Here is a 57671-nt window from a genome sequence, read left to right as displayed (position 1 = left end):
TACGTGAAACAGGAGATCGACGTGGAACCACTCCTCGTGCGCACGGCGCCGTGAGGCCGACTGCGCGCCCCCGTCCGGGCTCCGGCCCGGGGTCCGCGGCGCGCACCCGCCCCCGTACCGGGTGGCTGACCGGAGCCGCCGGGCGCGCCCGGCGGCTGACCCAACGCGCCCGGTGGCTGACCGGACGCGCCTGGGGGCGGGCCCTCCTCGGCGCGGTCGGGGCCGTCGGCACGCTGCTGCTCGCCGAACTCCTCGCCCGCAGCGGGGTGTTCGACGCCCAGGCGCTGCCGCCCGCATCCTCCGTGCTCGCCCGCGCCGCGGAGATGGCGGTCGACGACGGGTTCCTCGGCCACCTGTGGACCACCGTCTCCGCCTGGCTCGCAGGCCTCGCCGTCGCCGTCGCCCTCGCGGTGCCCGCCGGACTGCTCCTCGGCTCGCTGCCCCGCCTCGACACCGCCGCCCTGGCCGTCGTCGAACTGGCCAGGCCCGTGCCGTCCGTCGCCCTGATCCCGCTCGCGATCCTCGTGTTCGTCGAGCCAGACCGGGTGGAGCGGTCCCTCGTCTGCTACGCCGCGCTGTGGCCCGTCCTGCTTCACACCCTGTACGGGCTGCGCGACGTCGACCCCCTCGCCAAGGAGACGCTGCGCTCCTTCGGGTTCGGGCCGCTCGGGGTGGCGTGGCGGGTGTCGCTGCCGAGCGCCGGACCCCATGTCGTCACCGGCGTGCGGATCGCCGCGTCGGTGGGCCTGATCGTGGCGGTCAGCGCGGAGCTGCGGGCCGGGGGAGACGGCGGGCTCGGCGTGTATCTCCTTGGCACCCAGTCCGGGGGCGGGCGCCCCGACCTGATGGTGGCGGGGGCCTGCTGGGCGGGCGCCCTCGGCGTTGCCGCCAACGCGGTCCTCGTCCTGGCGGGGCGCAGGCTCTTCCCGCGCCGGGCCGAGGCGGGAGCGGGCCCGTGACCTCACGACCACGCCGGGCCCTCGGCGCGGCCCTCGCCCGCGGATGGCTGCTCGTCCTGCTCCTTCTCGCCTGGGAGGCGGCGGCCCGGCGAGCGCAAGACCTGTACTTCCCGCCGCCGACCCGGATCGTGCGCACCATGCGGGAGTTGTGGTGGTCGGGGCCGCCGTCCCGACTGTGGCTCAGCGACCTGGCCGTCGACGACTTCGTCCCGAGTGTCAGCCATCTGCTGCTCGGCTGGGCGCTCGCCGGGGTGGCGGGCATCGTCGTGGGCGTCGGCGTCGGCCTCTCCCGGGTGGCGTTCCACCTCGCCGACCCCGTGCTGCAGTTCGGACGTGCGGTGCCACCGCCGACGCTCATCCCGTTCTTCATGGTCGCCTTCGGGCTCGGTACGTCCATGCAACTGGCGGCCATCGTCTTCGGCGTGGTGTGGCCGGTGCTGCTCAACACCGCTGACGGGGTGCGGTCCGTGGAGCCCTTGCAGCTCGACTCCGCCCGTGTCTTCGGCCTCGGCGGGTGGGCCCGGCTGCGGTACGTCGTACTGCCCGCGGCCGCGCCGAGGATCTTCGCGGGGCTGCGGGTCGCGCTCGGCTTCGCGCTGATCCTCATGGTGATCGCGGAGCTGATGGGCTCCGGCGAGGGCATAGGCTCCCGTCTCAACGCCGCCGAACGGGAGTTCAGGCCCGACCGGTTGTGGGCGGGGATCGTGCTCCTCGGCGCCGTCGGCTGCGTACTCAACGCGCTGTTCCTGCTCGTCGAGCGCAGAGTGCTCGCCTGGCACCGGGGCGCGCGGCGCACGATCACCTAGACCTGAAGGACCGCGACGGCAGGACCGGCCGGATCTCGCGGGACACAACGGGAACGCCCGAGGCCTTCGGGCACTCACATCACGTAGACCGCACGGCAGTCGGCAACAGCGCAACAGGGCAACAGGGGGAACAGGGGGAACAGGGGATGCTGGACATCGCGGGTCTCAGCCATCGGTACGCCGACGGGCACCAGGCCGTCGAGGACGTCGAACTGCACGTGGCACGGGGCGAGTTGGTGAGCATCGTCGGCCCTTCGGGGTGCGGCAAGTCCACGTTGCTGCGCTGCGTCGCGGGCCTGCAACGTCCGAGCGCGGGCGACATATCCGTGGCGGGCAGAGCCGTCGACGGTGTGCCCGACGACCTCGCCGTCGTCTTCCAGGACTACACGCGCTCGCTCTTCCCCTGGCTGACGGTACGGGACAACGTTGCCCTGCCGCTGCGCCGCCGCGGCCTCGACCGCGCGGAGCGCCGCGCGCGGGCCCTGGCCGCGCTCGCGCAGGTCGGCCTCGACGGCACCGCGGGCAAGTATCCGTGGCAGTTGTCGGGAGGCATGCAGCAGCGCGTCGCCATCGCCCGCGCGCTCGCCTACCGGCCCGCGCTGCTCCTGATGGACGAGCCGTTCGGCTCCGTCGACGCACAGACCAGGGAGGACCTGGAGGACCTGCTGCTCTCGGTGCGCGGCGGCACCGACGGCCCCGGAACCGACGCCCCCGGCACCCCCGCTCCCGGAACCGAAGGGATGACCATCCTCCTCGTCACCCACGACATCGACGAGAGCGTGTACGTCGCCGACCGCGTCGTCGTCCTCACCGGCGCCCCCGGCCGTGTGCACAGCGAACTGCCCGTCGAACTGCCCGCGCCCCGCGACCAGATCGGCACCCGCGCCCTGCCCGCGTTCGTACGCCTGCGCACCGAGGTCGGGCGGGCGGTGCGACGCCCGTGCACGCCATGAACGCCCCGCACGCGAGCGTCGACGTCCTGATCGCGGGGGCGGGCATCGGCGGACTCACCGCGGCCCTCAGCCTGCACGCGGCGGGCATCGGGGTGCGGGTCGTCGAACCGGCCCAGGTGATCCGGCCCCTGGGCGTCGGCATCAACCTGCTGCCGCACGCCGTCCGCGAGCTGACCGAGCTCGGCCTCGGCGACGCCCTTGCCGCGACCGGCCTGCCGACCGCCGCGATGGTCCACTACGACCGGCACGGCAACCGCATCTGGGGTGAGCCCCGCGGCCTCGCCCTCGGCTACCACTGGCCGCAGTACTCCCTGCACCGCGGCGCCCTGCAGATGCTCCTGCTCGACGCGGTGCGCGCCCGCATCGGCGAACGTGCCGTCGTCACCGGCACCTCCTTCGTGCGCTACGCCGAAACGGAGGGTTCCCTGCTCCGGGTGGTCCTTCGCGACCTGGCGCGCGGACGCGAGCACACCGTGCCGGTGCGGGCCCTGATCGGTGCCGACGGGCTCTACTCGACGGTGCGGGCGCGGCTGCACCCCGGGGAGGGGCCGCCGCTGTGGAACGGCATCCGGATGTGGCGCGGCATCACCGAGTGGGAGCCCGTGCTCGGCGCGCGCACCGTCACCGTCGCCGGCAGCAACGCGCAGGCCAAGCTCGTCGTCTACCCCATCTCGCGGGAGGCCGAGGAGCGCGGGCGCGCGCTGCTCAACTGGGTCGCCGAGGTCCGGGTTCCGCCCGACCACGGCGCCATGTCCGGCGCGGCCGACTGGAACCGCGGCGGGCGCCTCTCCGACGTCCTTCCGCACTTCGCCGGGTGGCGGATCGGGGACCTCGACGTGCCCGCGATGTTCGCCGCGACCCGGCGGATCCTGGAGTACCCGATGGTCGACAGGGAGCCCCTGCCGCACTGGGGCCAGGGGCCCGTCACCCTGCTCGGCGACGCCGCCCACCCCATGTACCCGGTGGGCTCCAACGGCGGTTCGCAGGCGATCCTCGACGCCCGGGTCCTCGCCCGCTGCCTGGCCGTGCACGAGCCCGACCGGGTGGCCGGGTTGCGGGCGTACGAGGACCTGCGGCGCGCTGCCACGGCCGCGCTCGTCCTCGCCAACCGGCGGATGCCCGCCGACCGGCTCCTCCAAGTCGTCGCCGAGCGGGCGCCCGAGGGGTTCCGCCGGGTGGAGGACGTGCTCACCGGGGAGGAGGTCGCCGAGCTCGACGCGGCGTACCGGTGGACGACCGGGACGGATGTGGCGGAGTTGAACGGTCGGGGGTCGTGGGGGGTATAGCGGCCTTCGCGGGGCGCCCAAGTCCCGCCCCTTCCCGCAACTGGGGGGCCGCCCCAGACCCCGCTCCGCGAACGCCGGAGGGGCTGAAAAGAACAAGCCTGCTCCGGCACACTTCAGCCCGTCCGGCGTTCGCGGACGAGCGCGCAGCGCGACAAGCGGGAACGTGACGTCCGGAAACCGCCAGCCCGACCCCCGCGCCCGCGCGAACCTTGCCCCATGACCACCGCATACACCCCGAACCCCATAGCCCCCGACGCCCTGAAGGAACTGCGGCACACGGACGACGCGGGCCGGCCGTGCGTCCCGTTCACGGACGGGGAGGGCGGCGCCCCGCTCCGCTGCTGCCTTCGCCCCGCCCGGCAGGGCGAACGCCTCGCCCTGGTCTCCTACGCCCCCCTCCGCCGCTGGGCGGCGACCACCGGCGCCAAGCCGGGCGCGTACGACGAGCAGGGCCCGGTCTTCATCCACGCGGACCCGTGCGAGGGCCCGGCCCCGGCGGAAACGAGCGAGGACTACCCGTTCGTCAGGACGGGCGCCCTGCGCGCCTTCCGCCGCTACGACGCCGACGGCCACATCGTCGGCGGCCGCCTCCTTGAGATCCCCGAGCACCCGGCAAAGGGCTTCGACGCGGCCTTCGCCGAGGCGTTCGCCGACCCGGAGGTCGCCCTCGTACACGTCCGCGCCGTGGAGTACGGCTGCTTCCACTTCGAGGTGCGCCGCCCGGCGTGACCCCGCGAGGGACCCCCGGGGCTCAGGCCACCGACGCGGTGGCGTCGGCCGCCTGAGCCCCGGCCCCGACCCCGGCCACCGCCCGCGCGAGCGCCCGCACCCGCGCCGTCTCCCCGTCCCGGTGCCACACCATCCCGAGCACCGAGTCGGGCACGCCCTGCACCGGTACGAACACCACGTCCTGCCGCCCGTGGTACTCCGCCGTCGGCCGGCACAGCAGCATCGCCCCGCGGTCCGCGGCCACCAGGGTCAGGCCCTCCTGGAGCGTGCGCACGGCGGGCGCGGGCACCGCGGAGGGCGCCTGCGCGGTGCGCCAGTACGCGGGGGCGGGCGGAGCCGCCGAGATCAGCGGGGTGTCCGCCAGGTCAACTGCGGCCAGGGACGTACGGGCCGCGAACGGATGGCGTACGGAGACCGCGACCGTCTGCTGCTGCCGGGAGAAGACCGGGCCGAGCACCAGGTCCGGCTCCGCCACCGGAAGCAGCACGATCGCCGCGTCCACCTCGCCGTGCCGCACCGCCCCGAACGGGTCCGCGAACGGCACCTCCGCGATCTCCGCGACACAGCCGGGGTGCTGCTCCTGGAACGCCGTGATCGCCTCCATCAGTCGCGCGTCGGCCGTGCCCTGGAAACCCACCCTGATCTGCCCCGACACCCCGCGCGCCGACTCCCTGGCCCGCTCCACCACGCCCGCCAACTCCTCGTACGCCGGAGTCAGTTCCGTACAGAACCGCGCACCGAGCGGGGTCAGCCGCACCCGGCGGCTCGTACGCTCCACCAGGCGGGCGCCGATCCGGTGCTCAAGGGCGGCGATGAGCTGACTGACGCGGCTCTGGGAGACGTAGAGCCGCTCACCCGTGCGGCCGAAGTGCAGTTCCTCGGCGAGGACGAGGAAGCACTCCAGCTCCCGTATCTCCAGACCGCTCACCGCACCGGCCCGCCCGTTCCGGTGTCCCGCCGCGTGCGCGTCCCGCGCGTCCTGCGATCGATTAGCCACGCTCATTCAAGGATGAGAACTCCGGCGTTGTTCCCGATGCCGCGCGGGCGTTGGGTGGGGGCCATGGAAACCGTGACCACAACCGCGCCCGTCCCCACCGGACGGTGGTCCCTGCCGCTGTCCGTCGTCGCCGTCGCGGCCGCCACCTTCTCGGTCGTCACCACGGAAATGCTGCCCGTGGGGCTGCTCACCTCCCTGTCATCGGGGCTGCACGTCTCCGACGGCACCGCCGGTCTCACCGTCACCCTGCCCGGGGTCGTCGCCGCGCTCGCCGCGCTGCTGCTGCCCGTCGCCGTGCGCCGCGCAGACCGCAAGCGGGTGCTGTGCGCGCTGATGCTGCTGCTCGGCGCGGCCAATGTGCTCTCCGCGCTCGCGCCCTCCTTCGCGGTGCTGCTCGGCGCCCGGATCGTCGTCGGCCTGTGCATCGGCGGTGTCTGGGCCGTCGCCGCCTCCCTCGCGGTGCGCCTGGTCGCCGCCGAGTCCGTGGGCCGGGCCACCGCCGTCATCTTCAGCGGCATAGCCGTGGCGTCGGTGCTCGGCGTGCCCGCCGGTACCTTCCTCGGCGAACTCAGCGACTGGCGCTGGGCGTTCGGCGCCGTCGCGGTGCTCGGGCTCGCCGTCGCCGCGCTCCTGTCCGCCGTCCTGCCGCCGCTCCCCGCCGACGAGCCGGTGCGGCTCGGTGCCTTTCCCGGTCTGCTGCGGCTGCCCCGACTGCGGGTCGGCCTGATCGCGGTGGCGCTGCTCGTGGTGGGGCACTTCACCGCGTACACCTATGTGCGGCCGGTCCTCGAACGGGTGCCGGACCTCGGCGCGGGCCTCGTCAGCGGGCTGCTGCTCGCGTACGGCGTCGCCGGGATCGCCGGGAACTTCCTCGGCGGCTCCCTCGCGGCCCGCGAACCGCGCAGGGCCCTCCTGGTGATCTCCGCCGCGCTCGGTGCCGTGGTGCTCCTGATGGGACCGGCCGGTGGCTCCCTTGCCGTGTCCGTGGTGCTGCTCGTCGCGTGGGGGCTCGCCTACGGCGGAGTGTCCGTCTCCTCGCAGAACTGGGTGATGGCCGCGGCGCCGGGCGCCCGTGAGTCGGCGTCCGCGCTGTTCGCCGGGGTGTTCAACGTGGCCATCGCGGTGGGTGCGCTGACCGGCGGCCGGGTCGCCGACGGCATCGGCGTGACCGGCGTCCTCTGGGTGGGCGGCGGGCTCGCCGTGCTCGCCCTCGGCGTGATCGCCCTCGCGGCGCGCAAGGAGAGGTGACACGGGGACACGACGGCAGCGGTGCCCGTACGGAACCCGGCCGGGTTCCGTACGGGCACCGCTGCCGTCCCGGGAGCGATCGTCCCCTCGGCTCAGGGCGCCAGGCACCCGGTGGCCGGGACCTCGGGGGGCACCCCGAGGCCGGTCGGGTCGACGAGCCCGGTGACGTCCTGGACGGCACAGTCGATGGTGGCTACGGGGTCCGGCACGGCACTCGCCGGGGCGGCGAGGGCGCCGACGAGGGCGAGGGTTCCGATGGCCATGGTGGTCACGGCGGCGATACGGCGCATGAACTTCCCTTGTCAGTGGTGCGGTTGGTGCACCCCATCACTGCCCGGACACGCCCGGGGGGCATGCGCCGTATCACTCGTACGTGGCTGCGGAAACGATCCCTCGTGAGCCGGGCGTTTCCGGTGGTCCCAGGGCCCCGGGTTTGCGGTGATCCCGCCGGGGCCCGGTGCTCAGGCGCCCGAGAGCTCCGCCGCCACCAGCTCCGCGATCTGTACCGCGTTCAGCGCGGCGCCCTTGCGGAGATTGTCGTCGGAGATGAAGAGGGCGAGGCCGTTCTCGACGGTCTCGTCGCCGCGGATACGGCCCACGAAGGACTCGTCGCGGCCCGCGGCGCCCAGCGGGGTGGGGACGTCCGTGAGCACGACGCCCTCCGCGCCCGCCAGGATCTCGGTGGCGCGCTCCGGGGACAGCGGCCGCGCGAAGCGGGCGTTGACCTGGAGGGAGTGGCCGGTGAAGACGGGCACGCGGACACAGGTGCCGGAGACCTTGAGCTCCGGGATCTCCAGGATCTTGCGGGACTCGTGGCGCAGCTTCTGCTCCTCGTCGGTCTCGTTCAGACCGTCGTCGACGATGGAGCCCGCCAGCGGCAGGACGTTGTACGCGATCGGCGCGACGTACTTGTCGGGCTCGGGGAACTCGGCCTTGTCGCCGCCGTGCGTCAGCTTCGGCGCGTCGTCACCGACCTTCTTGACCTGGTCGAAGAGCTCGTCCACACCCGCGAGGCCGGAGCCGGACACCGCCTGGTAGGTGGCGACGACCAGCGAGGTCAGCTCCGCCTCCAGGTGCAGCGGCTTCAGGACGGGCATCGCGGCCATCGTCGTGCAGTTCGGGTTGGCGATGATGCCCTTGGGGCGGTCCGCGATCGCGTGCGGGTTCACCTCGGAGACGACGAGCGGCACCTCGGGGTGGCGGCGCCAGGCGGAGGAGTTGTCGATCACCACGGCGCCCTGCGATGCGACCTTCTCGGCGAGCGCCTTGGAGGTGGCGCCGCCCGCGGAGAACAGGACGATGTCCAGGCCCGTGTAGTCGGCCGTCGAGGCGTCCTCGACCGTGACCCCGTCGAGGACCGTGCCGGCCGAGCGGGCCGAGGCGAACAGACGCAGCTCGTCGAGCGGGAACTTGCGCTCCGCGAGGATGGTGCGCATGACCGTGCCGACCTGACCGGTGGCTCCGACGATTCCGACCTTCACAGGGTTCCTCCGTAGGTATGTGCCTGGCGCGCGGCCGTCCGGCCTGGGCGTTCTGCCGCCCGCTCCATGATGCGTCTGTCCACGGCCGCTTTGTCCAATCCATTGTCCGAGGTGCGGAACACCACAGGTGACGTCGGCGGAACCCGCACCCTGTTCCGGGTCCGGCAGCCGAACGTTTCCGCGGCCTCCCGCGTCCTAGGGGAAACGCGGAAACGCGGGAACGCGCGGGCCGAGGGACGGGACGAGGGGGAGGCCATTGCTGCGCAGAAGCACGCGCCGCGGACCACGGGGGCGGGCGCCCGCCGGTCCGCTCGACCCGGCCCGCGGGACCGCCGCCGATCCGCACGGGATCGCCGACCCGCTCGACGCGGCCCAGGAGGGCCGGGTGCGGGCCGTGCTCTCGCTGGGCGGGGTCCCGCACGGGGAACTCCAGGACGGGGTGCAGCACGTCAGGCTGCGGCTCCTGGAGCGGGCGGCGCGCGGGCAGGAGGCACCCCGGGAGGTGTCGGCGTGGGCGGCCGTCGTGGCCTCGAACTGGGCCATGGACTACCACCGCGCCCGGCGCCGCCAGGAACGGCTCGGCGAGCGGCTCGCCGCGCTGCACCCGGCGGAGCCGCAGGAGGACGGCGCCGAGTCGCGGGTGCTCTCGCTCGCCGTGGCGCAGGGCCTCGACGAGCTGCCGGACAGCCAGCGCCAGGTAGTCGTGCTGCGCTTCTACGCCGATCTGCCGGTCCGCGACATAGCGGATGAACTGGGCATTCCGGAGGGCACGGTGAAGAGCAGGCTGCACGCGGCGGTACGGGTGCTGCGTACGCGGCTGCACGAGGGAGAGGTGAGGTGACCGTGGCGCACGAGAAGCCGTACGACCCCGTCGACGCGCTGACACCGGCGGTCACCGGCGAGCCGGTGCCCGAGGCCGCCCGCGCCGACGAGCGCTTCATGGCGGAGTACGCGGCGGCCGTCGCCGATGTCGAGGTGCTGCGGGCGCAGCTCCGGATCGTGGGGGAGACGCTGGCGGCGTGCGGACCGCTCCCGCCGTCCGGCCAGCTCCCGCCGTCCGGTTCGCTCCCGCCGTCCGGCCAGCTCCCGCCGTCCGGTTCGCTCCCGCCGTCCGGCCAGCTCCCGCTGTCCGGGGCGCTCCCGCCGTCCGGTTCGCTCCCGCCATCCGGTTCGCTCCCGCCATCCGGTTCGCGCGGCCCCGCCGGTTCGCGCGGCCCCGCCGGTTCGCGCGGCCCCGCGGGCGCGCGTGGCCCCGCCCGTCCATCGGGCCCCACCCACCCGTCCGGCACCCCCCGCCCCCCGGGCGCCGCCCGCCGCCGTGCCGTGCTCGGCCTCGCCGCCGTGCTCGGTGCCGGGCTGCTCGGCGGGCTCTTCTGGCTCGGGGCTGGCAGCAGTACCGGGGACCTCGACTCGGGGGCAGGTGCCGACGCCGCGAAGGGTGCGCCGAGCCTCACCGACGACCGGCCAGGAAGCGACGAGCGGCCAGGAGCCGAGGACCGGCCAGGAGCCGAGGACCGGCCCGAAGGTGCCGCCGAGGACGCGAAGAAGTCACCCGAGAGGTACGTCGCCTGCGCCCGGCTCATCGTCGAGGGCACCGTACAGAGCGTCGAGCCGCTGCCCGAGGGGACCAAGGACCGGATCACGCTCGACGTGTCCCGGTACCACAAACCCGCGAAGGGGCAGAAGCAGGTCACCTTCGTGATGGACGTCTCCGCGGACCCCCGGCCGCGGACGGGGGATCGCGTACTGATCGGCATCCCCGAGGGCCAGGCGTCCCCCGACATCTGGTCCACCGGCGGGCAACGCGCCGCGGACCGGGCGTGGATCGAGAAGGCGCTGCCCCGGGCGCGCGGCATGACGTGCTGAGCGCGCACCACCGCGCCGGGGCGGATTACTGAGTTCCGGTGACAACTCCGTGAAGACGCGGTTGCGAACCCGGCGAACCGCCCGACCTGCGATTTCACCGGGCTACGGTCCTTCCACCGCTTGCTGATGATCACTGGCGTACGGCGGTCGCGTACCTGACCAGTACCTGACCAGTGCCGCCCGCGGAGATCACCGGCGCCAACCAACGACCACGCAAGGAAGGACCTCCGTGCGCGCACCCCGCAGTCGGACGACGGCCGCTCTGCTCTCCGCCGTCGTCGCCGCCCCCGTCCTGTTCGCCGCCGCGTCCCCCGCGGGCGCGCAGGACGCCGCCCCGTCCGACAGGCACCGGACGACGCAGGCCGAGAAGGCGGAGCAGCTCGCCAAGAAGCTGGTGAAGAAGTCCACCGGCAAGAGCGCCCACCGCCACCTGGAGAAGTTCCAGCAGATAGCCGACGCCCACGGCGGCAACCGCGCCGCGGGCACCCCGGGCCACAAGGCCTCCACCAGGTACGTGTACGACCGCCTGAAGAAGGCCGGTTACAAGGTCTCGTACCAGGACTTCACGTTCTACACGTCGCAGACGCTGCGGGAGGGCGCGAGCGTCCTGTCGCCCGAGGCGCGCAAGCTGAACGCCCTGGCGTTCGACTTCAGCAAGTCCACGCCCGAGGGCGGCCTGACGGCACCGGTCGCCGCGGCCCGCGTCGACGACAGCCCGGGCTGCGAGGCCGACGACTACACCTCGGACACCTTCACCGGGAAGATCGCACTGGTGAAGCGCGGCACCTGCACCTTCGCCGAGAAGGAGGCAGCGGCGACCAAGGCGGGCGCCGTCGGCCTCGTGCTCTACAACCACTCCGGCGACGCGCCCGTCAAGGGCAACCTGGAGACCCCGGACAACGCGCACATCCCCGCCGTCGGCATCACCAAGGCCGAGGGCGAGAAGCTGGCCGAGCAGGTGAAGCAGGGCGAGGTCAAGCTCTCCCTGGACGTCGCCACCAAGGCGATCCCGCACAAGACCCGCAACGTCGTCGCGGAGACCCGCGGTGGCCGCGCCGACCGCGTGGTGGCGCTCGGCGCCCACCTGGACTCCGTGGAGGAGGGTCCTGGCATCAACGACAACGGCTCGGGTTCGGCCGGTCTGATCGAGGTCGCGGAGAAGCTCGCCAAGGAGACCAAGGGCGGCAAGAAGCTCGCCCACAAGGTCCGCTTCGCCTGGTGGTCGGCCGAGGAGCTCGGCCTGCTCGGCTCGGACCACTACGTGAAGACCCTGAGCGCCAAGCAGAAGAAGAACATCAAGCTCTATCTGAACTTCGACATGATCGCCTCGCCCAACGCGGCCGAACTCGTCTACGACGGCGACGACTCCGACAAGACGGGCGCGGGCGCGGGCCCCGCGGGCTCCGCCCAGATCGAGAAGCTGATCAACGGCTTCCTGGACAAGAAGAAGGTCCCGCACTGGGGCACCGACTTCGACGGCCGCTCCGACTACGGCGCGTTCATCGCGACCGGCATCCCGGCCGGCGGCACCTTCACCGGCGCCGAGGGCCTCAAGACCGAGGAGCAGGCGGCCAAGGCGGGCGGCAGGGCAGGACAGCCGTACGACCCGAACTACCACGCCAAGGGCGACGACATCAAGAACATCAACCGCAAGGCGTTCGACGTGAACATCGACGTCATCGCGAACGCGGTGGGCACCTACGCGCAGGACCTCAGCTCGCTGAAGCGCTGATCCGGCGCCCGGCCTCCGCGGGCGGCGGGACCTGAAGCCGGACGAGGTCCGAGAGCCGGAGGAGATCCGAAAACCGGACGGGGGCGGACACCGAGGTGTCCGCCCCCGTCCTCGTGCTGTCGTCAGCGCGAGACCGCAGAGGTCACTCGGTGACCTTCTCCAGCGTCACGCTGCCGGTGCCCGCGACCGTGCCGCGCGCGTTCAGGAGGTTCACCTCGCCGAACAGGACCCGGCCGGAGGCGCCGGGGGCGCCTACGACCAGCTCGGCGGAGACGTCCGCGGTCGCGCCGTGGGCGAGCTTCACCGCCTTGCTCTCGTCGACCTTGACCTGGCCGAGGGAGGCGGAGAAGAACACGTCACGGTAGTCGTACGCGGTCTGCCCCGACGGAATGGAGTAGCCCGCGACCTGGAGCGTGTACGTGCCCGCGGCGGGCTTGGTGACGCTCACGGACTCCTCCGAGTCGCCGTCAGCCGACTGCACGACGAGCTGGCCGTCCTTGAACAGCGCCAGGTCCAGGTCGGCACGGGAGTCCGCGGTGGAGCCGATCACGGCGTCGAGCCGCTCGGCACCCTCGGGCACGACGACCGTCGTGGTCTGCGTCTCGCCCTGCTTGATGGTGGGCCGGGAGGTGGCGGCCGAACCGAGCGAGCCACCCTTCAGCTTGCCGTCCACGGCGGCGTAGTCGTTCCGCGCCTTCCAGGTGACCGGGGTGGCCGAGCCGGCCTTGGCCTCGGGGACCTTCAGGGGCTCGGGGGCGAAGGTCACGCCGAGCGCGGAGACCTCCAGCTTGTACGGGTTGTCGAGCACCGGCGAGGTGCGGCGTGCCTCGACCTCGATCTCCCAGACGCCCGGCGTCGGGTTCGCGTAGGAACGGGCGTCGGGGCGGCAGGTGTTGTCCGGGTTCGGGAAGTTCGGGTAGCAGACGAGCGACGACGTCGACTCGGCCGGGAGCCCGTACGGGTGGATCGAGATGAAGCGCGTCTGGCTCTTGTCCGCGAGCCCGCCGAGCGCGACCTCAAGGGACTTCGCGCCCTTCGGCACGTTCACGAAGTACGACTTGGTGGCGTTGCGCTGCACCGAACCGGACGCCTTGTACGTGAACGACGGCTTCGCCAGCGGCTTGGCGACCACCACGGTCGTCATGATCTGGTGGTCGATGCCGCGGGTGCGCTTGTCGTCGACGGTCAGCTTGGCGCTGGAGACACCCGCGGACTCCGGGGCGGCCTGCACCTTCACCTTGACCGGCCGGTCGAGGGGCAGGTGGACCTCGCCGTCGGCGGCGTCACCGAGCAGCTTGAAGGTCTTCTCGTGGTTGTTGGCGAACGCGAGCTTGTGGCGCAGTGGACGGCTGGAGCCCGACGTACGCGTGATCGTCACGTCGTACGTCTTCTTCTGACCGGCCTTCAGGCCGCCCTCACGGTCGTACAGGCCGGTGCCGGGCTTCTTCAGCTCCTGCTCGAGGGCCGTGTCGACGGGCGCCTTGACCGTGTACTCGTGGGCCTTGGCGCCGCCCTTGATCGCGGCCCAGGCGTCCATGACGTCGATCCGGCCCGTGCCCTGCTCATAGGCCTGCACACCCGGGATGCGGTGCGCGGTCGAGGTGAGCGCGGTGCGCAGCTTGGCCGGGGTGAGGTCGACGCGCTGCTGCTTGGCGGCGCTCAGGAGCAGCGCCGCCGCGCCCGCGGTCTGCGGCGACGACATCGAGGTGCCCTGGAGCATCGAGTAGCCGGCGGGCAACTGGTAGCCGGCCTCGGCGGCCGGGGAGCCGGGCAGCCAGGTCTGGGTGGTGTTGATGGCCGAGCCCGGCGCGGTCACCAGGGGCTGGAAGCCGCCGTCCTCGCGCGGGCCGCGCGAGGAGAAGTTGAACATGCCGTATTTCTTCGTCACCGCGGAGCCGTAGTTGGCGGCCCAGGTCTCCTTGGAGACCGCGGCGCCCACGGAGATGACGTGGTCGGCGAGCCCGGGGTCACCGATGGTGTTGGCGCCGGGGCCCGAGTTGCCCGCCGAGATGACCAACTGCACGCCGTAGGTGTCGATGAGGCGCTTGTACAGCTCGGCGCGCGCGTTGTTGCCGTCGTTGAGCGCGGGCAGGCCGCCGATCGACATGTTGACGATGTCGACGCCGCGCTGGGTGACGAGGTCGATCATGCCCTCGGTGAGCGCGACGTTGGTGCAGCCGCCGGACCAGGTGCAGGCGCGGGACGACACCAGCTTGGCGCCGGGCGCCGCGCCGTTCATCTTGCCGCCGAACAGCTTGTTGGCGGCCGTGATGCCCGCTACGTGCGTGCCGTGCTCGGACTCGATGAGGCCGATGTTCACGAAGTCGGCCTTCTTGCCGACCCAGTCGCCGCCGTAGGGGTCCGTGGGGACGTCCTTGCGGATCTCGACGACGAACGGCACCCGCTCGGCGACGTCGGTCGCCGGGTCGTCCTTGCCGAAGTAGCCGACCTGGTGGTTCTTGCCGTAGGGCTTCATCGGCTTGTCGTCGCCGAAGTCCTTGTTGTCGTTCAGGTCGACGCGGACGGTGCCGGCGGCCGGGTCGTACAGAACACCCCAACTGTCGGTGGTGTCCCCGTCGCGGTTCAGGTCGCCCTTGGCGTCGCCGCCGGTGGTCGCGGCCTCGCGGAAGCGGCTGATCTGGTAGGAGCCCGCGGGGGCCTTCCAGGAGTCGCCGTCGAAGGTGAACGTGGGCCCTGACACCGGGTTGGTCATGCGGCGCCAGGTCGCGTCGGCGTCGACGATCGGGTCGGTCGCCGTCACCCAGTCGGTGATCTTGCGTTCGCCGGTGGTGGTCTTCTGGAGCGCCGGGTGGCCGAGGTCCACACCGGAGTCGAGGACGCCGATGGTGACGCCGCGGCCGTCGGCCTTCGCGTTCTTCTTCACGAAGTCGACGGCGCCCGTCTCGAAGGACGGGTTGTACGGGTTCTTGGCGGGCGTGTTCTTGTCGGGGGCCGGGTAGGCGGCGCGGCCCGCCCCGCTCTTCGCGCCCTTGGGGCTCTGCGGCTTCGGGTCGTCGAGCTCGATCTCGTGCCGCAGGTCGATGCCGTGCACGGAGGGGAGCTCGGTGGCGGCCTCGATCGCGGCGTCGGCGTGCGCGGTCGGGACGGCGGCGCGGACGTAGCCGAGCTTGTCGTAGGTGCGGCCGACGGAGCCGCCCTTGACGGCGTCGAGCTGCTTGGCGACCTGCTCGGTCGCGCCGGGCGCGGTGGCGACCATCATCGTGACGGTCTTCTCGCCCTCCGCCTTGGCGTCGGCGAGGAGTGCGGCGTCCGCGGCGCCGAGCTTGGCGGCGGCGTCCTTGGGCGCCGGGGCGGCGGGCGCGGGGGACGGGGTGTCGGCTGCGAAGGCCAGCGGGAGCGGGGCCGCCGCGCAGAGAGCGGCGGCCACACCTATCGCGGTGGCGAGACGTGCGGTGCGTCTGGCGCGGTCGTCGCGTCTCGCACCCGGCTCGGGCGCGCGTGGATCGAGGGTCATCAGCATCCCTGTACGTAAAGATCGGCTGGTCGAGCCGATGTAGCGATGGGGTCTCCCCTACCCGAACGGAGTCGAGAACTCGGGGAAGGGTCCGGAATACGGGACCGGATGACCGCTCAGCTTTACGTAAGGGGTGCCTGTTTGGGGAGAGTCGCCCGGCACGGGATGCGCCGGTGGCGTACTTCCGCCATACGCCATCGGGAACAAGGCGGTGCATAACGGCACTTGACGCCCGCGCCGCGCCCGTGCGGCGGCGTGGTCAGACCTCCCGTGAGCGCGCGTAGTGGCGGGACGCCTTCGCACGGTTGCCGCACAGCGCCATGGAGCACCAGCGGCGGGTGCCGTTCCGTGAGGTGTCGAAGAAGTGCAGGACGCACGCCTCGTGGGCGCAGCTCCGGATGCGGTCCGGCGCGCTGCCGAGCAGCGTCAGATAGTCCCGGGCCGCGAGCCACGCGGGTCCCCAGGACGGGTCGCCGAACTCGGGCTCCTCGGCGGGACCCGCCGTCGTCAGGGCCACCCGGACCCGGCCGTGCGCGAGGACCGCGTCGACCCGCGCGACCGCACCGGCGTCGCCACCCGGCTTCCCCGGCAGGTCGACGACCCCGGCCAGCGCGTCCCTGGCCCGCAGCAGATGCTCCAGGGTGGAGCCGTCGGCGCCGAACCGCTCGTCGAGCCCGTTCGCGGCCAGCCACACGGAGAGGCCCTCGACGCCGTCGAGCAGGTCCTGCCACGCCCCGTCCTGCACCCAGCGGGTGTTGAGCAGATCCAGGGCGAGGGGCTCACCGGTGAGGGGGCGAGGGTCGGGCATGCCCGCTCCTTTCATCCGTCCGCTTGCATCCCACTGCGGCCATCTAACCCCTCAAGGGTAAGTCACCGGTTCGAGTAACGGGGCGTGCCTATCCGGTGTACGCGGTCTAACGTCGGCCCGTGCACAAGGAACTCAGGGTGGCGGCCTACGCCGTATGCGTACGCGACGGGTCCGTGCTGCTCGCCCGCTGGGTGGCGGGAGACGGGAGCAAGCGGTGGACGCTGCCCGGAGGCGGCATGGACCACGGCGAGGACCCGTACGACACGGTGATCAGGGAGGCCGACGAGGAGACCGGATACACCGTGCAGCCGGTCGCGCTCCTCGGCGTGGACTCCCTGCGCCGCCGCTACCCGAGGCAGCTCGGGGCCCTCGCGGACTTCCACGGCGTACGCATCGTCTACGAGGGCCGGGTCACCGGGGGTGCCCTGCGGCACGAGACGTCGGGGTCGACGGACCTGGCGGCGTGGCACCCCCTGGACGACGTCGCCGCCCTCGACCGCGTGAGCCTGGTCGACATCGGCCTGTCCCTGTGGCGTGCCCGCCCGCCTCATGGCCACCTGGGGTCTTGCAGCCCGCCCGGCGCCTGAGGACGAGGCGCGGAGCGCGATTTCAGCCCGTCCGGCGTTTGAGTCAGCCCGTCCGGCGTTTGAGGACGAGGCGCGGAGCGCCGATGGAGCGGGGGTCCAGGGGGCGGCAGCCCCCGGTTTCGGAGAAGGGGCGGGCCTGGGGCGCCCCGCGAGGGCCCACTACCCCGCCACATGAACACGGAGCGACGCCACCCCCACCCCCCGAAGAGCAAAGCGTGCACACGCAGGGTCCCCCCAGATCCACTTACGGTGATCGGCGCCGCACGTTGCGGCGTCGTTCACGCACAGGCCACCCCCACTGCCAACGATCCAGTACGAGCGGGAAGCCACGGCCGGACCCCGGCCACAGCCTCCCGCGACCACTGCCGACGCGTTCGCACCCGGGGAGACGCGCCATGTCGCGGATACGCTCTGTGGCCACCGCCGCAGCCACTGCCACCACGTCCGCCGCCGCCAAAGTGAACCGTCGCGCGTTCCTCGCGGCGACCGGCGCCGTGACCCTCTCCGCAGGAGCCGGATACGCCCTCGGCCCCGGGGCGGGCTCCGGCGAGGCCGCCCAGGGGACGGCGCCCGTCCCGATGTCCCGCAGGGCCCCCGCGGCCCCACTCGCCCCGTACCGCTCGGGCACCACTCTCGCCACGTTCTCCGCACCCCGCGGACCGCACGGGAGCTACCGCCGGCTCGGCGACGGCCCGGCCTGGGACCGCGTCGTCCGCACGGACCTGGCGGACGCCAAGGACAACCGCGCCGCCCGCCGCACCGCGCTCGCCGCCTTCGTGCAGTTCACCGACCTGCACCTGGTGGACGTCCAGCACCCGCTGCGCTACGAGTACCTGCGCGCGCAGACGGCAAGCGCCTGGCGCCCGCAGGAGGCGCTGTCCGTCGCGGGGGCGGTCTCCCTGGTCGAGCAGGTGAACGGCATGCGCGGCGCCCCCGCCACCGGCGCCCCGCTGCACTTCGTCATGACGACGGGCGACAACACGGACAACAACTCCCGCAACGAGCTGGACTGGTTCCTGAAGGTGATGAGCGGTGGCCGCGTCACCCCCAACTCCGGTGACCCGCGCCACTACGAAGGCGTACAGGACAGCGGTCTGAAGCTCTACTGGCACCCGGACGCGGCCCTGCGCGACGCCGACAAGGGCGTCGGGTTCCCGCGGTTGCACGGCTTCCTGGAGGCGGCGATCCGCGAGGTGAACAGCCCGGGTCTCAACCTGCCGTGGTACTCCACCGTCGGCAACCACGACAGCCTCCCCGGCGGCTGTTACGCGCCCGGGGACCCGTACTTCGCGGAGTTCGCCGTCGGCGGCAAGAAGCTGATGTCCCTCGACGAGACGCGTGGCGCGGCCGTGTGGGAGACCGTCAAGAAGGGCCACGACCCGAAGGGCTCCACGTTCAAGGACATCCTGAAGTCCGAGGCCCGCCGCATGCGGTCGGTCACGCCGGACGAGGCGCGCGCCCCCTTCACCCCCGCCGAGTACGTCCGCGCCCACCTCGACCAGGCACACCGGGGCCGCGGCCCGGTCGGCCACGGCTACACCCGCCAGAACCTGGCGGACGGCACCCAGTACTACTCCTTCCGCATCAGCGACGACGTCCTCGGCATCAGCCTGGACACCACCGACCCCGGCGGCCACTACGAGGGCTCCCTCGGTACGTCCCAACTGCGCTGGCTGGAGCGGACCCTGACGGAGGTGGAGAGGAGCGGCGACGCCTCGTACGCCATCGTCTTCAGCCACCACACCAGCCGGTCCATGCGCAATCTGCACACCGATCCCCGGCGCCCGCGCGAAAAGCGGCACGGCGGGGACGAGGTCGCGGCGCTGCTCGGCAGGCACCGTTCGGTGCTCGCCTGGGTGAACGGCCACAGCCACAAGAACGCCATCACCCCGCACCGCACGGAACACGGCTCCTTCTGGGAGGTCTCCACCGCGTCGCACATCGACTTCCCGCAGCTCGCCCGCGTGATCGAACTGGTCGACAACCGCGACGGAACGCTCTCCCTCTTCACCACCCTCATCGAGTCCGCCGCCCCGCACCGCACGGACTTCACCGACCTGTCGCAGACCGGCCTCGCCGCGCTGTACCGCGAACTGTCCTTCAACGCACCGGGCGCCCGCCCCACCCTGAGCGGCGACCCGGGCGACCGCAACACGGAACTGCTCCTGCGCAAGGGCTGAAGCGGCGGCGCGATGCGGGGGTGCCCGCGGCGCGCGGCGGAAGCGGCGACGCACGGCGGTAGCCGCCACGCCCACCGGGGAGCAGCCGCGGCGCGTGGCAGGGAACGGCCGCCGCACCCGCGGCAGGGAGCAGTCGGCCCCCCGTGGCGGAAAGCAACCGCCCCCCCGCGTCACGCGAACGCGCCCCGCAGGGCCAAGTCGGCGGGGAGTCGAAGCGCGGTGGGGTGGGCGCGCGCGTCGGGCGCACCCGCGCCGTCCGCGGGTGCGCCTGCGCGCCCCCCTGCCGCGAGCACGCCGCGCGACCTGCGCCGGGCGCGCAGGTCACCCCGGGCGAGCGTGCCGCAGCCGCTATCTGGGCAGCACCACGAGGTACGCCGCGGGCTCCCGGTCGGCGGCCGCCATCAGGGCCGTCCGTACGACCGTGGCCTGCTGCTCGGCGGTGTCGCGGAGCTTCTTCGGGGTGATGTGGACGACGGTGACCCCGAGGCGCTCCAAGTGCTCGCGCTTGCGGGCGTACTCGGACCACTCGCCGAACTCCCTGCTCCGCTCCATGAGGGACCACCCCGAGTCGTCCTCGCCCTGGCGAGGCGCCCTGGTGTCAAGATCGACGGCGACGGCGTGCGCGGGCCAGTACGCGTCGACGCCGCCGAGGTGCGGTCCGCCGGGCAACCGGAGGTCGACGTTCCACAGCGGGTCGGGCAACCCGTACTCACGGACCAGCGCGTAAAGACGGTCCTCCGCGATCGCCCGACCCTCGGCGAGCAGGGTGTCCACCGCGTCCACCACGTGCGGCCGGGTGAGGAGCCGCGCGGCGTTCAACTCCCGTACCGCGGACGCGGGTTCGCAGTGCCCGCCGCGCACCGCCTCGGTGAGCAGCCGCCGTACCGCGCCCGCGTCGGAGAGCAGGGCCACCGCGTCGGCGAGCGCCCGTTCCACCGGCGCGACCGGGAGTCCGGTGATCTGTTGCGGAGTGGGCAGCGCATGCGTACGTACGAGCCGGGCGCAGCCGCTGGAGCGCAACCGCCGGGTGCGGGGCACCAGGACGTCGATGCGGTCCAGGGAGGGCAGCGGCGGCGCGGAGGAGAACCGGTGCAGCGCCAGTGCGGCGAGCCCCGTGATCATCGCGTCCGCGTACACCGCGTGCGGTTCGCCGGGCCCGGGCTGCGCGGGGACGCCTCCGACCTCATCGGCCGGGGGCCTGCCGGCGAACAGGAGCACACCGTGCAGCCGTTCCTCGCTGGTCGCAGGGCCGGGGTGGAGCAGGACGACGCCGGGCAGGAACTGCTGCCAGGGCCCTTCAGGCCGGCACCGCGCGGAGGTCTCGGTGCCGGACACGCCGTGCTCGCGCAGTTGGGCGGTGCTCATGACGCGCCGCTGGGCGGTGGTGAGGTGGCGCAGAGGGCGGGGGTGAAGCGGGGTGTTGTGGTTCATGACGGGGCCATTCCCGCGCCCGCTCGGGCCGCTAACCGCTGTTACCGTCTCGTCGACAAAACCGGACAACCCCGTCCTAAAGTACGGGCGTTCGAGAGCCGAAAAGAGTGGGTTCGGGGGGCGTGGGGAGTGAACAGGGGGCGCCTTCAGGCGAATAGTGCTCTCTTGTGGGTAAAGGTCAGTATTGTCATACTCGGCGCGACGCTTGGCATGGACGCGATGTGGTCGAGTGACCCCCGACCGTGCACCGCGCCAAGCTTCGGTAACTCCCCAGGCCGCCCCCCCCACTTGAGCGGCCCAACCCCCCATGGAGGTACTGAGTGAGCACTCAACGAGCGAGCAGGCGCCGCCTGACCCTCATCGGAGTCGGAGTCGCCGCGCTGGTCGCCGGCCCTCTGACGGCGGCGAACACCAGCGCCGCCGACCCCGCTCCCGCCCCGGCCACCCTCACCTCGTCCTCGGCGAGCAAACTCGCGCGCACCCTGACCGCCGACCCCGCCAGGACGGCGGGCGCCTACTACGACACCCCGGGCAAGAAGCTCGTCGTCAACGTCCTCGACGACGACGAGGCCGACCGGGTCCGCGACGCCGGCGCCGAGCCCCGGCACGTCAAGCACTCCCAGGCCCAGTTGAACGCCGTGCAGCGAAGTCTCGGCGAGCGCGCCGTCCCCGGCACCGCACGCGGGGTGAACCCGGTACTCAACAAGGTCGTCGTCACCGCCGACAGCACGGTCGGGGGCGCGGCCCTGAACCAACTGAAGCGGCACGTCGCCGCCCAGGACGGCAAGGCCGTGCTCAAGCGCGCCGCGGGCACGTTCCGGCCCCTCATCCGCGGCGGCGACGCCATCTACAGCGGTGACAGCCGCTGCTCGCTCGGCTTCAACGTCGTCAAGGACGGCGAGCCGTACTTCCTCACCGCGGGACACTGCGCCGCCCTCGCCGGCCGGATCTGGTCCGAGACCAAGGGCGGCCCCGTCATCGGCGTGGTCGACGACTACCGTTTCCCCGGCAGTGACGACGCCATCGTGGAGTACACCGCCGATGTGCCGCACCCGAGCGAGGTCAACCTCTACAACGGCAGCGCCCAGGAGATCACCGGCGCCCGCGAGGCCGTCGTCGGTGAGCAGGTGCAGCGCAGCGGGAGCACGACCCAGCTCCACGACGGATCCGTCCAGGCCCTGAACGCCTCCGTCACCTACCCGCAGGGCACCGTGCACGGCCTGATCCAGACCGACGTCTGCGCCGAGCCGGGCGACAGCGGCGGCGCCATGTTCGCCGACCGCGACGCCCTCGGCCTGACCTCCGGCGGCACCGGCGACTGCACCAGCGGTGGCCAGACCTTCTTCGCCCCGGTCACCGAGGCCCTGGCCCACTACGGCGCCGAGATCGGCTGAGCCCCTCCGGTGGCCAGGGGCATTTCGGCCCGTCCGGCGTTCGAGGACGAGCGCGCAGCGCGATGAGCGGTGGGCCAAGGGGGCGGCGACCCCTTGGCCCACACGACCTACCCCCTACACCGGGCCCGAGGCCCCATCACAGTGCTGCGCCCGCAGCGCCCGCGCCAGATCGTCCCGCGACTCCAGGACAAGCCGCCGCAGCGCGGGCGGCGCCTGCTCGTGCGAGCCGAGCCACGCGTCCGTCGCCGCCAGCGTCTCCGGGCTGTCCTGCAGATGCGGGAAGAGACCCCGCACCACGTCCATGCCGATCTGGATGGACCGCTCGGCCCACACCCGCTCGATCACCTCGAAGTACCGCGCCGCGTACGGCGCGGTCAGCTCGGCCTGGGAGGGCTGCTGGAAGCCCGCGATGGTCGCCTCCACCAGCGCGTTGGACAGCTTGTCGGACTCCACCACACAGGCCCAGGCCTGCGCCTTCACCGCGGCGGACGGCCGCGCGGCCAGGCAGCGGACCTGATGCCGCTTGCCGGACGCGGTGTCGTCACGGGCCAGTTCGGTGGCGAGCGCCTGCTCGTCCGCCGCCCCGCGGGACGCGAGCGAGCCGAGGAACGTCCAGCGCAGCTCCTGATCGACTTCGAGGCCGTCGATCCTGGCCGTGCCGTCGAGGAAGCCCCGCAGGAGCTGGAGGTCGGCCGCCGACGACGCCACCGAGGTGAAGAAGCGCGCCCACGTGAGCTGGTGCTGGCTGCCCGGCTCGGCGAGCCGCAGCTCCCGCAGGGCACCCTCGGCGAGCAGCCTGCCGCCCTCCGCACGCCAGTCGGGGGCGGCGTAGTGCGTCCTCGCGGAGTTCGCCCAGGCGTGCAGCATCTGCAGGACGCCGATGTCGGACTCCTGGCCGGCGAAGCGCAGGACCAGGCCGATGAAGTCCCGGGCGGGCATGAGCGCGTCCCGCGTGAGGTTCCACAGCGCCGACCAGCACAGGGCGCGGGCCAGCGGGTCCGTGATGTCGCCCAGGTGGGCGCGGAGCGTGGCGAGGGAGGTCTCGTCGAAGCGGATCTTGCAGTACGTCAGGTCGTCGTCGTTGACCAGGACCAGCTCCGGCGCCTCGACCCCGGCAAGCTCGGCGACCGTGGTCCGCGGACCCTCGACGTCCACCTCCGCGCGGGCGTACCGCACGAGGGCGCCGCCCTCGCCGCGGTGGTACAGGCCGACGGCCACGCGGTGCGGACGCAGCTCGCCGAGCGACTCGGCCGCGTCCTCGGACGCGGCTGACGCGGCGGCCTCCTGGAGCACGGCGAGCTCGGTGACGCGTCCGTCGGCGTTCAGGGTCACCTGCGGGGTCAGGGAGTTGACGCCCGCCGTCTGCAGCCACGCCCGCGACCAGGTCGTCATGTCGCGGCCACTGGTCTCCTCCAGGACGGAAAGCAGGTCGCCGAGGCGGGTGTTGCCGTACGCGTGCCGCTTGAAGTAGCGGCGGGCGCCCTCCAGGAAGGCGTCCCGGCCCGCGTACGCCACGAGCTGCTTGAGGACCGAGGCGCCCTTGGCGTACGTGATCCCGTCGAAGTTGAGCTTGGCGTCCTCCAGGTCGCGGATGTCGGCCGTGACGGGGTGGGTGGAGGGGAGCTGGTCCGCGCGGTAGGCCCAGGCCTTGCGGTTGTTGGCGAAGGTGATCCAGCCGCTGCTGAAACGCGTCGCCTCGACCATGGAGAAGGACCCCATGAAGTCGGCGAAGGACTCCTTCAGCCACAGGTCGTCCCACCACCGCATGGTGACGAGGTCGCCGAACCACATGTGCGCCATCTCGTGCAGGATGACGTTGGCCCGGCGCTCGTACGACGCCTGGGTCACGCGGCCGCGGAAGATGAACTCCTCGCGGAACGTGACACAGCCGGGGTTCTCCATCGCGCCGAGGTTGTACTCGGGGACGAAGGCCTGGTCGTACTTCCCGAAGGGGTACGGGTAGTCGAAGTTGTCGTGGAAGAAGTCCAGGCCCTGCTTGGTGACGAGGAAGATGTCGTCGGCGTCGAAGTGCTTGGCGAGGCCCTTGCGGCACATCGCGCCGAGCGGGATCTCCAGGCGGGTGCCGTCGTCGAGGACGCGCTCGTAGGAATCCTCCACATAGTGGTAGGGGCCCGCGACGACCGCCGTGATGTATGTCGAGATGGGCTTGGTCTCGGCGAATTGCCAGCAGCCGTCGGACAGTTCCCCCACGCCGTTGCTCCACACCGTCCAGCCCTCCGGCGCCTGCGCGGAGAAGCGGAAGGGTGCCTTCAGGTCGGGCTGCTCGAAGTTGGCGAAGACGCGCCGGGAGTCCGCGGGCTCGTACTGCGTGTAGAGATAGACCTCGCCGTCCTCGGGGTCGACGAAGCGGTGCATGCCCTCGCCCGTGCGGCTGTAGGCGCACTGGGCGTCCACCACGAGCTCGTTCTCCTCGCGGAGGTCCTCAAGGGTGATGCGGGCGCCGTCGAAGACCTCGGAGGGGTCCAGGTCCTTGCCGTTCAGGGACACGGCCGTGACGCTCGGTGCGATCAGGTCGGCGAAGCTGGCGGCCCCCGGCTCGGAGCAGCGGAAGCGGAGGGTGGTCACCGACCTGAATGTGCGCGGGGCGCCTTCGTCGCCGTTGCTCTCGCCCACCGCCGAGCGCAGGTCGAGGAAGACCTCGTACCCGTCGACGGACAGCAGCGCGGCCCGCTCCTGGGCCTCGTCACGGGACAGATTCTCACCGGGCACGGGCGGCACTCCCTTGTGGCTCGCATGACACTGACGTCTGACACCGACGTCCGAATTCTCAATGACTCAGATCCTCGCATGCGTCCCGAACGGCGGACATCCGGGAATGCCCCGGCCCACCCCCGACGTTTCTCGGCCAGTCCTCGAACACATTCCTTAGGGAGAGACATGGCTGAGAACACCACGAGCGGCAGGACCCCGGTCGATTTCTGGTTCGACCCGTCGTGCCCATGGGCCTGGATGACATCGCGCTGGGTCAGGGAAGTGGAGAAGCTCCGCGACATCGAGGTCCGCTGGCACCTGATGAGCCTCGCCGTCCTGAACGAGGACAAGCTGGACGAACTCCCCGACGAGTACCGCGAGTGGCTGGAGAAGCACGCCTGGGGTCCCGTCCGCGTCGTCATCGCGGCCCAGGAGGAGCACGGCGCCCAGGTGCTCGGCGACCTCTACACGGCCATCGGCACCCGCGTCCACAACCGGGGCGAGGGCCCCACGAAGGAGGCAGTGGCCGGTGCCCTGAAGGAGGTCGGGCTGCCCGCGTCGCTCCTTGACCACTGGGACGACACGCCCTACGAGGCCGCCCTGCGCGCCTCCCACAAGGAAGGCATCGAGAAGGTCGGCCAGGAGGTCGGCACCCCGGTCATCGCGGTGCCGGGACCCGACGGCGAGGAGGTCGCCTTCTTCGGCCCCGTGGTCACCCCGGCCCCCAAGGGCGAGGCCGCGGCCCGCCTGTGGGACGGCACCCTCCTCGTGGCCGCCACACCGGGCTTCTACGAGATCAAGCGCACGCGCACACAGGACCCGATCTTCGACTGAGTCTCAGCCGCGGTCCGGTGAGTCTCAGCCGCGGTCCGGGAGCCGCACGGCCTCGGGGAAGGGTTTCTTGTTGGAGCCGGTGCGCAGGTTGCGGCAGTTGGGCGCCAGACACACGAGGAACTCGTTCACGCTCACCCGGCCCAGGCGCTTCTTGAGCCAGCTCTGCTCGGGCCCGTCCAGTTTCCGGTGCGGCTCGTGGGCGTCGCACGTCCAGCAGTACTCGTCCTTCGTCATGCACGTACCTTCGGCCGGAACCCGGCATACCGAAAGGCCCCCGCGAGTCACGTCCTCGCGGGGGCCTTTCCTTCATCCGCCTGCCTGCGTGAAGGGTGAGAAGACGATCACGAGGCAGGACGTCGCACGCGGGCGTGGCCCGCGGATGTCAGGGAGCGAGCAGCAGGCTGTTCACGCGCTGCTTGGCGGCCTCGTAGCGCTTGGCCACGTCCTGCCAGTTCACGACCTCCCACATGGCCTCGATGAAGTCCACCTTCTGGTTCTTGTACTGCAGATAGAAGGCGTGCTCCCAGGCGTCGAACACCAGGATCGGGGTGGAGCCCTGGCCCACGTTGCCCTGGTGGTCGTAGATCTGCTCGACGATCAGGCGGTTGCTGAGCGGCTCGTAGGCGAGCACGCCCCAGCCGGAGCCCTGCGTCGTCGCCGAGGCCTTGGTGAGCTGGGCCTTGAACTTGGCGAAGGAACCGAAGGACTCGGTGATGGCGTCCGCCAGCTCACCGACACCGTCGGCGGCCGTCGGCTCGCCGCCGCCGCCGTCCTTCGGGCTGTTCATGTTGTGCCAGTAGATGGAGTGCAGGATGTGGCCGGAGAGGTGGAACGCGAGGTTCTTCTCCAGCCCGTTGATGGCGCCCCACGACTCCTTGTCGCGGGCCTCCGCCAACTGCTCCAGGGTGTCGTTCGCGCCCTTCACGTACGCGGCGTGGTGCTTGTCGTGGTGGAGCTCGATGATCTGCGGGTTGATCACCGGCTCGAGCGCCGCGTAGTCGTACGGAAGTTCAGGAAGCGTGTAAATGGCCATGATCTAGCCCTCCGACGTGCTCTGCGTGCTGTGCCGCGCCGTGTCGCGCGGCGCCGCCTCGCACCTCTTATTGCGACCTATGTGCAGATGCAGGCTAGCAGCAGGAGTACGGTGAAGTTGATCAGCCCTTGGTCCTAGGGCCTGTCGTCAAGCTCCCTCCGTCGCCCGGAGGGCGGCCCTGCGGCGTCAGGCGCGTGCTCTCGGCGTGCCGGGTGCAGGCCCTCGTACTGGACGTACTTGGGGCTGTGCCCGGTGCGGCGAGAGGGCGTGCATGGCGTCGCGGGGCAGGAGGGAGTTTGACGACTGGTCCTAGGGCGTGGGACGCACGGGAGCCGGGCGCCGACGGCCGAAGGCCCCGCTCCACAGGGGGGAGCGGGGCCTTCGGGGTGCCGTCGGACGGGGCCGGACGGCGCTAGGCGGGTGAGCCGGTGCCGCGGTTCTCCATGACCTTCTGGCGGGCGTAGCCGATCACCATGAGGAGCACGGTCAGACCGCCCGTGTAGAGCAGTTGGGTGCGTGTCTCGGACTCGCGGGCCATCAGGACGAACACCGTGGCCATGCCGGCCAGGGCCACATAAGTGAGCCAGGGGAAGAACCACATCTTCACGACGAGCTTCTCCGGCGCCTCGCGCTCCAGGACGGTGCGCAGCTTCAACTGTGCGGCCGCGATGAAGAACCACACGACGAGGATGATCGCGCCGATGGTGTTGAGCAGCCACTGGAAGATGTCGTCGGGGCGCCAGTAGCTGAGCAGCACACAGAGGAAGCCGAAGACGGACGAGGTCAGGACGGCTATGCGCGGCACGCCGCCGAAGAGGCGGCCGAGCGCCTTCGGGCCCTGGCCGCGCTGCACCAGGGAGTTGGCCATGCGCGAGGCGCCGTAGATGTTGGCGTTCATCGCGGACAGCAGGGCGATCAGGACGACCACGTTCATGATCTGGCCGGCGCCGTCGATACCGAGGTGGTCGAGCGTGGCGACGTACGGGCCCTTGGCCGCGACCTCCTCCTTCGTCCACGGCAGCAGGGTCACGACGACGGCCATGGAGCCCACGTAGAAGAGGGCGATCCGCCACATCGCCGTGCGCACGGCCTTGGCCACGCCCTGGACGGGGTGTTCGGACTCGGCCGCGGCGATGGTGACCGTCTCCAGGCCGCCGTACGCGAACACCGAGGCGAGCAGGCCGACGATCAGTCCGTCCACACCGTTGGGCATGAATCCGCCGTGCCCGGTCAGATTGGTCATGCCGGGCGCGTCCGTGTCGGGCAGCCAGCCCAGGATGGCGAGTACGCCGATGCCCAGGAAGAGGACGATCGCGCCCACCTTCAGGGCGGCGAACCAGAACTCGAACTCGCCGAAGTTCTTCACGGCGGCGAGGTTCGTGGCACAGAAGGCCAGCATGAACAGCGCCACCCAGGCCCACTCGGGAACGCCGGGCACCCAGCCATGCACGATCTTCGCGGCGCCGATGCCCTCAAGGCCGACGGCGACGCACATCAGGAACCAGAACGACCAGCCGGCGGTGAACCCCGCCCACGGGCCGAGCGCACGCTCGGCGTGCACGGAGAAGGACCCGGAGGCCGGGTTGGCGGCGGACATCTCGCCGAGCATGCGCATGACGAGCATGACCAGGGCGCCGGAGATCGTGTAGGCCAGGATGATCGAGGGTCCGGCCGCGGCGATGGCGGTCCCGGAGCCCACGAAGAGCCCGGCGCCGATCACGCCGCCGAGGGCGATCATCGACAGATGGCGCTGCTTGAGACCGTGTCCGAGCGGAGGGTCGGCCTGGGGTGGTGCGTCCTGCACGGACGTCCGAGACATGGGCGTGCCCTGTTCAGTAGCTGAGACGGGGTAGCTGAGCGGGGGGCGGCCCACAGGGTGGGCACGCGGACCGGCCCACTGTGTGAGCACGGGGGAGCGGCCCACAGTGTGAGCACTGGCACCGCTCACAGGGAACAGTAGACCGATATACGGACACGACGCTCACACAAGGTGAAGAAAGCTTCACTTCGCGAGCACTTACGCGTCAGAAGCGTGCGGCGAGCGTCCGTTGCGCCACTCCCGCACCCAGGCCACCGCGACCACCAGGGCCGAGGCACCGGCCGACCAGAGCAACTGCGGCCGCGCCCCGTCGTCCCGGAGCATGAGCACCACCACCACGGCCATCCCCGCGAGCGCCGCCCAGGTCAGCCAAGGGAAGAACCACATCCGCAGCGTCAGGGTCTCGGGCGCCGCACGCTCGATGCGCCGCCGCAGCCGCAGTTGGGACAGCGCGATCAGGGCCCAGACGAAGAGGAGTGCCGCGCCGACGGAGTTGAGCAGATAGAGGAAGACGGACTCGGGCCACTTCAGATTCAGCAGCACGGACACGAAACCGAACGCCACCGAGGCGAGCACCGCACGCCGCGGCACCCCGCCGTCCGACACCTTCAGGAGACCCTTCGGCGCCTCCCCGCGCTCGGCGAGGGAGAAGACCATCCGCGAGGAGCCGTACAGGTTGGCGTTCAGGGACGAAAGGAGCGCCACGAACACCACGATGTTCATGAGCGTCCCGGCCGACGGGACGCCGATGGAGTCCAGAACCGTGACATAAGGGCTGATACCGGCCTGCTGTGCCGTCCATGGAAGGACCGTCACGATGACGAGCATCGAGCCCACATAAAAGAAGAGGATGCGGTACACCGCGCTGCGCACCGCCCGTGCCACCGAGCGCACCGGATCGTCGGACTCCGCCGCCGCGATCGTCACGATCTCCAGACCGCCGAAGGCGAAGAGGACCACGACCACGCCGGAGACGACTCCGCCCCAGCCGTGCGGCAGGAAGCCGCCGTCGCCCGTGAGATGGGTGAGACCCACCGGGTCCGTGTCGGGCAGTACGCCGAGGATCGCGAGCAGGCCGAGCACGAGGAAGGCGACGATCGCGAAGATCTTCAGGGCGGCGAACCAGAACTCGAACTCGCCGAAGTTCTTCACCGCGGCGAGGTTGGCGCCGGTGAAGACCACCATGAAGACGAGCACCCACGCCCACTGCGGCACACCGGGCGCCCAGTCGTTCGCGATGCGCGCCGCACCCGTCGCCTCCACGGCGAGCACCACGACGAGCAGGAACCAGTAGAGCCACCCGACCGAGAAGCCCGCCCACCGTCCGAGGGCGCGCTCGGCGTGCACGGAGAAGGCGCCGGAGGCCGGCATCGCGGCGGACATCTCGCCGAGCATCCGCATCACGCACATCGCGAGCGCGCCCGCGATCAGATAGGAGAGGACGATCCCGGGCCCGGCCACGGCGACCCCCGCCCCCGACCCCACGAAGAGCCCGGCACCGATCACACCGCCGAGGCCCAGCATCGTCAGATGGCGCTGCTTGAGCCCGCCGCCGAGGGGTTCGGGACCCGCACCGAGAGGTTCGGGCCCCGCGCCCGACGGCTCGGGACCCTCGCCGAGGGGCCCGGCACTCGCGCCGGAGGGCACCGCCGACCGGGACGGCCTGGAGTCGTGCTTCACGTTCAGTCGGCTCTCGGTGCGCAGGAGTTTGGTGAGAATCTACAGTGTCACCGCTGAATACCCCGGCGGGCAACCTGGGCCCCTGCCTCGCTGACCTCAGTGACGAGCGTCACGCCCACCCAGGTGTGGCCCGAGCCCTTTGTGCGAAGCCCACCAACGTCGGGTCGCTCGCTTTGTCACCGGCACCTCCTGAAACGCCACCGGTCCCGGGGATAAGGTCACAGCGTCCCGCTCGCCCGCCGCCACGCCTTGCCCCCTGCCAGGCCCGAAGAATCACGGAGTCCCGATGAGCACAGCCGCCATATCCCGTCCGGGCCAGGTCCTGGCCGACCTCCTGCCCGCCTCCCGCGTGAAGGACGCCGCGCTCGTGCTCGGCGGTGCCGCGCTCACGGGTGTCGCCGCCCAGATCGCCGTCCCGGTCCCCGGCTCCCCGGTGCCCGTGACGGGCCAGACGTTCGCGGCCCTGCTCGTCGGCACCTCCCTCGGCGCCTACCGCGGCGCGGCCTCGCTCGCCGTGTACGCGATCGTCGGCATGGCGGGCATGCCCTGGTTCGCGCAGGGCAAGGCGGGTATGGGCGCGCCGAGCCTCGGTTATGTCTTCGGCATGATGCTCGCCGCCGTCGTGGTGGGCGCGCTCGCCCGCCGCGGCGCCGACCGGAACGTGGCGCGGATGGCGGGCACGATGGCGCTCGGCTCCGCGATCATCTACGCCGTCGGCGTGCCGTACCTGGCCGCGGCCACCGGCATGTCCCTGACGGAGGCGGTCGCGGCCGGGCTCACGCCGTTCCTCATCGGTGACGCGCTCAAGGCGGCGCTCGCGATGGGTGTGCTGCCGCTGGCGTGGAAGCTCATCGACGGCTCCGACGAGAAGCACTGACGTACGCACACACCGCACAGCGGGAGGCGTACCGGACAGCTAACTGACGCTGTAGTTCCGCCTGAAGAGGTTCGCCGGGTCGTACGAGGCCTTCAGCCCGGCGAGCCTCTCGCGCGTTGTGGCGTCGTACAGACCCTCCGTACGGTCGCCGCTCGCGAAGGTGAAGTTCAGGGACCGCCCGACGACGTGCTGCCGTACGCCGGTCAGCGTCCGCGCGTAGAACTCCCGCAGGGTCTCGCGGTCCGTGCCGTCCAGCGGGGACAGGATCCGCAGCAGCCAGCGCGCGTCCCGGTGCGGCACGGCGTTGTCGGCGGGGCGAGTGAGGGCGCCGCCCAGGTGGTTGAGCTGCACCACGTGCATCCGCTCCGCGGCGGGCCCGGTGCGGGCGAGGATCTGTTCGAGCCCCGCGGTGTCGAGGCCGTCCAGCATGCGGCTCTCCCCGTAGTACGCGTGCGGGAAGTCGGGGTCGCTGTGGATGGTGTGGCTGTCGGTGTACGGCATCTCGCGCAGGGAGTCGGAGGCGGCCGGGCCGAGCGCGCGCAGCGGGGCCACGAGCCGCTCGCCCTCCGCCGCGCTGCCGGTGTACGCGACGCGCACGGTCACCAGATAACGCCCGCGCAGGGACTCCGGGAGCATCGGCAGATCGGGGTAGACGAGCGCGGAGAGGGACGACGTCACCTCGTCGGGCAGGTTCCCGGTCCACTCCACGTACGCACGCAGGATCGCCGCCGGTTCGACCTCGCGCCCGTCGAAGGCGAGCGCGCCCCCGTAGAGCCGCGCCACGGGGACAAGGCCGAACGTCAGGCCCGTCACCACACCCAGGTTCGCGCCGCCGCCGAGGAGCCCCCAGAACAGCTCCGGGTCACTGTCGGCCGTCACGTGCCGCACGGCGCCATCCGCGGTGACCAGCACCACGGAGCGCACCTGGTCGGCCGCGTACCCGAACTCGCGCGCCAGAACGCCGAGCCCGCCGCCCAAGGTGTACGAGACGGCGCCCACGGAAGGAGCCGAGCCGTTCAGTGGGGCGAGCCCGTGCTCCGCAGCGGCCGCGACGACCTGCCCCCAGCGCACGCCCGCCCCGACCCGCACGGTGCGCGCCACCGGGTCCACCGCGACCTCGTCCAGGCGGCGGGTGCTGATCAGTACGCCGCCCCGCGAGGCGTCCGGGAGTCCGTGCCCGGTGGCCTGCACGCCGATGGGCAGACCGGCCTCGGCGGCGTACGACACGGCCGCGACGACATCGTCGGTGCCGGCGGCCGCGAAGACCACGTCCGGGCGCTGGGTGAACCCGGTCTGGAAACCGGCGAGTTCGTCGTCGTACCCGGCGTCACCGGGCCGGAGGGCGAGTGTCTTGGCGGTGCGGGCGCTGCTGTCCACGGGGTCTCCCTTGCGCGATCTTGCTGTCGGATCACACCTTGGCGCAATAACTTGACACCTCGCGTCAGGTTTTCCGATACGAGAACCGGCACAAGAAAGCGGGGCACCCCTCGGTAAGGGGCGCCCCGCGACAGGCGGTCAGGGTCAGGACGGTCGGAGCGGTCAGGCCCGGGGAAGCTTCTCCGCGGCACGGGGCCGGATCTTCTCGCGCACCAGGGCGAACCCGAGCACGAGGGCCGCCACAAGGAGCGAGAGCAGCATCTGCTTGCGCCCGGCGTCGTCGTACAGCATGTAGACGATCACGAACGAGATCATGCCGATGGTGACCCAGGTCAGATACGGGAAGAGCCACATCTTCACGACCAGCTTCTCCGGCTCCTCGCGCAGGATGATGCCGCGCATCCTGAGCTGCGTGAAACAGATGACGAGCCAGACGAACAGCGCGACGGCGCCGGAGGAGTTCAGCAGGAAGTCGAAGACGGTGTCCGGCCACTGGTAGTTGAACCACACGGCGACGAAGCCGAACACCACCGAGCCGAGGATGGCCGTGCGCGGCACGCCGCTCGCGTTGGTGCGGGCGAAGGCCTTCGGCGCGTCCCCGCGCTGCCCGAGCGAGAAGGCCATCCGGGACGCGGTGTACAGACCGGAGTTGAGGCAGGAGAGCACCGCGGTGAGCACGATCACGTTCATCACCTGACCGGCGTGCGGAATGCCGATCGAGTTCAGCGCGGCGACGTACGAGCCGTCCTTGGCGATGGACTTGTCGTTCCAGGGCAGCAGCGTCACGACCACGAAGATCGAGCCCAGGTAGAAGACGCCGATGCGCCAGATGACGCTGTTCGTGGCCTTGGTGACGGCACGCTGCGGGTCCTCCGACTCACCGGCGGCGAGCGTGACGATCTCCGAGCCCATGAAGGAGAAGACGACCATGAGCACACCCGTGAGGATCGCGCCCGCGCCCTCCGGCATGAAGCCGCCCGCGTCCGTGAGGTGGGCGAAGCCCTTGCCCGGGTTGTCCGAGCCCGGCAGCACACCGAACACGGCGAGCATCCCGATGAGCACGAATCCGCCGATGGCGACGACCTTGATCCCGGCGAACCAGAACTCGAACTCGCCGTAGGAGCCGACCGAGACGAGGTTCGTCGCGGTGAGCACCACCATCACGATGAGCGCCCAGCCCCACTGCGGTATCGCGGGCACCCAGCCCTCCAGGATCACGGCTCCCGCGGTGGCCTCCACCGCGAGCACCACGACCCAGAAGAACCAGTACAACCAGCCGATGGAGAAGCCCGCCCAGCGGCCGAGCGCCTGGTCGGCGTAGGCCGAGAAGGACCCGGAGGTCGGTCGGGCCGCGGCCATCTCGCCGAGCATCCGCATCACCAGGACGACCATCGTGCCGACGAGGGCGTACGACACGAGGATCGCGGGGCCCGCGGCCTTGATGCCGGACGAGGAGCCGACGAAGAGACCCGCTCCGATCACACCGCCGATGGCGATCATCGACAGATGGCGATTCTTCAGGCCGGCCTGGAGGCCGTCGCCGTCACCGCCGCCGTTCCCGCTCCCCGGCTGGGATTTCACGGGCCCGTCGGGGGTGCTGTCTTCCTTCGCAAGGGACGGTTGCGAGGTCATAAGCAGATCCTTTGGTTCACGGGCAGAGCTTCCGCATTCAAGCTCAGGGCCGTACGGGACGAAAGACCCGTCTCCGGATCGTTGTATTCACCGGAATCCTGTGTGAACGATCGGTTACGGACGATCACCGGCCGCCCATGTGGCCTGTACCAATGGGCGGGTGCGGGCCCCGCGGAAGGCGGGCGGCGCCCCGGCCCCGTGGCGTCTGCCCGCCGCGGCACATGCCACACTCGGACGCATGCGCGTGTACCTCGGCTCGGATCATGCCGGCTACGAACTCAAGAACCACCTCGTCGAATGGCTCAAGGCGCACGGGCACGAGCCCGTCGACTGCGGGCCCCACATCTACGACGCCCAGGACGACTACCCGCCGTTCTGTCTGCGCGCCGCCGAGCGGACGGCCGCGGACCCCGAGTCCCTCGGCATCGTCATCGGTGGCTCCGGCAACGGGGAGCAGATCGCGGCGAACAAGGTCAAGGGGGTGCGGGCCGCTCTCGCGTGGAGTGAGCAGACCGCCGCGCTCGGGCGTGAGCACAATGGCGCCAACGTGATCTCCATCGGTGGCCGCATGCACACCCAGGACGAGGCCACCAAGTTCGTCGAGATCTTCCTCGGTACGCCGTACTCGGGCGAGCCCCGCCACACCCGACGCATCGAGATGCTCACGGCCTACGAGACCACCGGCGAACTCCCCGCCGTCCCGGCCCACCACCCTCAGCAGGGCTGAGGTCCAACCCTGGGGCTCCGCCCCAGACCCCGCTCCTCAAACGCCGGAGGGGCTGAAACTTTCGCCGGTGCGGCAGATATTCAGCCCGTCCGGCGTTTGGGGACCGGGGGTCCAGGGGGCGGAGCCCCTTGGTCACGGGAAAGGGGCGGGACTGGGGCGCCCCCGCGAGGACCCACCCCCACCCCCCACAGGAGAGACCCGTGCCGGAAGGTCACACCATTCACCGTCTCGCGGCCGAGCACCGGGAGCGGTTCGAGGGGCGGGCGGTGGGGGCGAGCAGCCCGCAGGGCAAGTTCTCCGACAGCGCGGCCCTGGTGACAGGGCAGGTGATGACCACGGCGGAGGCCCACGGCAAGCACCTCTTCCTGGGCTTCGCGGAAACCGGCTGGATCCACATCCACCTGGGCCTCTTCGGCAAAGTGACCCTGGGCACGGCGCCCCCGCCCCCACCCACGGACACGGTCCGCCTCCGCCTGGCGAACGACACCGCGTACATGGACCTGCGCGGCCCGACGACCTGCGCCCTGATCACCGCCGAGGAGAAGCAGGCGATACACGCCCGCCTAGGCCCGGACCCCCTGCGCCCACGAAGCGCGGAGGGCAACGACCCCGACGCGGCCTGGCGCCGCATCTCCCGCAGCCGCACCACCGTCGCCGCACTCCTCCTCGACCAGAAGATCGTCGCGGGCGTCGGCAACGTCTACCGCGCGGAGGTCCTGTTCCGGCACGGCATCGACCCGTACACCCCCGGCAAGGACCTCACGTACGCCCAGTGGACCGCGATCTGGGCGGATCTGGTGGAACTGATGCACGAGGGAGTGCGGCTGAACCGCATCGACACGGTCAGGCCCGAGCACACCCCGGAGGCGATGGGGCGCCCGCCGCGCGTGGACGACCACGGCGGCGAGGTGTACGTGTACCGCAGAGCCCGGCAGGCCTGCCACATCTGTGGCGGCGAGATCCGCACCGCCGACCTCGCCGCCCGCAACCTGTTCTGGTGCCCCACCTGCCAGCCACCGGCGGGCCGATCCTAGAAGCCGTGCGGCAGCCACGGCGCCGACGCCGAGCCGAACGCCAGTGACGTCTCCGCCACCGCGCCCTGGCGCAGCTCCCGCACCCGTCCCGCCCCGGCGAGCTGGGTGAGGGGCACCCCGCCCAGATAGACCGAGCCCAACTCCCGTACGGAGAGGGCGAGGTCGGCCGCCGTGCCGTCGGCGTCCACGCGCTTGCAGGACGCCCCCTTGGCGTCACCCGCGAGACGCCAGCGCCCCTCGTTCCAGGGGCAGAAGGCGTCCTCCACGTCGAGGACCACGTCCACCGGCGCCTGGTACGTACGCGCTTCCAGGGCGGCGCCGACGTCCACCAGGCGTACGTACAGCGAGTCCCGGAAGCGGAGGTCGCAGCGGCGCACGTCGGAGACGAGCTGCACCACCGGGTCGTCCACCGGCCGGTTCGGCGCGAGGACCGTCGACGTCAGGTCGATGTCGAACAGGAAGCGCCACAGCGCGGCGTACGCCGTCGGGTCGAGGGCCTCGACGTCCTGCACCCGGACCGTGCCCTTGGCGCCCCGGACGTCCCACTCGGGCTTGACCGCGAACAACGCGTACCCGACGGCCTCGCCGTCGCGCTCGGCGAGCACGCACTGCTGCGGTGACGCGCCGTCGCGCTGGCCCGGCGGGTCCAGGGTGATCAGGCGCTCCCAGTCGGGGCGCCGCGCCAGCATGCCGGGACGGCCCGCGACCCGCTGCGCGTACACCGCCTCGCGGGCGGGACCGGCCTCGACGGGCACCGCGTAACGCAGCCGCACGTCGTCCGTGCCCGGCGGCACCGCCAGGTCCACCCGGCTCGTGTCGATCTCCAGGTGGAGGGCGTACGACGCCGTGCCGTACCCGAACCGGCCGTAGATCATGGGCTCCGACGCCGTCAGGATCGCCACCGCCTCGCCCCGCTCACGCACGTCGTCCAGTTGCCGCCGCATCATCGCCGTGAGCAGGCCGCGGCGCCGGTGCGTCGCCGCCACGCCCACCATCGTGACGGCGGCCGTGTCCACCACGGCGCCGCCCGGCACGGCCAGACGGAAGCTGAACGAGCCCGCCGTACCCACGCAGAGGTCACCGTCCCAGGCCCCGATCGAGCGCTCGCACTCCGTGAGATCCCGCCACAGCTCACGCTCCTCCTGCGCCTCGGCGACACCACCGAAGGCCCGCTCCAGCGTCGCGTACCACTGCTCCCAGTCGCTCTGGCCCAACTCCCGCAATTCTGCTGTCATATGCCATGCCTACCAGGGCTCCCAGGGCGCGGCGAAGGGTTTTCCGCGTACCGGAATGTGCGTGTGGACGCTGGGTGCGGAGATACAGGAGAGGTGCCCCTGAAGGGGGACAAGAGGTACCTCCCGTGCGAAGTGCCTGGCCCGGTGGATAGGGTCCACGAGCAATGGCGGTACGACGAGAAGGACGCGAGCGACGCGAGCAGCGTGCGCGGCGCGCCGAAGCCGAGACGTTCCCGGCCCGGATGAAGAAGCGGCTGCACCGGGCCCGGATAGGGCTGCGCAAATCCGGTGTCGACTACTTCCGCGGGGACGGCTCCGACTGGGTGGCGCTCGCCGCGCTGCTCCTCACCGTCCCCGTCATCACCACATGCACGATCGTCAACCCCGTGTGGTTCTCGCCGTCCACGCTCGTCCTGCCCATCGTCGCGGGCGGCCTGCTCCTGCGCCCCTCCAGCCTGCTCGGCCTGTACGCCGCCTCGGCCGCCGCGCTGATCGTGGAGTCCGCGCGGCTCGGCCCCTACACGGAGGGCCCCGCACGGGTCACCCCCGGCACCGTCCTGACCGTCGCGGCCTGCGGCTTCTTCGGGCTCCTCATCGCCCAGTTCCGCAGCCGCGTCGGCGTGCCCTGGCGTGGCGGCGGCACCATGCTCTTCGACCTGCGCGAACGCATCCGGGTGCAGAGCAAGCTGCCGAAGCTGCCGCGCGGCTGGCACCGGGAGATGGCGCTGCGTCCGGCCGGCGGCCAGTCCTTCTCCGGCGACTTCGTCGTGGCCGCCCGCACGAACAGCGGGCGCACTCTGGAGGTCGTCCTCACCGACGTCTCCGGCAAGGGCATGGACGCCGGTTCCCGGGCCCTGCTCCTGTCCGGTGCCTTCGGCGGCCTGCTCGGCTCCCTGCCGCCGCACGCCTTCCTGCCCGCCGCCAACGGCTACCTCCTCCGCCAGGACTGGGACGAGGGCTTCGCCACCTCCATCCATCTCGTCCTCGACCTGGACACCGGCGACTACGAACTCCTCTCCGCGGGCCACCTCCCCGCCCTCCAGCTCAGCGCGGGCACCGGCCGCTGGGAGGAGAAGTCCGGCGAGGGCCCCCTCCTCGGCGTCTACGACGGCGCCCAGTTCGACCCCGTCAAGGGTTCGCTGCGCCCCGGCGACGTCCTGATGCTCTTCACCGACGGCATCGTCGAGGCCGCCGACCGCGACATCGCCGAGGGCATCGACCGCCTCACCGGGGAGGCGGACCGCTACGTCCCCGGCGGCTTCCACGGCGCCGCGTGGCACCTCATCGAGGCGGTCGCCAAGGACGTCAACGACGATCGGGCGCTGCTGCTGATCTGCCGCGACGCGTGAGCTGGCCGGGGGCCTTGGGCGGCGTCGATCGCGCTGCGCGCTCGTCCTCAAACGCCGGACGGGCTGAATATGTGCCGCAGCAGGCTCGTTCTTCTCAGCCCCTCCGGCGCGTTTGAGATGTGCCGGTGAGTTTCAGCCTCTCCGGCGTTTGAGGAGCGGGGTCTGGGGCGGAGCCCCAGTTTCGGTGGAGGGGTGGGCCTGGGGCGCCCCGCGAGGGTCTCCACCAGGCACGTCACCACCGCCGAGGTGGGGGAAACCCCACCCCCCACTGGCCGGGCCGCCTCATGGTCCAGGACACCCCGGACTCCGTACGTTCGATGCATCAGGCAATCAGGACGCGGAACGACGGAAAGGGTGCACGCCATGGGGCTGCGCAGGAAGAAGCAGCGGGGCGAGAAGATCGCGGCCCCCGTGCACACGACGGGGGAGCCCCACGGCGGCACCGGCGACTGGGCCGTGGAGCTGGACGGGGTGCGCCGCCAGTACGGCCGCGGCTCCGGCGCCGTACACGCCCTGCGCGGCATAGACCTGAAACTGCCCCGCGGCAGCTTCACCGCGGTGATGGGCCCCTCGGGCTCGGGCAAGTCCACGTTCCTGCAGTGCGCGGCAGGCCTTGACCGCCCCACGGCCGGCACCGTCCACCTCGGCGGCACCGAGATCACCGGCATGAGCGAGAACAAGCTGACGGCCCTGCGCCGCACCCGCCTCGGCTTCGTCTTCCAGGCCTTCAACCTGCTCCCCTCGCTCACCGTCGAGCAGAACGTCCTGCTCCCGATGCGCCTGGCGGGCCACCGCCCCGACCGCCGCAGGGCCGCCGATGTCCTGGCCCGGGTGGGCCTCGGCGACAAGGGCAGGCGCCGCCCGGGCCAGCTCTCCGGCGGCCAGCAGCAGCGCGTGGCGATCGCCCGCGCCCTGGTGACGTCCCCTGACGTGGTCTTCGCCGACGAGCCGACCGGCGCCCTCGACACCACCACGGCCACCGAGATCCTGAACCTGCTGCGCTCGGCCGTGGACGGCATGGGCGCGACGGTCGTGATGGTCACCCACGACCCGGCCGCCGCCGCGCACGCCGACCGCACGCTGTTCCTCGCCGACGGCCGGATCGTGGACCACCTGGACCGCGCCCCCGCCGCCCGGATCGCGGACCGCATGACCGCGCTCACCGCGCCCGTGTACGTGGGGGCCGCGGCGTGAGCCTCGTACCCAACGGCCTGGCCCGCGCGGCCGTCCGTTTCAAGCCCGCCGCGTTCGTGGGCACGTTCGTCGCCCTCACGATGGCCTCCCTGATCGTGGCCGCGTGCGGGATCCTCCTGGAGACGGGGCTGCGCGCCTCGGTGCCGCCGGTGCGCTACGCCGACGCGCCGGTGGTGGCAGCCGCCGACCAGAAGGCCCACTTCGTCACCGGCGGCGGCGATGACCGCGAGGACGAGGGCATGCCCGTGCCGGACCGGGCCAGGATCGCCGCATCCCTGGTGGCGAAGGCGGCCGCGGCGCCCGGCGCGCGCACCGCCGTCGCCGACGTCACCTTCCCCGTGCGGCACGGCGACAGCGAGCTGACGGCGCACAACTGGGGCTCCACCGCCTTCACCGGCGAGAAGCTCTCCGCGGGCCGCGCCCCCGCCACCGGGGAAGTGGTGCTCGCGGGCGGCGCTCCCGGGGCCCGCGTCGGCCAGAAGGTCACGCTGACCACGGCGGAGGGCCCCCGCGACTTCCGGGTCTCCGGGATCGCCGCGGGAGCGGCGCCGACGGCCTGGTTCACCGACTCCGACGCCGTACGTGTTTCCGGACACCCGGGACGCGTCGACGCCGTCGCCGTACTCCCCAAGGACGGCGTCAGCACCTCCGCGCTCAAGGCCCAGGTGGCGAAGGCCCTCGGGGACAAGGCCGACGTGCACACCGGCGACGCGCGCGGTGCCGTCGAGGACCCGGGCCTCTACGAGGCCAAGGACATGCTCACCGGCATCGGCGGCTCCTTCGGGGGCGTCGCCACGGCGGTCGCCGTCTTCACGGCGGCCGGCACGGTCGCTCTCTCCGTCGGCCAGCGGGCCCGCGAGTTCGCGCTCCTTCGCGCCATCGGCACCACGCCCCGGCAGATCCGCCGCACCATCGCCACCGAGTCCCTGCTCGTCGCGCCGCTCGCGGGTGTGCTCGGCTGTCTGCCCGGCATCGCCCTGGCACGCTGGTGGTTCGGGCAGCTCAAGGACAAGGGCGCGGTCCCGCAGGCCGTGGAGGTCTCCGTCTCCTGGCTCCCGCTGCTCATCGCGGCCGGTACGGCGGTGCTCTCCGCCCTGCTCGCCGGGTACATGGCCGCGCGCCGCCCGTCCCGCATCAAGCCGGGCCAGGCGCTGAGCGAGGCGTCCGTGGAGCCGCTGCCGGTCGGCTGGATCCGCACGCCCCTCGGTGTCGCCGCGACGGTCGGCGGTGTGATCCTCGCGCGGGTCGCCGCCACCACCACCGGCGAGGACGCGGCGAACGCGGCGCTCGGCGTCGTGATGCTGTTCATGCTGGCGGTGGCGCTGCTCGGGCCGCTCGTGGCACGTGGCTGCGCGGCGCTGTTCGGCCTGCCGCTGCGCGGGGCGGGCGCGTCGGCGTCGCTGGCCGCCGCGAACTCCCGCAGCAACTCCCGGCGCCTCGCGTCCGCGATCACCCCGATCGTGCTCGCGATGGCGTTCGCCTCCACGCTCGTCTTCATGCACACCAGCGAGGACAAGGTGGCGGCCGACCAGCAGCGGGACGGCATCACGGCGGACCACATCGTGACGTCGGACACCGGCTTCGACGCGCCGGCCGTACGCGCGGCGGTCGCCGGGGACGGAGCCGCGGTCGGCGTGGTCAAGACCTCCGTGCTCCTGCCCGTCGGCTCGGGCGGCGACCGCTGGCTGGAGTCGGCGAGCACCCAGGGCATCACGGGCACGGCCGCCGACCTCGCGAAGGTGCAGGACCTGAAGGTCAAGACCGGTGAACTCGCCCTCGGCAAGGGCCGGATCGCCCTGGACGCGAACCTCGCCCACTCCGCCCGGGTCGAGACCGGCGACCGCGTCGACCTGCGCCTGCCCGACGGCACCAAGGTCAGGCCTACGGTCGTGGCGACGTACGAACGCGGCCTCGGGCTCGCCCAGGTCACGCTGTCAGCCGACGAGTTGAAGCAGCACGTCACCTCGGCGTTCGCCACGGAGGTCTGGACGAAGGGCGCCTCCGCCGCGGCCCTGAAGCAGCTCACCTCCCACGGCACGCTCCTGGACCGCGACGACTACACCACGGCCCAGTCCAAGGACCGGGAGCTGAACGCCTGGGCGAACACCACCATGGCGGCCGTGCTCGGCGGCTTCGCCGCGGTCGCCGCCGCCAACACGCTCGTCATGACGGTCCTCGACCGGCGGCGCGAGCTGGGCACCCTGCGGCTCATCGGCACCACCCGGCGCCAGGTCCTGCGGATGGTGCGCTTCGAGGCGCTGCTCGTGACGGGCGCGGGTGTCGTCATCGGCACCGCGATCGCGCTGGCCACCCTCGTCCCGATGATGAAGGGCCTCACGGGCCAGGGCCCGTACATCCCGCCGCTTCTGTACGGGGCGTTCGCCGGGTCGGCCGTGGTGCTCGGCCTGGTGGCCACGGCGGTGCCCGCACGGGCGGCACTAAGGTCGCGGTCATGACACTGACGACACCGATGACGCAGACCGAGGTGGAGGCGGTGGCCCGGCGGGCGCACGCCGGGCAGACCGACAAGGCGGGGCGGCCCTACGCAGAGCACCTGGCGGCGGTCGCCGCGGGGGTACGGGAGCGGGGCGGGTCCGACGAGCAGATCGCGGCGGCCTGGCTGCACGACGCGGTCGAGGACGACGCCCTGTCGGCCGGGTGGCTGGCGGACGCGGCGCTGACCCCGGCCACCAAGGCGATCGTCCTCGCGGTCACCAAGCGGCCCGGCGAGACCCCGGAGGCGTACGCCGCCCGCATCCTCCGGACGCCGGGCGCGCTCCTGGTCAAGGAGGCCGACCTGGCCCACAACGCGGACCCGGGCCGCCTGTCCGTACTGGACGGGACGACCCGGGACCGCCTCACGGCGAAGTACGCGCACATGCGCGCGCTCCTGGGACTCGGCTGAGCCGTACGAGCCGTACGAGCCGTACGAGCGGGCGGAGCCGGACAGCCGCGTGCGGCTAGCGCCGCGCCGACGAACTTCGTTCGCGGGCGATGGCGGCCGCGTCCCTGCGGAACGCCCACTCCATCTTCGGCTCCATCGCGAAGCGGAAGAGGCGCTGCACGGGAGGCGTGCAGAGCAGGGTGACCACGGCGGCCGCGATCACGGTCACGAGCACCTCGCCCGTGGGTTCGCGCAGCCACGGGTTGGCGTCGAACCAGCCCCAGAACCGGGAGCCCTTGGCCAGGAAGCCGTGCAGCAGATAGCCGTACAGCGTGCCGGCGCCAAGGACGGTGAACCACATCTTCCGCCGCGGCACCCAGGCGAAGAAGCACGCGGTGAGCAGCACCGAGCAGCCGAACAGGGCCAGGGTCATGACGATGCCGACCCACCACGGGACGCCCAGCTCCTGCGCGCTGTCACGGCGGTAGAACCACACCGACGTCATCCGCGGCGCGGCCCAGTAGGCGAGCACCACCGCGCACGCGAACACCGGGACCGACAGGATCCGCACCTCGCGCCGCCGCACCAGTTGGAAGTGCTCGGGCTTGATGAAGAGACCGAGGACGAAGAACGGCAGGAACTGTAGGACGCGTTGCAGGTCGAGGTCGTCGCCGATGTCGGGCGAGATCACGGCGAGCACCGCGATGGCGAGGGCCAGGGGCACCGGCCGGCGCACGATCTTCCACAGCGGAGTGGTCAGCCGCCACACGAACAGGGCGATGAGGAACCACGTCAGGTACCACGGGTCGAGCAGGCTGATCGGCTGCGTCGGATCGTCGTCGCCCCACCGTTTGAAGAAGGTGTACGCGACCTCGAAGATCACGTAGGGCACGGCGACGCCGGTCACCAGGCGCTTGAGCCGGTCGGGGCGCATGTCGAAGCTGCGCGAGAAGTAGCCGGAGATCAGGATGAACGCCGGCATGTGGAAGGTGTAGACGGTCATGTACAGCGCTTCGGCGCTGCGGCTGTGGTCCGTCAGCGGTTCCCACGCGTGGCCCATCGCGACGAGCACGATCGCCAGGTACTTGGCGTTGTCGAAGAACGCGTCGCGTTGCTTGGCGGGCTTGTCCGCGGCCCGGGTTTCGTGCCCGGCGGGCGCAGGGGGCGTCGCGTACGCCGTCGGGGATGTCGCGTACGCCGTCGGGGATCTCGGGACTCTCGGGGCGGAGGAGCGGGGGACGCGCGGGGCGGGCATTCCGGCGGCCGGTTCCGGTACGTGGGGCTGTACGGGAGGCAGTGGCGCCCGGTGCCTGCCGTGCGGTTGAACGGAGTTCGTCACAGGCCCTCCCACCATGAGCTCGGTGAGACGATCCGGGACCGCACTGCGCCTGCGGGGGTCGTGGCAGCGTGGAACATCTGAGGCACCCTAGCGTCGCTGTGGTGTTCCCGTAAAACCCTCAATTCATTCATCCCGGGCAGTGCTCGGTGCCCGTCTGAGTTCGCAGGACTTCGACGGAGTTCACCGGTTACCGGTTGCCGGTTACCGACCGCTGTTTCTCCGGTTCTCCGGCCTGCTCCGTTCGTCTCCGGCCGGAATTCGAATGTCGGTCACCTTCGTGTCGCGAGGATCAACTGTCCGGTACGTCATAGCTCATACCGCTTAAATAGTGCATAACGCCCGCAGAGGACTCGGGTGGAATGTCCATGTTGAATGGGTCGTGGCGGAATATGACACCCCGCCCGGTGTGCCCTCGGCGACAATTCGAATTCTTGTGAGGAACTTGTGTGAACGTCCCGGTGTACGGGTGACGGGACGGTGCCCTTGTGATGTCGAGGCGTTGTCCGGCCATGGAAACGATCACGTCGAATTCGCCCGCGGGTGGACCGTCGAATTCCCGTACGGGTAACCGTGGTTCCCGTGTGACCGGTGGGCCGTGGCTCCCCAAGTGCCGCGCGGGGCGGGGGCAGTGCTGGTCAAGGCTTGGCCGACGATGTGTCACCGGCCGCATGACGGGGTCCTGTTGGTGGCACGATGGTTCTGGCGGGGGAGTGCGGGTCGTACCCCCCGGGCGGGCAAGCGACCGACCTAGGGTGTGATCAGTGTGGCCATTTCGCTGTCAGTGGTACTGCTGTTGGCGATCGTCCTTGTCATGATGATTCGTCAGGGGAACATCAAGGTATGGCCCGCCATCGTCGCGGCCCTGTTCGGGTTCGTCCTGGCCTCGACGGGAATGGCCGACGACATCCAGGAACTCCTGGACTCGCTCGCGAACACCATCGGAGACATACAGTTCTGACGGCGACGGGCACGGGTGTGTCCGTCGCCACGGGTGTGCCCGCGTGCCCGTGGGTCCGCATGCCCGCGTGTCCGCATGCCCACGCGTGCCCGGTCGGGCCCTCTCCCGGGGCCCCTGGCCGGGCGCCGGGTACGCGATCCCGACGGCGTGAACGCGTCCGGCCCGGCCCGCCGAACGTGTTCGGGGACCGGGCCGGAGGCCTTGGAGCGGGCGACGGGAATCGAACCCGCGTAGCTAGTTTGGAAGACTAGGGCTCTACCATTGAGCTACGCCCGCATGTTTCGCACAGTCGATCGCCACCGATCCTGACGCCAGGCCGGTGACCGCTGCACGGCAAGCATCGTAGCGGGTCGGAGCGGACCCCCGCACACCACCTCCGTGCGCCCCGGTAAACCGGGAGTCGCGCTGCCTGCGGGCATGTACCCTACGTGTCGCACCGACGGGGTGTGGCGCAGCTTGGTAGCGCGTCCGCTTTGGGAGCGGAAGGCCGTGGGTTCAAATCCCGCCACCCCGACCAGTACGGTCCCCCGCCCGTGTGGCTTGTTCCCCACGGGCTCCGGGCGACTCCCTGGGTCCTCCCAGTGTCTTCCCGGCGTCTCCCCGGCGTCTCCCCGCCTCTTCCCCGCGGCGGGGGAGCGCCCGCACGGCCCCGGCGGTCCGGTCCCTCTTCCAAGATCGCGTTGTGGGTCGGCTCCCGCGTGCCGTTACTATGCAAGCTGCGTGCCCGTGTGTCTCTCAACCGGGCAGAAACCAAGAAGTCAGCCCACCAAGGAGACCGAACCGTGAAGAGCGCCGTGGAGACCCTGAACCCGACCCGGGTTCGGCTCACTGTCGAGGTGCCCTTCGAGGAGCTCAAGGACAGCCTCGACGCGGCGTACAAGAAGATCAACCAGCAGGTCACGGTGAAGGGCTTCCGCAAGGGCAAGATCCCGGCCCGCGTCATCGACCAGCGGTTCGGCCGCGGTGCGGTGCTTGAGGAGGCCGTCAACGACGCCCTCCCGAAGTTCTACACCGAGGCGGTCAACGAGGCCGAGCTCAACGTCCTGGGCCAGCCCGAGGTGGACATCACCGAGCTGAAGGACAACGAGACCCTCAACTTCACCGCTGAGGTCGACGTCCGTCCGACCGTCGAGATCCCGGACTACTCCGGCATCGAGGTCGAGGTCGACGCCGTCGAGATCTCCGACGAGGACATCGACAAGGCCGTCGAGGAGCTGCGCGAGCGCTTCGCGTCCACCTCCCCGGTCGAGCGTGCCGCCGAGGACGGCGACGTCGTGACGATCGACCTGGAGGCCAAGGTCGAGGGCGAGGTCCTGGAGGACGGCGTCGCGTCCGGCGTCTCCTACACCATCGGCTCCGGCGAGCTGCTCGAAGGCATCGACGACGCCGTGAAGGGCCTGGAGGCCGGTGGCGAGGCCACCTTCACCTCCGAGCTGAAGGGCGGCTCGGCGGCCGGCAAGGAGTCCGAGGTCACCGTCAAGGTCACCCAGGTCGCCAAGCGCGAACTGCCGGAGCTGGACGACGACTTCGCGCAGCTCGCGTCGGAGTTCGACACCCTGGACGAGCTGAAGGCCGACAGCCGCAAGCGCCTGGAGACGGCCCGCCAGTTCGACCAGGCCACGCAGGCTCAGGAGCGCGTCCTGGAGAAGCTCCTTGAGCTGGTCGAGGTCCCCGTCCCCGAGAAGCTGCTCGAGGACGAGATCCGCACCCGCAAGCACAACCTGGAGCACCACCAGCTCGGCCAGATGGGCCTCGACCTCGCGAAGTACCTGGAGATCCAGGGCAAGACCGAGGAAGAGTTCGACGCCGAGACCCGTGAGCAGGCGGTCAAGGGCATCAAGACGCAGTTCGTCCTGGACGAGCTCGTCAACAAGGAGAAGCTGAACGTCAACCAGGAGGAGCTCACCGAGCACCTCATGCGTCGCGCGCAGTCCTCCGGCATGAGCCCCGACCAGTTCGCCCAGGCCGTCGTGGAAGGTGGCCAGGTGCCGATGCTCGTCGGCGAGGTCGCCCGCGGCAAGGCGCTCGCCGTGGTCGTCGAGGCGGCCACCGTCAAGGACGCCAACGGTGAGGTGGTCGACCTCGAGGACGAGGACGACGCTGCCGACGCTGCCGACTCCGTCGAGGGTGGGCAGGCGGACGCCTCCGCCGAGGCCGGCGCCGAGGAGTCGGCCAAGGCCGACGAGAAGCCCGAAGCCTGATCTTCCACTGCCGTAACCGCTGGGCCCCCGGGGACATGTGTCCCCGGGGGCCCCGCCCCTTTCCGGGGTGGTCGCGCCCCGTCAGGGGCGCGGGGAACTGCGCGAGCAACCCAGGACAACCCGCAGGGGCCATGGCGCGGGACCTGGCAGACGCGTCTGCCGGGCCGCGCTCCGTCGGCGACCGCGGCACCACTGTGGCTGGCCGCGCAGTTCCCCGCGCCCCTGACGGGGCGCACAGGCCCCCCGGCCCCGGCGGGGTGGCGCCACATCCCTGAGTGGGTCCGCGCCCCCGCAGGGGGCGCTACCTGCGCTCACAGCGAACAGTTGCCTCTGCGGGATTCCCCGAAGGGACCCGCGCGTTAGGGTCCATGAATACGAGGGCAGTGGACTCGTTGCCCTCGGAACGAAGATGCTGAGACGGCCGGTGCCGTCAGAGACGAGCAGGTGGATACGTGACGAATCTGATGCCCAACGCAGCCGGTGAGCCGTCCATCGGTGGTGGCCTCGGCGACCATGTGTACAACCGGCTGCTCGGCGAGCGGATCGTCTTCCTCGGGCAGCAGGTCGACGACGACATCGCCAACAAGATCACGGCGCAGATGCTCCTCCTCGCGGCCGACCCCTCGAAGGACATCTACCTCTACATCAACAGCCCCGGCGGCTCGGTGACCGCCGGCATGGCGATCTACGACACCATGCAGTACATCCCGAACGACGTCGTCACCATCGGCATGGGCATGGCCGCCTCCATGGGCCAGTTCCTGCTGACGGGCGGCGCCGCGGGCAAGCGCTTCGCCCTGCCGCACACGGACATCCTGATGCACCAGGGCTCCGCCGGCATCGGCGGCACCGCGTCGGACGTCAAGATCCAGGCGGAGTACCTGCTGCGCACCAAGCAGCGCATGGCCGAGATCACCGCCCGCCACTCCGGCCAGACGGTCGAGACGATCATCCGCGACGGTGACCGCGACCGCTGGTTCACCACCGACGAGGCCAAGGAGTACGGCCTCATCGACGAGATCATCAGCGCCGCTTCGGGCGTTCCGGGCGGCGGCGGCACGGGCGCCTGACACAGGCACCCCGGTCGGCCAAGCCCACGCTCACACCCAGGACGGAACACCTCTGATGAACACCTTCCCCGCCATCGGCCAGGCCACGGGCCTGCACACCGGCCCCCAGGTGGACAACCGCTATGTGATCCCGCGCTTCGTCGAGCGCACCTCGCAGGGCGTGCGCGAGTACGACCCGTACGCGAAGCTCTTCGAAGAGCGCGTGATCTTCCTCGGCGTCCAGATCGACGACGCCTCCGCCAACGACGTCATGGCGCAGCTCCTCTGCCTGGAGTCGATGGACCCCGACCGGGACATCTCGGTCTACATCAACAGCCCCGGCGGCTCCTTCACGGCGCTCACCGCGATCTACGACACGATGCAGTTCGTGAAGCCCGACATCCAGACGGTCTGCATGGGCCAGGCGTCCTCCGCGGCCGCCGTGCTCCTCGCCGCGGGTACGCCCGGCAAGCGCATGGCCCTGCCGAACGCCCGCGTGCTCATCCACCAGCCGTCCGGCGGTACGGGCCGTGAGCAGCTCTCCGACCTGGAGATCGCCGCCAACGAGATCCTCCGTATGCGTACGCAGCTCGAGGAGATGCTGGCCAAGCACTCCACGACGCCGATCGAGAAGATCCGCGACGACATCGAGCGCGACAAGATCCTCACCGCCGAGGACGCGCTGGCGTACGGTCTGGTCGACCAGATCATCTCCACCCGGAAGATGAACAACGACTCGGTTCTCTGAGTCCCGGCCGAGCCCCGGACGAGACCGCCCGTCGGCCTCGCCCGGGGCACCGCAGCACCATCCGCCCACCCCTCGGCACGGCCCTCGGCGAAGCGAACCACGCCAAGGGGGGCCCGAACGGGGGGCCGGGCAAGGTACCGTCGGATACAAGGCACCAGGAGCCGCTGGACCAAGGGCGTCTCCCAGGCGAAGGGGAAGCACACCGTGGCACGCATCGGTGACGGCGGCGATCTGCTCAAGTGCTCGTTCTGCGGAAAGAGTCAGAAGCAGGTCAAAAAGCTCATCGCAGGCCCCGGCGTGTACATCTGCGATGAGTGCATCGATCTCTGTAACGAGATCATCGAGGAAGAACTCGCCGAGACGAGCGAGGTCCGCTGGGAGGAACTGCCCAAGCCCCGCGAGATCTACGAGTTCCTCGAGGGGTATGTGGTCGGCCAGGAACCCGCCAAGAAGGCGCTCTCCGTGGCGGTCTACAACCACTACAAGCGCGTCCAGGCCGGGGAGAACGGCGGCGCACAGGGCCGCGAGGACGCCATCGAGCTGGCGAAGTCCAACATCCTGCTGCTCGGCCCCACCGGCTCCGGCAAGACGCTGCTCGCCCAGACGCTCGCCCGCATGCTGAACGTCCCCTTCGCCATCGCCGACGCGACGGCGCTCACGGAGGCGGGCTATGTCGGCGAGGACGTGGAGAACATCCTCCTGAAGCTCATCCAGGCCGCCGACTACGACGTCAAGAAGGCCGAGACGGGCATCATCTACATCGACGAGATCGACAAGGTCGCGCGGAAGAGCGAGAACCCGTCGATCACGCGCGATGTGTCCGGCGAAGGCGTCCAGCAGGCCCTCCTGAAGATCCTGGAGGGCACGACGGCCTCCGTGCCGCCGCAGGGCGGCCGCAAGCACCCGCATCAGGAGTTCATCCAGATCGACACGACGAACGTGCTGTTCATCGTGGGCGGCGCCTTCGCAGGCCTCGAAAAGATCATCGAGGCGCGGGCGGGAGCCAAGGGCATCGGCTTCGGCGCCACCATCCGCTCCAAGCGGGAGCTGGAGGAGAAGGACCAGTTCGAGGACATCATGCCGGAGGACCTGGTGAAGTTCGGGATGATCCCCGAGTTCATCGGCCGCCTCCCGGTCATCACGTCCGTGCACAACCTGGACCGCGAAGCACTTCTCCAGATCCTGATCGAGCCGCGCAACGCCCTCGTCAAGCAGTACGAGCGCCTCTTCGAACTCGACGGAGTGGAGCTGGACTTCGAGCGCGCGGCCCTGGAAGCCATCGCCGACCAGGCCATCCTCCGCCAGACCGGCGCCCGCGGTCTGCGCGCAATCATGGAGGAAGTCCTCCAGTCGGTGATGTACGAGGTCCCGTCCCGCAAGGACGTCGCCCGCGTCGTCATCACGGCGGACGTCGTCCACTCGAACGTGAACCCGACGCTGGTGCCGCGCGACGTCCGGGGCTCGGGGCCCGGCGAGCAGAAGTCCGCGTAGCCGACACGACGGCAACGACGAGGGGCGCCCGGCGAGTTGATCTCGCCGGGCGCCCCTCGTGCGTGCCGGGGCGCCCCCCGTGCCGAGGCGCCCCCCCGTGCCGAGGGCCCGGCCGGAGCCGGGCCCTCGCGCTGTCCGTCCGACCCCCGCGGGTCAGATCTTGACGCGGATCTCCTTGCGCAGCTTGGCGGTGGTCTCCGCCGCGGCCTCGGCGTCCGCCGCCTTGCCCGACGCCATGCCGGCGACGTCCATGGGCGCGGCGAAACCGAGCGTGCTGTGGTCCGCCCACAGGCAGTACACGACCCTCATCTCCTTGGGCCCGCCGGAGCCGCCGGAGTTCATGTTGGACGCCTTCGCCTCCTGGCACTTGAGGATCGCGCCGTCCAGGGAGTCCGGCTCGTAGGACTTGGGGTCGCCGACCAACTCGATGTCCCGGCCGCCCGAGCCACCGTCCTTGTCCTTGTCCTCCTGGGACTCTTTCTTCATGTTGGCGAGCATGGCGTCGAGGGTCTTCTCGGGGTCGGCGATCTCCCCGTACACGCCCCCGAACTCGATCAGCTTGAGGCTGAGCGGGTTCTCCTTGTCGCCCGCCTGGTACTGGGCGCTGACGTCCTTGGGGTTCTTCACCCCGAACTTCTTGGCTTCCTTGATGTCGCTGGAGGACATGCCCCCGCCGCTGCCACCGGGCTCCTTCTTGTACTCGGAAAGGACGGTCTCGGGCGTGGTCAGCTTGTGCGGGCCGTCGTCCTTGACCCCGCCGGAGCCGCTGTCGCTGCCGCCCAGGACGAAGTAGGCGCCCACGGCGATGGCCGCGACCACGGCGACCGCGCCGACGATCAGGCCCGTCTTCTTGCCGCCGCCTCCGCCGGGCGGGGGCGGGACCTGACCGTAGGGGGCGGGGGGCTGCTGCCCGTACGGGGGCTGCTGGCCGTAGCCGGGCTGGCCGTACGGCTGCTGCTGCGGCGGGACGCCCTGCGGGGGCTGCTGGGGGTACCCGTATCCCGGCTGGGGCTGGGGCTGGGGCGGCTGCTGCGGGTAGCCGTAGCCGGGCTGCGGGGCCCCCGGCTGCTGGCCGTAGGGGCCGGGCTGCTGCGGCTGGCCGCCCCCGTAGGGGCCTGGCTGCTGGGGCTGCTGCCCGTCGTACGGGCCCGGCTGGTTGTGGCTCATTCCTCGGTTCCCCCTTCGGGATACGGTGCTGCGCCACCCATCGTGACGGAAGCGGGCCCCGGCTGAGGCGGCCGGGGCCCGCTGCACGTACGCGACCGGCGTCGGTACGTCGGTACTTCAGAGGACGTCGCAGGACGTCGCAGGACGTCAGAGCTTGACGCGGGCCTCCTTGCGGAAGTCGGCCGCCTTCTCCGCGCCGCCTTCCAGGTCGGCAGCCTTATTGGCGAGCGCGTCCGCCACGGTCGTGGTGACCACCAAGCCGATGGTGCTGTTGTCGCCCCAGATGCAGGTGGCCATCGACATCTCCTTCGGGCCCTGGCTCTCGCCGGACGACGACGAGCCCAAGGAGTACTTCATCTCCTGGCACTTCATCACCGCGCCGTCGAGCGCCGACGGGTTGTACGACTTCGGCTCGCCGACGACGGTCACCTTGCGGCCGGTGCTGCTGCCGTCGCTCTCCTCGGACTTCTTCTTGGCCTCCGCGAACATCTTGTCGACGACCGCCGCGGGGTCCTCGATCTCTCCATAGACGCCGTTGAACTGGAGGATCTTCTGCGCGAGCGGATTGTCCTCGTTGCCCGTGCCGTACTGGGCCGCGATGTCCTTGGGGTTCTTCACCCCGAACTTCGCGGCGTTCTTCGTCTGCTCCGCGGACATGTCACTGCCCTCGCCGGAGGCGCCCGGCTTCTTCTTGTACTCGGTGAGCACCGTCTCGGGCGTGGTCAGCTTGTGCGGGCCGTCGTCCTTGACCTTGCCGGAGCCGCCGCTGTCACTGCCGCCCAGGACGAAGTACGCGCCGACACCGATCGCCGCGACGACCGCGACCGCGCCGATGATCAGGCCCGTCTTCTTCCCGCCGCCTCCGCCCGGCGGGGGCGGGGGGACCTGGCCGTAGGGGCCCTGGGGCTGCTGCCCGTAGGGGCCGGGCTGCTGCGGCTGGCCGTAGCCGGGCTGGCCGTACGGCTGCTGCTGCGGCGGGACGCCCTGCGGGGGCTGCTGCGGGTACCCGTATCCCGGCTGCTGGGGCGGCTGCTGCGGATAGCCGTAGCCGGGCTGCGGGGCCTGCGGCTGCTGGCCGTAGGGGCCAGGCTGCTGCGGCTGGCCGCCGCCGTACGGTCCGGGCTGCTGAGGCTGCTGCCCGCCGTACGGGCCCGGCTGGTTGTAGCTCATTACTTGGAGATCCCCCTCGAACGCCTGTGCGCGCCCTCATTCTCCTGCGCGCTTATGTGTTCCCGACATCCTGACCGACGCGGCGAGCACCGTGGGGACCGGGGCGGCAACCGTTACTGAAGATTCGGGTTTCGGGACCACTCTGTGACACCTCTAAACTGACCCCGTGACCGAGAACGCTCAGCAGCAGCCGCCAGCGACCGCCCCCGAACTCCCGACGCAGTACGCGCCGTCCGAGGTGGAAGGGGTGCTCTATGAGCGCTGGGTGGAGCGTGGTTACTTCGACGCGGACGCGAAGAGCGACAAGGAGCCCTTCACCGTCGTCATCCCGCCGCCCAACGTCACCGGCAGCCTGCACCTGGGCCACGCCTTCGAGCACACCCTCATCGACGCCCTGACCCGCCGCAAGCGCATGCAGGGGTACGAGGTGCTGTGGCAGCCGGGCATGGACCACGCGGGCATCGCCACGCAGAACGTCGTCGAGCGCGAGCTCGGCAAGGAGGGCACGTCGCGGCACGACCTCGGCCGGGAGGCCTTCGTCGAGCGCGTGTGGCAGTGGAAGGGCGAGTCCGGTGGCCAGATCTCCGGCCAGATGCGGCGCCTTGGGGACGGTGTCGCCTGGTCCCGTGAGCGGTTCACCATGGACGAGGGGCTCTCCAAGTCCGTCCAGACGATCTTCAAGCGGCTCTACGACGACGAGCTGATCTACCGCGCCGAGCGCATCATCAACTGGTGCCCGCGCTGTCTCACCGCCATCTCGGACATCGAGGTGGAGTACCAGGACGACGACGGCGAGCTGGTGTCGATCAAGTACGGGGACGGCGACGAGACCCTCGTCGTCGCGACCACCCGTGCCGAGACGATGCTCGGTGACACCGCCGTCGCCGTGCACCCCGAGGACGAGCGCTACCGGCACCTGGTCGGCAAGCAGATCAAGCTGCCGCTCACCGACCGGACCATCCCGGTCGTCGCGGACGAGCACGTCGACCCGGAATTCGGCACCGGCGCCGTCAAGGTGACGCCCGCCCACGACCCGAACGACTTCGAGATCGGCCGCCGCCACGACCTGCCGAACATCGCGGTCATGGACGAGCACGCCGTGATCACGGTCTCCGGTCCCTTCCAGGGCCTTGACCGCCTGGAGGCCCGCTCCGCGATCGTCGGCGCCCTGCGCGCGGAGGGCCGCATCGTCGCCGAGAAGCGCCCGTACACGCACTCCGTGGGGCACTGCTCGCGCTGCAAGACGACGATCGAGCCGCGTCTGTCCATGCAGTGGTGGGTCAAGGTCGGTCCGCTCGCCAAGGCCGCGGGCGACGCGGTCCGTGACGGCCAGGTCAAGATCCACCCGCAGGAGATGGAGAAGCGCTACTTCGACTGGGTCGACAACCTCCACGACTGGTGCATCTCGCGCCAGCTCTGGTGGGGCCATCGCATCCCGGTCTGGTACGGGCCGAACGGTGAAATCGTCTGCGTCGGCCCCGACGATCAGGCACCGGCCGGCGAGGGCTGGACGCAGGACACCGACGTCCTCGACACCTGGTTCTCCTCGGGCCTGTGGCCGTTCTCCACCCTCGGCTGGCCCGAGAACACCGAGAGCCTCGCGAAGTTCTACCCGAACTCCGTCCTGGTCACCGGCTACGACATCCTCTTCTTCTGGGTCGCCCGGATGATGATGTTCGGCCTGTACGCGATGGACGGCACCCCGCCGTTCCACACCATCGCCCTGCACGGCATGGTCCGCGACCAGTTCGGCAAGAAGATGTCGAAGTCCTTCGGGAACGCGGTCAACCCGCTGGACTGGATGGACAAGTACGGCTCCGACGCGCTGCGCTTCACGCTCGCCCGCGGCGCCAACCCGGGCGTGGACGTCCCGATCGGCGAGGACTGGGTGCAGGGCTCCCGGAACTTCGCCAACAAGATCTGGAACGCCACCCGCTTCGCCCTCATGAACGGCGCCACGGTCGAGGGCCCGCTCCCGGACGCCGCCGAGATGTCCGCGACCGACCGCTGGATCCTCTCCCGCCTGAACACGGTGGTCGCCGAGGTCGACGCGCACTACGAGGACTACCAGTTCGCGAAGCTGTCCGACGCCCTGTTCCACTTCGCCTGGGACGAGGTCTTCGACTGGTACGTGGAGCTGTCCAAGACCACGTTCATGGCGGGCGGCGCCCCGGCCGAGGTCAGCAAGCGCGTCCTCGGCGAGGTCCTCGACGTCACGCTGCGGCTCCTGCACCCGGTCGTGCCGTTCGTGACGGAGACGCTGTGGACCACGCTCACGGGTGGTGAGTCGGTCGTGATCGCCCAGTGGCCCACCGATTCGGGCTTCCGGGACACCGCCGCCGAGAAGGAGATCCTCTCCCTCCAGGAGCTGGTCACCGAGGTCCGCCGGTTCCGCGCCGACCAGGGCCTCCAGCCCGGCCAGAAGGTCCCGGCCCGCCTCACCCTGGACGGCACGCCGTTCGCGCCGCACGAGGCCGCGGTCCGCCAGCTCCTGCGCCTCCAGCCGGAGGGTGAGGGCTTCGCGGCCACGGCGGCCCTGCCGGTCTCGGGTGCCACGGTGGCCCTCGACCTGTCGGGCACGATCGACGTGGCGGCGGAGCGCAAGCGGCTCGCCAAGGATCTTGCCGCCGCCGAGAAGGAGAAGGTCCAGGCCACCGGCAAGCTCGGCAACGAGGCGTTCCTGGCGAAGGCGCCCGACCAGGTGGTGGACAAGATCCGCGGCCGGCTCGCCAAGGCCGAGCAGGACATCGCCCGCCTCCAGGCACAGTTGGACAGCCTCCCGGCGGCGTAACACCTGCAGACAGCCGAAGGCGCCCGGAACTGAATGTTCCGGGCGCCTTCGTGCCGTTGCTGCCCGGTGCTGTCGGCGCCGCCGTCAGATGGCGGGCTCGGCCACCGGCATCCAGGCCGGGCCCTGTCCTGGCGCGAGGCCGAGGCGTTCGAGTTCGGCGTCCGCGAGGGCCTCGATGACCCGCGGGTCGGCGCTGCGCCAGCCCTCGGCGAGGCTGCCGGGCGTGGCGTCGGGCAGGCCCGGGGTGCGGGCGAGGGCGGTTGCCGTGGCGGCCACCTCGTCGAGGGGGCGCAGCAGGGAGCGCAGGGCGAGCAGCTCACGGCCGTCGTCGGACTCGGCGAGGTCCCGCGCGGCGGCGGCCTGCCGTACCCAGCGCAGCCTGCGCGGCAGCCAGCGGGCGAGGACGAGGCCGACAGGGACGAGGAAGAGCGCGACGGCGCTCACCACGAGTCCGGCCCGCATCGTCACCGGGTCGATGTCGTCTACGACGCCCACCACCGAGCGCAGCGCGGCGCCCACCTCCTCGCCGACGAGGGGCAGACGCGCCGCGGGCGAGCCGGAGGAGGCGACACCGGAGTCGGGGCCCGGCCGGGTGAGGAGCAGGGCCATTCGGTACGCGACGACCGCGGCGGCGGTCCACGCGGCGGTCCACAGCAGGACCGCGGCGTCACCGGCGAGCTGACGGGTCCGTCGACCCGGAATCTGGGCATACCACATGGTCCGATTGGAACTCCGGGGCGCGTGGTGGCGGGGCAGCCGCGCCGGTGCGTACACCCGTTTCGCCGGGAGTGCCACCGCTGGGGGGTGCGGCGGGTGCGGCAGGTCACCGGTTTGTCGGGGCGGGTGTATCGCGGGTGCGGGCGCGTTGCTGCCGTTCGGGGTCGAAAGTCCGATGTGTCGGGGCCGTGGCCGGGGGCGGGGATGATGGGAGGACCATGGACGACCTGCCCGCCGCCGAGGCGTTGCGCAAGGCGGCGGCTGCGACCCGCCGCCTCGCTCGACGTTGCACCCGCGAATCCTGGGCGCTCGACCTCCTCACGGCGCTCTCCTGTCTCGCCCTGATGGCCCTCGACGTGCCGGGCCTGGCCGCCGACGACAACTCGCTCAACGGTCTGATGGCCACCCTCGTCCTGACGGCGGGCGCGGCGACGCTCATGCTCCGACGGGTCGCGCCCTGGGTGCCTTTCCTGGTCGCGCTCGTGCTGCTCGGCTGGCTGCACGAGCTGACGCTCGCGCAGTTCGCGCTGTACTCGCTGGCGCGCTACCGGGGGCGGGCGGCCGGGGCGGCGGGGGTGGTGGCCTATGTGGCCTTCGCGTACGTGATGTTCACCTTGCCGGGGTGGCCGGTGCGCAGGGGGGACACGCTCGGTGAGTTCTTCAGCCTGGTCGTGCCGATCGGGGCGCTCGCGGCGGGGGTCGGGGTCGCCGCCAACCGGCAGGACCTGGTGCGGGCGCTACAGGCGCAGCGGGCCGAGACGCAGGCACTGCAGGCCGTACAGCAGGAGCGGGCCCGGATCGCGCGGGACGTGCACGACTTCGTGGGGCGCGAGCTGACGCTGCTGAGCGTGCGTTCGCAGGTGCTTGCCCGGCGGGCGGGGGACACGCCGTGGGCGGACGGGTTCGACGAGCTGTCGGAGACCGCGCGGTCCGCGCACCGGATGCTCAACGAGATCATCGTCAGGCGCGGGGTCGAGGGAACGCCGACGCCCGGGCTCGCTGCGCTGCCCGAGCTGGCCGAGGCCAGTGCGCGGGCGGGCAGCCCCGTGGACCTCCACGTCGACGACGCCGCGTACCGGCTCTCGCCGCTGCGGCAGGCCGCGGTGCACCGGGTGGTGCGGGAGTGCCTCACGAACGCGGCGAAGCATGCGCCGGGGGAGCGGGTGGAGGTGCGGGTGCGGGTTGCCGCCGGGCGGCTTCTGGTGCGGGTCGGCAACCCGTTGCCCACGGGGGGCTCCGGGCCGCTCCCAACTGCCCCGGTGTCCGCCGGGACCGGTACCGCGGGGATGGCGGAGCGGGTGCTCGCGGTCGGGGGGACGTTCTCCGCGGGGGCTCGCGGGGGCGCGTACGTGGTGGAGGCTGACCTCCCGTCGGGCGAGCTGGCCTGACCCCCGGTGGGGGTGGGCGTCGATCGCCCTCCGGGCTCGTCCTCAATCGCCGGACGGGCTTTTTCCCCACCCACCCGCCCTTTACGGGGCTCCCGGCACGAGAGGAATCAGCTCGCCCGGCCTTCTCAGGGCTCCCGGCACGCAGGAATCCTTCTCTGGGCCCCCGGCACGCAGGCATTCAGCCCGTCCGGCGTTTGAGGACGAGCGCGCAGCGCGATCGACGCCCACCCCCACCGGGGGGTCAGGGCAACGTACCCCGGCCCGGCCAGAGGGCTACCGCACCAACCCATCGAAGTCCTCCACACACTTCCCGCACCCCAGCGCCACGCTGTC

At 71.4% G+C, this 57671-nt stretch carries 47 protein-coding genes and 2 tRNA genes (2 of these 49 cut by a window edge); 29 read left to right on the top strand and 20 right to left on the bottom strand.

The genetic code is table 11. The features are described 5' to 3' along the window. The 6 genes from IG78_RS0117595 to IG78_RS0117570 form a co-directional block, all read left to right on the top strand. Nucleotides 1-54 carry the final stretch of an ABC transporter substrate-binding protein gene (locus IG78_RS0117595; protein ID WP_051852723.1) on the top strand. It extends 918 nt beyond the left edge of the window, so only the last 54 of its 972 coding nucleotides appear in the window; the start codon falls outside the window, past its left edge; the stop codon is at nt 52-54. Further along, nucleotides 51-959: an ABC transporter permease gene (locus IG78_RS0117590; protein WP_078965220.1), complete on the top strand. Its 909-nt coding sequence runs from the start codon at nt 51-53 to the stop codon at nt 957-959. The genes IG78_RS0117595 and IG78_RS0117590 overlap by 4 nt, the downstream gene beginning before the upstream one ends. Continuing rightward, entirely contained in the window at nt 956-1765 is an 810-nt protein-coding gene (locus IG78_RS0117585; RefSeq protein ID WP_030564157.1) for an ABC transporter permease, read from the top strand. Before IG78_RS0117590 ends, IG78_RS0117585 begins: the two co-directional genes overlap by 4 nt. Before the next feature lie 146 nt (nt 1766-1911). Continuing rightward, complete coding sequence (locus tag IG78_RS0117580) at nt 1912-2718, top strand: ABC transporter ATP-binding protein (RefSeq protein ID WP_030564155.1); 807 nt, start codon at nt 1912-1914, stop codon at nt 2716-2718. Beyond that, a complete protein-coding gene (locus tag IG78_RS0117575; protein WP_030564153.1) occupies nt 2715-4004 on the top strand; it encodes a flavin-dependent oxidoreductase in 1290 nt (429 codons plus the stop codon). The genes IG78_RS0117580 and IG78_RS0117575 overlap by 4 nt, the downstream gene beginning before the upstream one ends. Nucleotides 4005-4220: 216 nt before the next feature. Beyond that, complete coding sequence (locus tag IG78_RS0117570) at nt 4221-4733, top strand: DUF1203 domain-containing protein (RefSeq protein WP_030564152.1); 513 nt, start codon at nt 4221-4223, stop codon at nt 4731-4733. A gap of 22 nt (nt 4734-4755) precedes the next feature. Here the strand turns inward: IG78_RS0117570 and IG78_RS0117565 are convergent, their stop codons facing one another. Beyond that, nucleotides 4756-5661, bottom strand: a complete 906-nt coding sequence (locus IG78_RS0117565; RefSeq protein ID WP_051852722.1) for a LysR family transcriptional regulator — start codon at nt 5659-5661, stop codon at nt 4756-4758. A 132-nt stretch (nt 5662-5793) separates the two neighbouring features. Here IG78_RS0117565 and IG78_RS0117560 point away from each other — a divergent pair, with 132 nt between their 5' ends. Further along, a complete protein-coding gene (locus IG78_RS0117560; protein WP_225882108.1) occupies nt 5794-6978 on the top strand; it encodes an MFS transporter in 1185 nt (394 codons plus the stop codon). 92 nt (nt 6979-7070) lie between these two features. Here the strand turns inward: IG78_RS0117560 and IG78_RS0117555 are convergent, their stop codons facing one another. Together IG78_RS0117555 and IG78_RS0117550 are read right to left on the bottom strand one after the other, a co-directional pair. Next, nucleotides 7071-7268 (bottom strand): hypothetical protein, encoded by a 198-nt coding sequence (locus IG78_RS0117555; RefSeq protein ID WP_030564146.1) that lies wholly within the window; start codon nt 7266-7268, stop codon nt 7071-7073. A 171-nt stretch (nt 7269-7439) separates the two neighbouring features. Continuing rightward, nucleotides 7440-8459: an aspartate-semialdehyde dehydrogenase gene (locus tag IG78_RS0117550; protein ID WP_030564144.1), complete on the bottom strand. Its 1020-nt coding sequence runs from the start codon at nt 8457-8459 to the stop codon at nt 7440-7442. Between the two features lie 256 nt (nt 8460-8715). Between IG78_RS0117550 and IG78_RS0117545 the strand changes: the two genes are divergently transcribed. The 3 genes from IG78_RS0117545 to IG78_RS0117535 all read left to right on the top strand — a co-directional run bounded on the left by IG78_RS0117545 (nt 8716) and on the right by IG78_RS0117535 (nt 12057). Then, the gene (locus IG78_RS0117545) at nt 8716-9300 is read left to right on the top strand and encodes a sigma-70 family RNA polymerase sigma factor (protein WP_078965217.1); all 585 of its coding nucleotides are present in this window, start codon (nt 8716-8718) and stop codon (nt 9298-9300) included. Continuing rightward, nucleotides 9297-10325 carry a collagen-like protein gene (locus IG78_RS49220; RefSeq protein ID WP_051852721.1) on the top strand — a complete coding sequence of 343 codons (1029 nt, stop codon included), beginning with the start codon at nt 9297-9299 and terminating at the stop codon, nt 10323-10325. The genes IG78_RS0117545 and IG78_RS49220 overlap by 4 nt, the downstream gene beginning before the upstream one ends. 229 nt (nt 10326-10554) lie before the next feature. After that, nucleotides 10555-12057 (top strand): M28 family peptidase, encoded by a 1503-nt coding sequence (locus IG78_RS0117535; protein WP_030564139.1) that lies wholly within the window; start codon nt 10555-10557, stop codon nt 12055-12057. Nucleotides 12058-12199: 142 nt separating this feature from the next. Here the strand turns inward: IG78_RS0117535 and IG78_RS0117530 are convergent, their stop codons facing one another. Both IG78_RS0117530 and IG78_RS0117525 read right to left on the bottom strand, forming a co-directional pair. Continuing rightward, nucleotides 12200-15532, bottom strand: a complete 3333-nt coding sequence (locus tag IG78_RS0117530) for a S8 family serine peptidase (RefSeq protein ID WP_030564137.1) — start codon at nt 15530-15532, stop codon at nt 12200-12202. 259 nt (nt 15533-15791) lie between these two features. After that, nucleotides 15792-16340 carry a CGNR zinc finger domain-containing protein gene (locus IG78_RS0117525; protein ID WP_030564135.1) on the bottom strand — a complete coding sequence of 183 codons (549 nt, stop codon included), beginning with the start codon at nt 16338-16340 and terminating at the stop codon, nt 15792-15794. A 119-nt stretch (nt 16341-16459) separates the two neighbouring features. On the opposite strand from IG78_RS0117525, the gene IG78_RS0117520 reads away from it, so the two are divergent. Together IG78_RS0117520 and IG78_RS0117515 are read left to right on the top strand one after the other, a co-directional pair. Then, nucleotides 16460-16927 carry an NUDIX hydrolase gene (locus IG78_RS0117520; RefSeq protein WP_030564133.1) on the top strand — a complete coding sequence of 156 codons (468 nt, stop codon included), beginning with the start codon at nt 16460-16462 and terminating at the stop codon, nt 16925-16927. 395 nt (nt 16928-17322) lie between these two features. Then, nucleotides 17323-19107, top strand: coding sequence for a TIGR03767 family metallophosphoesterase (locus tag IG78_RS0117515; RefSeq protein WP_030564131.1), 1785 nt, complete (start codon nt 17323-17325; stop codon nt 19105-19107). A gap of 348 nt (nt 19108-19455) precedes the next feature. Here the strand turns inward: IG78_RS0117515 and IG78_RS0117510 are convergent, their stop codons facing one another. Further along, complete coding sequence (locus IG78_RS0117510; RefSeq protein ID WP_030564129.1) at nt 19456-20538, bottom strand: hypothetical protein; 1083 nt, start codon at nt 20536-20538, stop codon at nt 19456-19458. A 320-nt stretch (nt 20539-20858) separates the two neighbouring features. Between IG78_RS0117510 and IG78_RS0117505 the strand changes: the two genes are divergently transcribed. Beyond that, on the top strand, nt 20859-21932 hold the full coding sequence (locus tag IG78_RS0117505; RefSeq protein ID WP_030564119.1) for a S1 family peptidase: 1074 nt from the start codon (nt 20859-20861) through the stop codon (nt 21930-21932). Nucleotides 21933-22046: 114 nt separating this feature from the next. On the opposite strand, the gene pepN is transcribed toward IG78_RS0117505, so the two are convergent. Further along, nucleotides 22047-24662: an aminopeptidase N gene (pepN, locus tag IG78_RS0117500; RefSeq protein WP_030564117.1), complete on the bottom strand. Its 2616-nt coding sequence runs from the start codon at nt 24660-24662 to the stop codon at nt 22047-22049. A gap of 168 nt (nt 24663-24830) precedes the next feature. Between pepN and IG78_RS0117495 the strand changes: the two genes are divergently transcribed. Continuing rightward, complete coding sequence (locus IG78_RS0117495) at nt 24831-25478, top strand: mycothiol-dependent nitroreductase Rv2466c family protein (protein WP_030564115.1); 648 nt, start codon at nt 24831-24833, stop codon at nt 25476-25478. Nucleotides 25479-25502: 24 nt separating this feature from the next. Here IG78_RS0117495 and IG78_RS0117490 read toward each other — a convergent pair whose 3' ends face one another. The 4 genes from IG78_RS0117490 to IG78_RS0117475 form a co-directional block, all read right to left on the bottom strand. Then, the gene (locus IG78_RS0117490; RefSeq protein WP_030564113.1) at nt 25503-25712 is read right to left on the bottom strand and encodes a hypothetical protein; all 210 of its coding nucleotides are present in this window, start codon (nt 25710-25712) and stop codon (nt 25503-25505) included. Between the two features lie 148 nt (nt 25713-25860). Then, nucleotides 25861-26511, bottom strand: a complete 651-nt coding sequence (locus IG78_RS0117485) for a superoxide dismutase (RefSeq protein ID WP_030362517.1) — start codon at nt 26509-26511, stop codon at nt 25861-25863. 412 nt (nt 26512-26923) lie between these two features. Further along, the gene (locus IG78_RS0117480) at nt 26924-28330 is read right to left on the bottom strand and encodes an amino acid permease (RefSeq protein ID WP_037685685.1); all 1407 of its coding nucleotides are present in this window, start codon (nt 28328-28330) and stop codon (nt 26924-26926) included. A gap of 198 nt (nt 28331-28528) precedes the next feature. Next, nucleotides 28529-30010 (bottom strand): amino acid permease, encoded by a 1482-nt coding sequence (locus IG78_RS0117475; protein ID WP_030564108.1) that lies wholly within the window; start codon nt 30008-30010, stop codon nt 28529-28531. Nucleotides 30011-30296: 286 nt separating this feature from the next. Between IG78_RS0117475 and IG78_RS0117470 the strand changes: the two genes are divergently transcribed. Beyond that, complete coding sequence (locus IG78_RS0117470; protein ID WP_030564106.1) at nt 30297-30887, top strand: biotin transporter BioY; 591 nt, start codon at nt 30297-30299, stop codon at nt 30885-30887. A gap of 39 nt (nt 30888-30926) precedes the next feature. Here IG78_RS0117470 and IG78_RS0117465 read toward each other — a convergent pair whose 3' ends face one another. Together IG78_RS0117465 and IG78_RS0117460 are read right to left on the bottom strand one after the other, a co-directional pair. Next, nucleotides 30927-32264, bottom strand: a complete 1338-nt coding sequence (locus IG78_RS0117465; protein ID WP_037685684.1) for an FAD-binding oxidoreductase — start codon at nt 32262-32264, stop codon at nt 30927-30929. Nucleotides 32265-32426: 162 nt separating this feature from the next. Beyond that, complete coding sequence (locus IG78_RS0117460) at nt 32427-33896, bottom strand: amino acid permease (protein WP_030564103.1); 1470 nt, start codon at nt 33894-33896, stop codon at nt 32427-32429. 238 nt (nt 33897-34134) lie between these two features. On the opposite strand from IG78_RS0117460, the gene IG78_RS0117455 reads away from it, so the two are divergent. Both IG78_RS0117455 and IG78_RS0117450 read left to right on the top strand, forming a co-directional pair. Further along, nucleotides 34135-34623, top strand: a complete 489-nt coding sequence (locus tag IG78_RS0117455; RefSeq protein WP_030564101.1) for a ribose-5-phosphate isomerase — start codon at nt 34135-34137, stop codon at nt 34621-34623. Nucleotides 34624-34823: 200 nt separating this feature from the next. Next, nucleotides 34824-35657: an Fpg/Nei family DNA glycosylase gene (locus tag IG78_RS0117450; RefSeq protein ID WP_030564099.1), complete on the top strand. Its 834-nt coding sequence runs from the start codon at nt 34824-34826 to the stop codon at nt 35655-35657. Here the strand turns inward: IG78_RS0117450 and IG78_RS0117445 are convergent. After that, nucleotides 35654-36892, bottom strand: a complete 1239-nt coding sequence (locus tag IG78_RS0117445) for a GNAT family N-acetyltransferase (RefSeq protein ID WP_030564097.1) — start codon at nt 36890-36892, stop codon at nt 35654-35656. The two genes, IG78_RS0117450 and IG78_RS0117445, sit on opposite strands and share 4 nt — an antisense overlap. A gap of 164 nt (nt 36893-37056) precedes the next feature. Between IG78_RS0117445 and IG78_RS0117440 the strand changes: the two genes are divergently transcribed. The 4 genes from IG78_RS0117440 (at nt 37057) to IG78_RS0117425 (ending at nt 42340) form a co-directional block, all read left to right on the top strand. After that, nucleotides 37057-38241, top strand: a complete 1185-nt coding sequence (locus IG78_RS0117440; protein WP_030564095.1) for a PP2C family protein-serine/threonine phosphatase — start codon at nt 37057-37059, stop codon at nt 38239-38241. 363 nt (nt 38242-38604) lie between these two features. Beyond that, nucleotides 38605-39435, top strand: coding sequence for an ABC transporter ATP-binding protein (locus IG78_RS0117435; protein WP_030564093.1), 831 nt, complete (start codon nt 38605-38607; stop codon nt 39433-39435). Continuing rightward, a complete protein-coding gene (locus tag IG78_RS0117430) occupies nt 39432-41891 on the top strand; it encodes an ABC transporter permease (RefSeq protein WP_030564091.1) in 2460 nt (819 codons plus the stop codon). Before IG78_RS0117435 ends, IG78_RS0117430 begins: the two co-directional genes overlap by 4 nt. After that, on the top strand, nt 41888-42340 hold the full coding sequence (locus tag IG78_RS0117425; protein WP_030564089.1) for an HD domain-containing protein: 453 nt from the start codon (nt 41888-41890) through the stop codon (nt 42338-42340). The genes IG78_RS0117430 and IG78_RS0117425 overlap by 4 nt, the downstream gene beginning before the upstream one ends. A gap of 55 nt (nt 42341-42395) precedes the next feature. On the opposite strand, the gene IG78_RS0117420 is transcribed toward IG78_RS0117425, so the two are convergent. Beyond that, nucleotides 42396-43658 (bottom strand): acyltransferase family protein, encoded by a 1263-nt coding sequence (locus IG78_RS0117420; RefSeq protein ID WP_030564087.1) that lies wholly within the window; start codon nt 43656-43658, stop codon nt 42396-42398. Between the two features lie 763 nt (nt 43659-44421). Between IG78_RS0117420 and IG78_RS0117415 the strand changes: the two genes are divergently transcribed. Then, complete coding sequence (locus tag IG78_RS0117415; protein WP_030564085.1) at nt 44422-44616, top strand: hypothetical protein; 195 nt, start codon at nt 44422-44424, stop codon at nt 44614-44616. A 202-nt stretch (nt 44617-44818) separates the two neighbouring features. On the opposite strand, the gene IG78_RS0117410 is transcribed toward IG78_RS0117415, so the two are convergent. Then, nucleotides 44819-44892: transfer RNA gene (locus IG78_RS0117410), tRNA-Gly, on the bottom strand. A gap of 164 nt (nt 44893-45056) precedes the next feature. Here IG78_RS0117410 and IG78_RS0117405 point away from each other — a divergent pair. The 5 genes from IG78_RS0117405 to clpX all read left to right on the top strand — a co-directional run bounded on the left by IG78_RS0117405 (nt 45057) and on the right by clpX (nt 50105). Beyond that, nucleotides 45057-45133: transfer RNA gene (locus tag IG78_RS0117405), tRNA-Pro, on the top strand. Between the two features lie 265 nt (nt 45134-45398). Beyond that, nucleotides 45399-46817 carry a trigger factor gene (gene tig / locus IG78_RS0117400; protein WP_030564083.1) on the top strand — a complete coding sequence of 473 codons (1419 nt, stop codon included), beginning with the start codon at nt 45399-45401 and terminating at the stop codon, nt 46815-46817. Between the two features lie 464 nt (nt 46818-47281). Continuing rightward, nucleotides 47282-47887 (top strand): ATP-dependent Clp protease proteolytic subunit, encoded by a 606-nt coding sequence (locus IG78_RS0117395; RefSeq protein WP_030564081.1) that lies wholly within the window; start codon nt 47282-47284, stop codon nt 47885-47887. A 55-nt stretch (nt 47888-47942) separates the two neighbouring features. Then, nucleotides 47943-48614, top strand: coding sequence for an ATP-dependent Clp protease proteolytic subunit (locus IG78_RS0117390; RefSeq protein ID WP_030564080.1), 672 nt, complete (start codon nt 47943-47945; stop codon nt 48612-48614). A gap of 204 nt (nt 48615-48818) precedes the next feature. After that, nucleotides 48819-50105, top strand: coding sequence for an ATP-dependent Clp protease ATP-binding subunit ClpX (gene clpX / locus IG78_RS0117385; RefSeq protein WP_030564078.1), 1287 nt, complete (start codon nt 48819-48821; stop codon nt 50103-50105). Nucleotides 50106-50258: 153 nt separating this feature from the next. On the opposite strand, the gene IG78_RS0117380 is transcribed toward clpX, so the two are convergent. Together IG78_RS0117380 and IG78_RS0117375 are read right to left on the bottom strand one after the other, a co-directional pair. Further along, nucleotides 50259-51272, bottom strand: a complete 1014-nt coding sequence (locus IG78_RS0117380; RefSeq protein ID WP_030564076.1) for a hypothetical protein — start codon at nt 51270-51272, stop codon at nt 50259-50261. A 147-nt stretch (nt 51273-51419) separates the two neighbouring features. Then, the gene (locus tag IG78_RS0117375) at nt 51420-52442 is read right to left on the bottom strand and encodes a hypothetical protein (protein ID WP_030564075.1); all 1023 of its coding nucleotides are present in this window, start codon (nt 52440-52442) and stop codon (nt 51420-51422) included. A gap of 166 nt (nt 52443-52608) precedes the next feature. Between IG78_RS0117375 and IG78_RS0117370 the strand changes: the two genes are divergently transcribed. Next, nucleotides 52609-55233 (top strand): valine--tRNA ligase, encoded by a 2625-nt coding sequence (locus IG78_RS0117370; RefSeq protein ID WP_030564073.1) that lies wholly within the window; start codon nt 52609-52611, stop codon nt 55231-55233. An 84-nt stretch (nt 55234-55317) separates the two neighbouring features. Here the strand turns inward: IG78_RS0117370 and IG78_RS0117365 are convergent, their stop codons facing one another. Continuing rightward, nucleotides 55318-55950 (bottom strand): hypothetical protein, encoded by a 633-nt coding sequence (locus tag IG78_RS0117365; protein ID WP_030564071.1) that lies wholly within the window; start codon nt 55948-55950, stop codon nt 55318-55320. A gap of 218 nt (nt 55951-56168) precedes the next feature. Here IG78_RS0117365 and IG78_RS0117360 point away from each other — a divergent pair, with 218 nt between their 5' ends. Then, nucleotides 56169-57338: a sensor histidine kinase gene (locus IG78_RS0117360; protein WP_030564068.1), complete on the top strand. Its 1170-nt coding sequence runs from the start codon at nt 56169-56171 to the stop codon at nt 57336-57338. Between the two features lie 273 nt (nt 57339-57611). Here IG78_RS0117360 and IG78_RS0117355 read toward each other — a convergent pair whose 3' ends face one another. Next, on the bottom strand, nt 57612-57671 hold the final stretch of the coding sequence (locus tag IG78_RS0117355; RefSeq protein ID WP_107054930.1) for a rod shape-determining protein. Its footprint extends 933 nt past the window's final position; only the last 60 of its 993 coding nucleotides appear in the window; its start codon lies off the right edge, out of view; its stop codon occupies nt 57612-57614.

Origin of the sequence: Streptomyces aureocirculatus, assembly GCF_000720475.1 — a bacterium.
GTDB lineage: Bacteria > Actinomycetota > Actinomycetes > Streptomycetales > Streptomycetaceae > Streptomyces > Streptomyces aureocirculatus.
The sequence above is the reverse complement of the archived record's forward strand: the minus strand, read 5'-3'. Positions and strand labels throughout refer to the sequence as shown.

Bases quoted from the DNA above. Each gene is read 5' to 3' on its own strand.
- IG78_RS0117485 (WP_030362517.1), bottom strand. From the start codon at position 26,511: ATGGCCATTTACACGCTTCCTGAACTTCCGTACGACTACGCGGCGCTC.
- IG78_RS0117445 (WP_030564097.1), bottom strand. From the start codon at position 36,892: ATGACAGCAGAATTGCGGGAGTTGGGCCAGAGCGACTGGGAGCAGTGG.
- IG78_RS0117470 (WP_030564106.1), top strand. From the start codon at position 30,297: ATGAGCACAGCCGCCATATCCCGTCCGGGCCAGGTCCTGGCCGACCTC.
- IG78_RS0117570 (WP_030564152.1), top strand. From the start codon at position 4,221: ATGACCACCGCATACACCCCGAACCCCATAGCCCCCGACGCCCTGAAG.
- IG78_RS0117555 (WP_030564146.1), bottom strand. From the start codon at position 7,268: ATGCGCCGTATCGCCGCCGTGACCACCATGGCCATCGGAACCCTCGCC.
- IG78_RS0117515 (WP_030564131.1), top strand. From the start codon at position 17,323: ATGTCGCGGATACGCTCTGTGGCCACCGCCGCAGCCACTGCCACCACG.
- IG78_RS0117380 (WP_030564076.1), bottom strand. From the start codon at position 51,272: ATGAGCCACAACCAGCCGGGCCCGTACGACGGGCAGCAGCCCCAGCAG.
- IG78_RS0117580 (WP_030564155.1), top strand. From the start codon at position 1,912: ATGCTGGACATCGCGGGTCTCAGCCATCGGTACGCCGACGGGCACCAG.
- IG78_RS0117390 (WP_030564080.1), top strand. From the start codon at position 47,943: ATGAACACCTTCCCCGCCATCGGCCAGGCCACGGGCCTGCACACCGGC.
- IG78_RS0117395 (WP_030564081.1), top strand. From the start codon at position 47,282: ATGCCCAACGCAGCCGGTGAGCCGTCCATCGGTGGTGGCCTCGGCGAC.
- IG78_RS0117435 (WP_030564093.1), top strand. From the start codon at position 38,605: ATGGGGCTGCGCAGGAAGAAGCAGCGGGGCGAGAAGATCGCGGCCCCC.
- IG78_RS0117425 (WP_030564089.1), top strand. From the start codon at position 41,888: ATGACACTGACGACACCGATGACGCAGACCGAGGTGGAGGCGGTGGCC.
- IG78_RS0117530 (WP_030564137.1), bottom strand. From the start codon at position 15,532: ATGACCCTCGATCCACGCGCGCCCGAGCCGGGTGCGAGACGCGACGAC.
- IG78_RS0117455 (WP_030564101.1), top strand. From the start codon at position 34,135: ATGCGCGTGTACCTCGGCTCGGATCATGCCGGCTACGAACTCAAGAAC.
- IG78_RS0117490 (WP_030564113.1), bottom strand. From the start codon at position 25,712: ATGACGAAGGACGAGTACTGCTGGACGTGCGACGCCCACGAGCCGCAC.
- IG78_RS0117525 (WP_030564135.1), bottom strand. From the start codon at position 16,340: ATGCCCGACCCTCGCCCCCTCACCGGTGAGCCCCTCGCCCTGGATCTG.
- IG78_RS0117510 (WP_030564129.1), bottom strand. From the start codon at position 20,538: ATGAACCACAACACCCCGCTTCACCCCCGCCCTCTGCGCCACCTCACC.
- IG78_RS0117365 (WP_030564071.1), bottom strand. From the start codon at position 55,950: ATGTGGTATGCCCAGATTCCGGGTCGACGGACCCGTCAGCTCGCCGGT.
- IG78_RS0117575 (WP_030564153.1), top strand. From the start codon at position 2,715: ATGAACGCCCCGCACGCGAGCGTCGACGTCCTGATCGCGGGGGCGGGC.
- IG78_RS0117360 (WP_030564068.1), top strand. From the start codon at position 56,169: ATGGACGACCTGCCCGCCGCCGAGGCGTTGCGCAAGGCGGCGGCTGCG.
- IG78_RS0117495 (WP_030564115.1), top strand. From the start codon at position 24,831: ATGGCTGAGAACACCACGAGCGGCAGGACCCCGGTCGATTTCTGGTTC.
- IG78_RS0117440 (WP_030564095.1), top strand. From the start codon at position 37,057: ATGGCGGTACGACGAGAAGGACGCGAGCGACGCGAGCAGCGTGCGCGG.
- IG78_RS0117480 (WP_037685685.1), bottom strand. From the start codon at position 28,330: ATGTCTCGGACGTCCGTGCAGGACGCACCACCCCAGGCCGACCCTCCG.
- IG78_RS0117375 (WP_030564075.1), bottom strand. From the start codon at position 52,442: ATGAGCTACAACCAGCCGGGCCCGTACGGCGGGCAGCAGCCTCAGCAG.
- IG78_RS0117560 (WP_225882108.1), top strand. From the start codon at position 5,794: ATGGAAACCGTGACCACAACCGCGCCCGTCCCCACCGGACGGTGGTCC.
- IG78_RS0117460 (WP_030564103.1), bottom strand. From the start codon at position 33,896: ATGACCTCGCAACCGTCCCTTGCGAAGGAAGACAGCACCCCCGACGGG.